At 57.0% G+C, this 53,742-nt stretch carries 70 protein-coding genes and 5 pseudogenes (2 of these 75 cut by a window edge); 15 read left to right on the plus strand and 60 right to left on the minus strand.

Translation table 11 applies throughout. The features are described from left to right. The 40 genes and pseudogenes from H8F23_RS07115 to H8F23_RS07305 all read right to left on the minus strand — a co-directional run. A protein-coding gene (locus tag H8F23_RS07115) for a phage tail protein (RefSeq protein ID WP_194933869.1) crosses the window boundary here: on the minus strand, positions 1-1,080 show its 5' portion. Its footprint begins 15 nt before the window's first position; only the first 1,080 of its 1,095 coding nucleotides appear in the window; the start codon lies at positions 1,078-1,080; the stop codon falls past the left edge of the window. Between the two features lie 57 nt (positions 1,081-1,137). After that, positions 1,138-1,563: a phage tail assembly chaperone gene (locus H8F23_RS07120; RefSeq protein ID WP_194933870.1), complete on the minus strand. Its 426-nt coding sequence runs from the start codon at positions 1,561-1,563 to the stop codon at positions 1,138-1,140. Between the two features lies 1 nt (position 1,564). Further along, the gene (locus H8F23_RS07125; protein WP_194933871.1) at positions 1,565-2,296 is read right to left on the minus strand and encodes a hypothetical protein; all 732 of its coding nucleotides are present in this window, start codon (positions 2,294-2,296) and stop codon (positions 1,565-1,567) included. A gap of 14 nt (positions 2,297-2,310) precedes the next feature. Next, positions 2,311-2,910: a YmfQ family protein gene (locus H8F23_RS07130; protein WP_093436472.1), complete on the minus strand. Its 600-nt coding sequence runs from the start codon at positions 2,908-2,910 to the stop codon at positions 2,311-2,313. Further along, complete coding sequence (locus H8F23_RS07135; RefSeq protein WP_194933872.1) at positions 2,898-3,944, minus strand: baseplate J/gp47 family protein; 1,047 nt, start codon at positions 3,942-3,944, stop codon at positions 2,898-2,900. Before H8F23_RS07135 ends, H8F23_RS07130 begins: the two co-directional genes overlap by 13 nt. Beyond that, entirely contained in the window at positions 3,934-4,332 is a 399-nt protein-coding gene (locus H8F23_RS07140) for a phage GP46 family protein (protein ID WP_194933873.1), read from the minus strand. The genes H8F23_RS07135 and H8F23_RS07140 overlap by 11 nt, the downstream gene beginning before the upstream one ends. Further along, positions 4,332-4,841 (minus strand): phage baseplate assembly protein V, encoded by a 510-nt coding sequence (locus H8F23_RS07145; RefSeq protein ID WP_194933874.1) that lies wholly within the window; start codon positions 4,839-4,841, stop codon positions 4,332-4,334. The genes H8F23_RS07140 and H8F23_RS07145 overlap by 1 nt, the downstream gene beginning before the upstream one ends. Positions 4,842-4,978: 137 nt before the next feature. Beyond that, complete coding sequence (locus H8F23_RS07150; RefSeq protein ID WP_194933875.1) at positions 4,979-6,028, minus strand: phage baseplate assembly protein; 1,050 nt, start codon at positions 6,026-6,028, stop codon at positions 4,979-4,981. Between the two features lie 3 nt (positions 6,029-6,031). Further along, positions 6,032-7,267: a DNA circularization protein gene (locus tag H8F23_RS07155; RefSeq protein ID WP_194933876.1), complete on the minus strand. Its 1,236-nt coding sequence runs from the start codon at positions 7,265-7,267 to the stop codon at positions 6,032-6,034. After that, a complete protein-coding gene (locus H8F23_RS07160) occupies positions 7,254-9,026 on the minus strand; it encodes a phage tail tape measure protein (RefSeq protein WP_194933877.1) in 1,773 nt (590 codons plus the stop codon). Before H8F23_RS07160 ends, H8F23_RS07155 begins: the two co-directional genes overlap by 14 nt. A 130-nt stretch (positions 9,027-9,156) precedes the next feature. Next, positions 9,157-9,453: a phage tail assembly protein gene (locus tag H8F23_RS07165; RefSeq protein WP_007908778.1), complete on the minus strand. Its 297-nt coding sequence runs from the start codon at positions 9,451-9,453 to the stop codon at positions 9,157-9,159. Then, entirely contained in the window at positions 9,450-9,797 is a 348-nt protein-coding gene (locus tag H8F23_RS07170) for a phage tail tube protein (RefSeq protein ID WP_007908779.1), read from the minus strand. Before H8F23_RS07170 ends, H8F23_RS07165 begins: the two co-directional genes overlap by 4 nt. A gap of 67 nt (positions 9,798-9,864) precedes the next feature. Continuing rightward, a complete protein-coding gene (locus H8F23_RS07175) occupies positions 9,865-11,361 on the minus strand; it encodes a phage tail sheath subtilisin-like domain-containing protein (protein WP_194933878.1) in 1,497 nt (498 codons plus the stop codon). Further along, on the minus strand, positions 11,361-11,540 hold the full coding sequence (locus H8F23_RS07180; RefSeq protein ID WP_007908782.1) for a DUF2635 domain-containing protein: 180 nt from the start codon (positions 11,538-11,540) through the stop codon (positions 11,361-11,363). The genes H8F23_RS07175 and H8F23_RS07180 overlap by 1 nt, the downstream gene beginning before the upstream one ends. After that, on the minus strand, positions 11,537-12,121 hold the full coding sequence (locus tag H8F23_RS07185) for a phage tail terminator protein (RefSeq protein WP_194933879.1): 585 nt from the start codon (positions 12,119-12,121) through the stop codon (positions 11,537-11,539). The genes H8F23_RS07180 and H8F23_RS07185 overlap by 4 nt, the downstream gene beginning before the upstream one ends. A gap of 149 nt (positions 12,122-12,270) precedes the next feature. Further along, positions 12,271-13,302, minus strand: coding sequence for a phage late control D family protein (locus H8F23_RS07190; protein WP_194933880.1), 1,032 nt, complete (start codon positions 13,300-13,302; stop codon positions 12,271-12,273). 9 nt (positions 13,303-13,311) lie between these two features. Further along, the gene (locus H8F23_RS07195; protein WP_194933881.1) at positions 13,312-13,524 is read right to left on the minus strand and encodes a tail protein X; all 213 of its coding nucleotides are present in this window, start codon (positions 13,522-13,524) and stop codon (positions 13,312-13,314) included. After that, complete coding sequence (locus tag H8F23_RS07200; RefSeq protein WP_095050425.1) at positions 13,517-13,900, minus strand: phage tail protein; 384 nt, start codon at positions 13,898-13,900, stop codon at positions 13,517-13,519. Before H8F23_RS07200 ends, H8F23_RS07195 begins: the two co-directional genes overlap by 8 nt. Next, a complete protein-coding gene (locus H8F23_RS07205) occupies positions 13,900-15,876 on the minus strand; it encodes a phage tail tape measure protein (protein ID WP_194933882.1) in 1,977 nt (658 codons plus the stop codon). Before H8F23_RS07205 ends, H8F23_RS07200 begins: the two co-directional genes overlap by 1 nt. 128 nt (positions 15,877-16,004) lie before the next feature. Further along, positions 16,005-16,586 carry a phage tail assembly protein gene (locus H8F23_RS07210; protein WP_194933883.1) on the minus strand — a complete coding sequence of 194 codons (582 nt, stop codon included), beginning with the start codon at positions 16,584-16,586 and terminating at the stop codon, positions 16,005-16,007. A 149-nt stretch (positions 16,587-16,735) separates the two neighbouring features. Continuing rightward, positions 16,736-17,242, minus strand: coding sequence for a phage major tail tube protein (locus H8F23_RS07215; RefSeq protein ID WP_016985055.1), 507 nt, complete (start codon positions 17,240-17,242; stop codon positions 16,736-16,738). Beyond that, on the minus strand, positions 17,242-18,408 hold the full coding sequence (locus H8F23_RS07220) for a phage tail sheath protein (protein WP_194933884.1): 1,167 nt from the start codon (positions 18,406-18,408) through the stop codon (positions 17,242-17,244). The genes H8F23_RS07215 and H8F23_RS07220 overlap by 1 nt, the downstream gene beginning before the upstream one ends. A gap of 2 nt (positions 18,409-18,410) precedes the next feature. Further along, complete coding sequence (locus H8F23_RS07225; RefSeq protein ID WP_194933885.1) at positions 18,411-18,596, minus strand: hypothetical protein; 186 nt, start codon at positions 18,594-18,596, stop codon at positions 18,411-18,413. 101 nt (positions 18,597-18,697) lie between these two features. Then, positions 18,698-19,123 carry a phage tail assembly chaperone gene (locus H8F23_RS07230; protein ID WP_194933886.1) on the minus strand — a complete coding sequence of 142 codons (426 nt, stop codon included), beginning with the start codon at positions 19,121-19,123 and terminating at the stop codon, positions 18,698-18,700. Positions 19,124-19,133: 10 nt separating this feature from the next. Next, a complete protein-coding gene (locus H8F23_RS29445) occupies positions 19,134-19,424 on the minus strand; it encodes a gp53-like domain-containing protein (protein WP_456107223.1) in 291 nt (96 codons plus the stop codon). A 450-nt stretch (positions 19,425-19,874) separates the two neighbouring features. Beyond that, positions 19,875-20,672 (minus strand): annotated as a pseudogene (locus H8F23_RS29255) (phage tail protein); the annotation flags it as partial. Beyond that, positions 20,673-21,308, minus strand: a complete 636-nt coding sequence (locus tag H8F23_RS07240) for a phage tail protein I (RefSeq protein WP_160056257.1) — start codon at positions 21,306-21,308, stop codon at positions 20,673-20,675. Continuing rightward, positions 21,305-22,300 carry a baseplate J/gp47 family protein gene (locus H8F23_RS07245; protein ID WP_194933888.1) on the minus strand — a complete coding sequence of 332 codons (996 nt, stop codon included), beginning with the start codon at positions 22,298-22,300 and terminating at the stop codon, positions 21,305-21,307. The genes H8F23_RS07240 and H8F23_RS07245 overlap by 4 nt, the downstream gene beginning before the upstream one ends. After that, the gene (locus H8F23_RS07250) at positions 22,297-22,629 is read right to left on the minus strand and encodes a phage baseplate protein (RefSeq protein ID WP_194933889.1); all 333 of its coding nucleotides are present in this window, start codon (positions 22,627-22,629) and stop codon (positions 22,297-22,299) included. The genes H8F23_RS07245 and H8F23_RS07250 overlap by 4 nt, the downstream gene beginning before the upstream one ends. A gap of 15 nt (positions 22,630-22,644) precedes the next feature. Then, positions 22,645-23,253 (minus strand): phage baseplate assembly protein V, encoded by a 609-nt coding sequence (locus H8F23_RS07255; RefSeq protein WP_194933890.1) that lies wholly within the window; start codon positions 23,251-23,253, stop codon positions 22,645-22,647. A 3-nt stretch (positions 23,254-23,256) separates the two neighbouring features. Beyond that, positions 23,257-23,769, minus strand: coding sequence for a hypothetical protein (locus H8F23_RS07260; RefSeq protein WP_194933891.1), 513 nt, complete (start codon positions 23,767-23,769; stop codon positions 23,257-23,259). A 71-nt stretch (positions 23,770-23,840) separates the two neighbouring features. Further along, the gene (locus tag H8F23_RS07265; protein WP_194933892.1) at positions 23,841-24,179 is read right to left on the minus strand and encodes a phage holin family protein; all 339 of its coding nucleotides are present in this window, start codon (positions 24,177-24,179) and stop codon (positions 23,841-23,843) included. A gap of 143 nt (positions 24,180-24,322) precedes the next feature. Next, a complete protein-coding gene (locus H8F23_RS07270; RefSeq protein ID WP_194933893.1) occupies positions 24,323-24,763 on the minus strand; it encodes a tail fiber assembly protein in 441 nt (146 codons plus the stop codon). 144 nt (positions 24,764-24,907) lie between these two features. Then, positions 24,908-25,324 carry a tail fiber assembly protein gene (locus H8F23_RS07275; protein WP_194933894.1) on the minus strand — a complete coding sequence of 139 codons (417 nt, stop codon included), beginning with the start codon at positions 25,322-25,324 and terminating at the stop codon, positions 24,908-24,910. A 511-nt stretch (positions 25,325-25,835) separates the two neighbouring features. Then, the gene (locus H8F23_RS07280) at positions 25,836-26,570 is read right to left on the minus strand and encodes an XRE family transcriptional regulator (RefSeq protein WP_194933895.1); all 735 of its coding nucleotides are present in this window, start codon (positions 26,568-26,570) and stop codon (positions 25,836-25,838) included. A 138-nt stretch (positions 26,571-26,708) separates the two neighbouring features. Continuing rightward, positions 26,709-26,891 carry a hypothetical protein gene (locus tag H8F23_RS07285; RefSeq protein WP_064120760.1) on the minus strand — a complete coding sequence of 61 codons (183 nt, stop codon included), beginning with the start codon at positions 26,889-26,891 and terminating at the stop codon, positions 26,709-26,711. A gap of 86 nt (positions 26,892-26,977) precedes the next feature. Then, positions 26,978-27,310, minus strand: coding sequence for a DUF1090 family protein (locus tag H8F23_RS07290; RefSeq protein WP_228759137.1), 333 nt, complete (start codon positions 27,308-27,310; stop codon positions 26,978-26,980). 44 nt (positions 27,311-27,354) lie between these two features. After that, on the minus strand, positions 27,355-27,714 hold the full coding sequence (locus H8F23_RS07295; protein ID WP_194933897.1) for a hypothetical protein: 360 nt from the start codon (positions 27,712-27,714) through the stop codon (positions 27,355-27,357). Positions 27,715-27,915: 201 nt separating this feature from the next. Then, a complete protein-coding gene (locus H8F23_RS07300) occupies positions 27,916-28,407 on the minus strand; it encodes a hypothetical protein (RefSeq protein WP_194933898.1) in 492 nt (163 codons plus the stop codon). Continuing rightward, positions 28,374-29,132: a winged helix-turn-helix domain-containing protein gene (locus H8F23_RS07305; RefSeq protein ID WP_194933899.1), complete on the minus strand. Its 759-nt coding sequence runs from the start codon at positions 29,130-29,132 to the stop codon at positions 28,374-28,376. The genes H8F23_RS07300 and H8F23_RS07305 overlap by 34 nt, the downstream gene beginning before the upstream one ends. Before the next feature lie 553 nt (positions 29,133-29,685). On the opposite strand from H8F23_RS07305, the gene H8F23_RS07310 reads away from it, so the two are divergent. The 4 genes from H8F23_RS07310 (at position 29,686) to H8F23_RS07325 (ending at position 32,869) form a co-directional block, all read left to right on the plus strand. Further along, positions 29,686-29,916 (plus strand): hypothetical protein, encoded by a 231-nt coding sequence (locus H8F23_RS07310; RefSeq protein WP_159245196.1) that lies wholly within the window; start codon positions 29,686-29,688, stop codon positions 29,914-29,916. A 339-nt stretch (positions 29,917-30,255) separates the two neighbouring features. Further along, on the plus strand, positions 30,256-30,498 hold the full coding sequence (locus H8F23_RS07315; protein ID WP_194933900.1) for a hypothetical protein: 243 nt from the start codon (positions 30,256-30,258) through the stop codon (positions 30,496-30,498). A 70-nt stretch (positions 30,499-30,568) separates the two neighbouring features. Then, a complete protein-coding gene (locus tag H8F23_RS07320) occupies positions 30,569-31,222 on the plus strand; it encodes a hypothetical protein (RefSeq protein ID WP_194933901.1) in 654 nt (217 codons plus the stop codon). 207 nt (positions 31,223-31,429) lie between these two features. Then, positions 31,430-32,869 (plus strand): DUF2971 domain-containing protein, encoded by a 1,440-nt coding sequence (locus H8F23_RS07325; protein WP_228759138.1) that lies wholly within the window; start codon positions 31,430-31,432, stop codon positions 32,867-32,869. A gap of 280 nt (positions 32,870-33,149) precedes the next feature. Here H8F23_RS07325 and umuC read toward each other — a convergent pair whose 3' ends face one another. Both umuC and H8F23_RS07335 read right to left on the minus strand, forming a co-directional pair. Beyond that, positions 33,150-34,427 (minus strand): translesion error-prone DNA polymerase V subunit UmuC, encoded by a 1,278-nt coding sequence (gene umuC / locus H8F23_RS07330; protein WP_194933903.1) that lies wholly within the window; start codon positions 34,425-34,427, stop codon positions 33,150-33,152. Beyond that, positions 34,420-34,845 (minus strand): LexA family protein, encoded by a 426-nt coding sequence (locus H8F23_RS07335; RefSeq protein WP_194933904.1) that lies wholly within the window; start codon positions 34,843-34,845, stop codon positions 34,420-34,422. Before H8F23_RS07335 ends, umuC begins: the two co-directional genes overlap by 8 nt. 95 nt (positions 34,846-34,940) lie before the next feature. Between H8F23_RS07335 and H8F23_RS07340 the strand changes: the two genes are divergently transcribed. After that, the gene (locus H8F23_RS07340; RefSeq protein ID WP_194933905.1) at positions 34,941-35,654 is read left to right on the plus strand and encodes an SOS response-associated peptidase; all 714 of its coding nucleotides are present in this window, start codon (positions 34,941-34,943) and stop codon (positions 35,652-35,654) included. Positions 35,655-36,359: 705 nt separating this feature from the next. Here the strand turns inward: H8F23_RS07340 and H8F23_RS07345 are convergent. From H8F23_RS07345 to H8F23_RS07390, 11 genes are all read right to left on the minus strand, one after another. Beyond that, positions 36,360-37,154 carry a DNA adenine methylase gene (locus H8F23_RS07345; protein ID WP_194933906.1) on the minus strand — a complete coding sequence of 265 codons (795 nt, stop codon included), beginning with the start codon at positions 37,152-37,154 and terminating at the stop codon, positions 36,360-36,362. Positions 37,155-37,304: 150 nt separating this feature from the next. Beyond that, on the minus strand, positions 37,305-37,847 hold the full coding sequence (locus tag H8F23_RS07350; RefSeq protein WP_194933907.1) for a lysis protein: 543 nt from the start codon (positions 37,845-37,847) through the stop codon (positions 37,305-37,307). Then, complete coding sequence (locus tag H8F23_RS07355; protein ID WP_194933908.1) at positions 37,829-38,392, minus strand: glycoside hydrolase family 19 protein; 564 nt, start codon at positions 38,390-38,392, stop codon at positions 37,829-37,831. The genes H8F23_RS07350 and H8F23_RS07355 overlap by 19 nt, the downstream gene beginning before the upstream one ends. Before the next feature lie 49 nt (positions 38,393-38,441). Then, positions 38,442-39,491, minus strand: a complete 1,050-nt coding sequence (locus H8F23_RS07360) for a phage late control D family protein (protein WP_194933909.1) — start codon at positions 39,489-39,491, stop codon at positions 38,442-38,444. Between the two features lie 154 nt (positions 39,492-39,645). Next, complete coding sequence (locus H8F23_RS07365; RefSeq protein ID WP_194933950.1) at positions 39,646-39,816, minus strand: hypothetical protein; 171 nt, start codon at positions 39,814-39,816, stop codon at positions 39,646-39,648. A 150-nt stretch (positions 39,817-39,966) separates the two neighbouring features. Further along, a complete protein-coding gene (locus H8F23_RS29260; protein ID WP_407692552.1) occupies positions 39,967-40,158 on the minus strand; it encodes a phage tail assembly protein in 192 nt (63 codons plus the stop codon). Further along, positions 40,115-40,294, minus strand: coding sequence for a phage tail assembly protein (locus H8F23_RS29265; protein WP_407692553.1), 180 nt, complete (start codon positions 40,292-40,294; stop codon positions 40,115-40,117). Before H8F23_RS29265 ends, H8F23_RS29260 begins: the two co-directional genes overlap by 44 nt. Positions 40,295-40,307: 13 nt before the next feature. Further along, entirely contained in the window at positions 40,308-40,811 is a 504-nt protein-coding gene (locus H8F23_RS07375; RefSeq protein ID WP_101158507.1) for a phage major tail tube protein, read from the minus strand. Between the two features lie 13 nt (positions 40,812-40,824). Beyond that, positions 40,825-41,991, minus strand: a complete 1,167-nt coding sequence (locus H8F23_RS07380; protein ID WP_194933910.1) for a phage tail sheath subtilisin-like domain-containing protein — start codon at positions 41,989-41,991, stop codon at positions 40,825-40,827. A 103-nt stretch (positions 41,992-42,094) separates the two neighbouring features. Next, the gene (locus tag H8F23_RS07385) at positions 42,095-42,520 is read right to left on the minus strand and encodes a phage tail assembly chaperone (RefSeq protein WP_194933911.1); all 426 of its coding nucleotides are present in this window, start codon (positions 42,518-42,520) and stop codon (positions 42,095-42,097) included. A gap of 10 nt (positions 42,521-42,530) precedes the next feature. After that, on the minus strand, positions 42,531-43,538 hold the full coding sequence (locus H8F23_RS07390; protein ID WP_194933912.1) for a gp53-like domain-containing protein: 1,008 nt from the start codon (positions 43,536-43,538) through the stop codon (positions 42,531-42,533). Between the two features lie 75 nt (positions 43,539-43,613). Here H8F23_RS07390 and H8F23_RS07395 point away from each other — a divergent pair. Continuing rightward, a pseudogene (locus H8F23_RS07395) lies at positions 43,614-43,733 on the plus strand (phage portal protein); the annotation flags it as partial. On the opposite strand, the pseudogene H8F23_RS07400 reads toward H8F23_RS07395, so the two are convergent. The 6 genes and pseudogenes from H8F23_RS07400 to H8F23_RS07420 all read right to left on the minus strand — a co-directional run. Further along, positions 43,730-44,281 (minus strand): annotated as a pseudogene (locus H8F23_RS07400) (terminase gpA endonuclease subunit); the annotation flags it as partial. The pseudogenes H8F23_RS07395 and H8F23_RS07400 sit on opposite strands and share 4 nt — an antisense overlap. Continuing rightward, positions 44,280-44,432 (minus strand): annotated as a pseudogene (locus H8F23_RS28830) (terminase small subunit); the annotation flags it as partial. The pseudogenes H8F23_RS07400 and H8F23_RS28830, both read right to left, overlap by 2 nt. 10 nt (positions 44,433-44,442) lie before the next feature. Beyond that, positions 44,443-45,594: pseudogene (locus tag H8F23_RS07405) on the minus strand (toprim domain-containing protein); the annotation flags it as partial. Beyond that, positions 45,584-45,814: a TraR/DksA family transcriptional regulator gene (locus H8F23_RS07410; RefSeq protein WP_194933913.1), complete on the minus strand. Its 231-nt coding sequence runs from the start codon at positions 45,812-45,814 to the stop codon at positions 45,584-45,586. The pseudogene H8F23_RS07405 and the gene H8F23_RS07410, both read right to left, overlap by 11 nt. After that, entirely contained in the window at positions 45,807-46,325 is a 519-nt protein-coding gene (locus tag H8F23_RS07415) for a phage regulatory CII family protein (protein ID WP_083352342.1), read from the minus strand. Before H8F23_RS07415 ends, H8F23_RS07410 begins: the two co-directional genes overlap by 8 nt. Positions 46,326-46,656: 331 nt before the next feature. Continuing rightward, the gene (locus H8F23_RS07420) at positions 46,657-46,893 is read right to left on the minus strand and encodes a hypothetical protein (RefSeq protein WP_194933914.1); all 237 of its coding nucleotides are present in this window, start codon (positions 46,891-46,893) and stop codon (positions 46,657-46,659) included. A 99-nt stretch (positions 46,894-46,992) separates the two neighbouring features. On the opposite strand from H8F23_RS07420, the gene H8F23_RS07425 reads away from it, so the two are divergent. From H8F23_RS07425 to H8F23_RS07465, 9 genes are all read left to right on the plus strand, one after another. Next, entirely contained in the window at positions 46,993-47,640 is a 648-nt protein-coding gene (locus tag H8F23_RS07425) for a LexA family protein (protein WP_194933915.1), read from the plus strand. 55 nt (positions 47,641-47,695) lie between these two features. Continuing rightward, positions 47,696-48,295, plus strand: a complete 600-nt coding sequence (locus H8F23_RS07430) for a hypothetical protein (protein WP_194933916.1) — start codon at positions 47,696-47,698, stop codon at positions 48,293-48,295. A 322-nt stretch (positions 48,296-48,617) separates the two neighbouring features. Further along, positions 48,618-49,208 carry a hypothetical protein gene (locus tag H8F23_RS07435; protein WP_194933917.1) on the plus strand — a complete coding sequence of 197 codons (591 nt, stop codon included), beginning with the start codon at positions 48,618-48,620 and terminating at the stop codon, positions 49,206-49,208. 10 nt (positions 49,209-49,218) lie between these two features. Continuing rightward, positions 49,219-49,503 carry a phage antirepressor KilAC domain-containing protein gene (locus H8F23_RS07440; RefSeq protein WP_194933918.1) on the plus strand — a complete coding sequence of 95 codons (285 nt, stop codon included), beginning with the start codon at positions 49,219-49,221 and terminating at the stop codon, positions 49,501-49,503. Positions 49,504-49,661: 158 nt separating this feature from the next. Then, positions 49,662-49,979 (plus strand): pyocin activator PrtN family protein, encoded by a 318-nt coding sequence (locus H8F23_RS07445; protein ID WP_083366740.1) that lies wholly within the window; start codon positions 49,662-49,664, stop codon positions 49,977-49,979. A 57-nt stretch (positions 49,980-50,036) separates the two neighbouring features. Further along, positions 50,037-50,504, plus strand: a complete 468-nt coding sequence (locus H8F23_RS07450) for a FliH/SctL family protein (RefSeq protein ID WP_194933919.1) — start codon at positions 50,037-50,039, stop codon at positions 50,502-50,504. Beyond that, the gene (locus H8F23_RS07455; protein WP_228759140.1) at positions 50,501-50,860 is read left to right on the plus strand and encodes a hypothetical protein; all 360 of its coding nucleotides are present in this window, start codon (positions 50,501-50,503) and stop codon (positions 50,858-50,860) included. The genes H8F23_RS07450 and H8F23_RS07455 overlap by 4 nt, the downstream gene beginning before the upstream one ends. Further along, complete coding sequence (locus H8F23_RS07460) at positions 50,857-51,144, plus strand: hypothetical protein (RefSeq protein ID WP_194933920.1); 288 nt, start codon at positions 50,857-50,859, stop codon at positions 51,142-51,144. The genes H8F23_RS07455 and H8F23_RS07460 overlap by 4 nt, the downstream gene beginning before the upstream one ends. Before the next feature lie 160 nt (positions 51,145-51,304). Then, positions 51,305-52,537 carry an Arm DNA-binding domain-containing protein gene (locus H8F23_RS07465; protein ID WP_194933921.1) on the plus strand — a complete coding sequence of 411 codons (1,233 nt, stop codon included), beginning with the start codon at positions 51,305-51,307 and terminating at the stop codon, positions 52,535-52,537. Positions 52,538-52,588: 51 nt separating this feature from the next. Here H8F23_RS07465 and H8F23_RS07470 read toward each other — a convergent pair whose 3' ends face one another. Further along, positions 52,589-53,742: the 3' portion of a PIN-like domain-containing protein gene (locus H8F23_RS07470; RefSeq protein WP_194933922.1), read on the minus strand. Its footprint extends 100 nt past the window's final position; the window shows 1,154 of its 1,254 coding nt (coding positions 101-1,254); the start codon falls outside the window, past its right edge; its stop codon occupies positions 52,589-52,591.

Below are 53,742 nucleotides of genomic sequence, written 5' to 3' on the forward strand. Positions count from 1 at the left end.
GCGGCCGGGATAGGCCATGTTGCGCGGGCGGGATTTGAAGGCGTAGAGCAGTGTCGCTGACGGGTCCATTTGATAACTGGTACCCGCTGGATAAATCGGGCCACCATTGCTCAGCCCCGATACGTACTGAGGCTCCTCTCGAGTATCCGCCCCCACTGCCGTCAGGCTGTCCGTCCAGCGCGACCCGACGGCACCGCCACCATTCGCCCCCATCGCATACGAGTGCGTCGATCCAGGCTGAAAAGTACCCATCCCGCGTCCGGTATCCACACCACGACCTTCATCCAGAACCCGAAGGAACTCCCCTCGCCCATCAGGACCGCGAAACGTTGTCGTACCGTCACCTGTGGTCCATTTGCCCTCAGTGCTCGCCCGAAAGGCTTCAGCGCCCAACATGCCTGATTGCTGGGCGTGATCCCACAGCCACGGCCATTCCGCGCGCTTCATGACAGAGCCATTAAGCGCGCCGTATCCGCCGGGGCTGAGCATGACGGTTGTCTCGAAAAACGGCCGGCCAAGCGGGGTATTGTCGAAGCGTCCGACCGGCCACCAACTCCCGGCCCCATCACTGCGCAAATGCCACCAGTCTCCGCCGCCCATCAACACGAAAAATGGATAACCGCTGGCCGCCAGATGCGTATGAAAGCGAATGCGATCCGTGCCCGATGCCTGGATGACCATACGGTTGCCGCTGTTGTCCACCCGCCGAACAATCACATCACGCACACCGAGTGCGATGTTGGCCGGTGGTAGCAGCAAGGTCACCGGGCCGGGGCTGCCATCGATCAGGACGAGGCCGAGTTCGGCATCGGTCAGGGTTTTCGACGCGGCCAATCGGGTGATGACCGAACGCATCGGACTCGTGCTGCCGATGATCGACTGAATCGCCTTGTACAACTGCCCGGTATCCGCCTCGGACGGCACTAACCCGCCGCCGGTAACCACACTCAGAATCTCCTGAGTCACACTGTTGCCCCAAACCGCCGGAATCAACGACCCCGGCGTTCCCGCCAGCGGGTTTTCATCGACGAAACGACCATCGACCAGGCCGACGCTGGGGACACTTTTTGGATAATCCATAATTGGTTTTCCTATACCTGGAACATTGATGGGCGATGCCGACAACGCAGCATCCAGTCACTCGGCAGTCACCCAGGCAGGCTTTTTCGGTCGAGAGCGTTTGGCGGGAAATTTCTTCGCCTGCGGCCACTTGCGCAGCGCCTGCAGGTAATTCAGCAGCGTCAGGTATTCAGCGTCGGACAGCGTGGTGGCCTTCATCAGCTCCACTTCGTCACGGTGGCGATCGCGCAACCAGGCAAGCCGGTTGAATTCCTGATCGCGCCACGCCTTGGCTTCGGCCGAAGTTTGCTCATCAGAAAGAGCTGTCAACTCGACCAGGATCGGCAGACCGTGATCGTCATGGGATCGCTCGGTACCCGCTACTGGGTTTGCGATGACCGACTCATACCGCGCCTCGTCGATTTCAACGGCATCGTCTGGAAGGCTGGTGTGATAACCCGACAAATAGGTGTTGCCGGTGGTGCGGCTATAGAAACGTTTCATGTCAGTTCCCCACCCCCAGGACAGTGACAAAACCGGAGCCACCGGAATTGCTCAAGACTTGAACCTGGCTGGGATCAAAGTAGGTCACCAAGGGCGGAGTGACGATATCGAAAAAGGGTGCGTTGCCGCTGTGCGAGTAACTTGCCCAGGTAGCGGCGCACTGGGTCTTGAAAGCCACCGGCCAGGGTTTTGCAACATAGGTTTTATCTGTAGCGATGGTGATCATGACCCACTGGATCATGAAGCCGCCCAGCCAGCTCGGAAAAGCGATATAGCCGTTTGCGCCAACGCTGTAGGAAACACCAAACCAGAGCTTTTTCGGTGTGACGATGGTGGTGTCATCAGTCCCTGCGTTGACCTGGGCTTGAGTCGCGATCCGCGCCCAGCCAAAAACAGCTTCCGTGGCTTGCACCACTTTCTTTTCGATCGCTTGAAACACCCGCTGCGGCGTCATCAGGCGACTGCTGCTTGTGCCCGCCTCTGCTTCATCCTTGGTTGCCAGAGAATCACTTTTGTTCTTTTCGACAATTGCCGAAATCGCCGCTCTGAGTTGCGTACTGTCGCCCTCGTCGGGGACGAGACCGGCAGCAGTGATCGCGTTGATGATTTCATCGGTGACGCTGTTGCCCCACCGCGCCGGAATCAGCGATCCCGGCGTGCCCATCAATGGGTTTTCATCAACAAACTTGCCATTCACCAGCCCCGAACTGGGCACACTCTTCGGATAATCCATCCAGTCATTCCTCCCTAGTCATAATTGATATGCACCTTGGTGTGCGCCGGTGCACTGCGATGAATCAGGCATTCAAGCGCCGAACCCGGATTGACGCCGAAACGTTCACCCCAATAGCTCGCGCCGAAACGCCGACCGAGCAGCAAGCGGCCACCGGTGTTGAGGGTCCACATGAACTGCGCTTCCCACGTGCCCCAATGCGCCGAGCCGAAACGCGAGCGGCCCATGCGCGGGGCTTCAAGTTCGGTGATGGTCGCGTTGGGGTAACCCTGGCTTTTGGCGATGTCGATGTAGTAACCGACAGCCTGGCTCCCCACCGCGAGCAAGCGCCGGCGTACGGCGAGGCGGCGGTCGTCGAACAGCGGCGTGGCGCCCAGGCACGGATCGGGCAGGTTCATCACCCGCTCCCAGTCCGGCACCAGTTCGCTGACACCGGCCGGGTCCATCTCGTTGAGCAGGTCGGCGGCGCGGGCATCGAGGCGGGCCAGTTCGACGGCGACGCCTTGCAGCACTTCTTCGAGTTCCGGTACGCGTTCCGGGTCCCACGCCGGGCCACTGGGCAGCAAGGCGCGCAGTTGCGCCTGATATTGCGCGGCGGTTCTTATGCCCCCCATACGCAACCTCCGAAGGTGAGCAGTTCGCTTTGCCCGGCAGGCACGTCAGCGGCCGGCGCGGTCAGCGTGTGATCGTACTCACCTCCGGCGCTGCTGATGGCTTCGCGGATATGGCTGATCAGCAACGGCACACCCAGATCGGCCTCACGGTTGTGCAGGTCGCGCAACTGCGCTTCAACGGCGGCGCGCACAGCGGTGGTGTCCGGATTGACGCTCTTGAAGCGATACACCACCGGCACCTGAATCGGCCGCTGCACGTGTACTTCCGCGGTCACCGGACGCAGCGGTTCGATGTAGTCCTGAACCTCCGCCAATTGCTCTTCGTTGGGCACCGGTTGCGGGTCTTCATCACGCATGATGAACACCGTCACCGTGCCCGGCCCGAGCAGGCCGCCACGACACCAGGCGCGCGTTACGCCCGGCACTTCCAGCGCCCACGTCTCGTAGTCACTGGCCGAGCCACCATGGGGAATCACGCGGTAGGAACGGATCACCCGCGAACGCAGCGACTCCAGGCTTTCCCGCGCGACACCGCCGCTGAGTCCCGGCGCCAGCACGACAAAACTGGTGCCGATCACGCCGGCAATCGGCTGCACCGGTGTCAGCGCCAGCCCGGTGTCGGCATTGCCGAGGCTGCCGGCATCCAGCGCGGCGATCGTGGTGGTGTTGCTGCCATTGACGGTCGTGCGCGCGGCGGTGACTTTGTAGGTGCGGCCGTCGTTCGCTTGCAGCAATGTGTCGACGTCCAGCACCGCACCGGCCGTGGCGGTGAAACTGACACTGCCGGTAGCGACTTGCGCGGGTTTGCGCGGTTGGTTCAAACGCAGTGCGGCGATACGCTCCAGGGTCGACTCATCAGCCTTGTCGGGCAGGATCTGCTCGGCAATCCAGTCGAGATAACCGTACAGACCATAAGCCGCGCCACCGAGGGTGCGGGCCAGCACTTGCGCATCGGACTGGCGCAGCGAATCGCCGGCCAGGTCGCTTTGGGTACGCTTGATCAGTACCGGCAGCGAAGGGGTTTCAAACGGCATAGATCACCTGCCAACTGTTATCGGGGTTGATGTCCAGACGTTCGCCGTCGGCCAGAGTCAGGACCGTGCGCAGGTTCAGGCGCTGGGCGTCGAGGCGTTCGCTGATGATGTCGATGGCGCTGCAGTGGCCGTCGTCGATCAGCCATTGCAAGGCTTCGCGGGCATAGAACTCGGCGTCCATCTGCGTTTGTCGGGTCAGCTTGACCCGGCGCAACAGCCACAGCCGCGAGCCGATACGGTCATCGGCGACGGTAGGAAAGCTGTCGCCCCACCAGCCGAAACGCTCTTCGTCGTCGAGGGCGTCGTCATCGGCGGCGCGGCGCCAGGTGAACAGGCTGATGAGTACGGAGCGGGTCAGTGTGGCGTGGAGGTTTTGGCTGATCAGCATCACTTGCCTCCTGCCGGCGCGCCGGTCTGGCCGCTGCCGGCCTGTACGCCGACGTGCACGTGTTTGATCTGGCTGATGCCACCGGCGAGCTGATCGCCGGTGGAAACGATCTTGCCGGTCTGGTTGATCACCGGCGTATCGAAGTTCACCGCGCTGCTGGCGCGAATGTTCAGCGTGGCGGTTTCGATGTCGATGATCCGCCCGCGCTTGAAGTGAATTTTGTCGCCTTCGTCGGTGTAGATCGCCACTTCACCGGCGGCCAGCGATTGCAGGCGATAGCGGCGGTCGGCGATGACCAGGGCGATGGCGTGGGAACGGTCGCCGCCGATGAACGTGACGACACCTTCAGCGCCGGCCAGCGGGTGGCTGGTGAAACCGTAAGGTTCAAAGTGCTCCATGTCGTCGTTCACTTCGCCGGCGGTGAGGCGCATTTGCAGCGATTGCAGCTTGGATGCCGAATTGGCGAGCACGACAGTGCCGCGCGCCAGCAGGCGTGTCAGTAGGCTCATGGGGTGTCCTTCAAAGAGGCGGCCACGACGCGATCAACTGTAGGAGTGAGCCTGCTCGCGATGGCGGTGGGTCAGGCACTGTGATGTTGAGGCTGCCGACGCTATCGCGAGCAGGCTCACTCCTACAGGGTTCGGTGTCAGGCCGGGGATTTTTTCGGTGGCATTGGATTGGCGTCGAAGGTATGCGGCGGCGCCACTTGCAGCGTGGTCACCGAGCCTTGTGCCGACAGCGAATAAGTGACCTTGGAGATCAGCATGTCACCATCAAACCCAAGCACCGGATCCGTGACTTTGACCAGCGTGTTGTGCCGCCAAAGATCACCGTTGGCCTGACGCCAGCCCTGCACCCGATACGTGGTGGTCTGCGCCCTCCCCATACGGGTGGCGCTCTCCCACTGGGCGCGTTGCTGGGCCAGTTCGAACGTCAGCGCGGTGCCCTCGTTGATGATCGTGGTGCGGCGACGTTTGAAGCTCAGATCGGTCGCACTGGATTCAACCTCGCTGACTGCCGCCCCGCTCTTCTTGTCCGAACCTTTCTGCTGACCGATCACCCGGTATTCAGAGAACACCTGGCTCTGATCCATGGGGGCGTTGGCCGACAGGATATTCTTGCCCAGCTCCAGCGCATCACTGGCCCGCCCACCGCTGCCGGGTTTGGCCAGCACCAGCCGGCCCTGCTCGTCATCGGTGGAAAACACCCGCAGCAACGAGAGCAAACGGTCGATCGACTGGAACACGGTTTCACCCGGCACTATCGTGTGCTTGGTCAGCCGCGCAGTCTCGGGAATTTCATTGACCACCATCAGCCCGTACTCCATTGCCAGTGCCTGAACGATGCTCAACAGCGGTTGCTCCTGCCACTGGTTCGGCTGGTTTCTCGCGGCGCAGTCGACCAGATCCTGAGTCTTGGAACTGCCCTCGATGCTCAGGCTGATCTGGCGTCCGTCATAGCTGATCGGGGCCTTGAACACGTAGCCGGTGAGCACCAGGTCCTGGCCGATTTTCACTTCGCAGGGGTCACCCGGTTTGATCCGCTGATCCACCGTCTGCCCTGGCCACTGCCAGGTGATGTCGAGTTTGAAGGTGCGGAACTGGCGCTCCAGATCAGCGGTGATTTCCACGCTTTTCCAGCCGCCGTATTCCATGTTGTTGACGGTCAATGTGACGCGGTTATCCATCTCGCTCATGGCTCACTCCCTGGACACTTTCACGTCGTTGGGTGAAAAGCCCGGATGGTTCATCGCGTTGCTTTGAGTCACCTGAGTCACCCGTGTGGCATCGGCAAATTGCTTGTAGGCCACAACCAGCGCCGGCAGGCTTTCCTGGAACGATTTGGTGACCTGTCGCACACCGGATGACGCCACTGCCTTGAGATGCGCCAGCAGCGCTTCCTTCACATCGTTGATTGCCTGGTGGTGTTTGGGATCGGCCTTGTCCAGCATCGGATCAATGGCCACCCCGACCGCCTTCTGCAGTGCTTTCATTTCATCGGTCACCGGTACTTCCGGACGGGTCACGGGTTGATCCGCCTGCTGCGCCACCGAAGGTGTCGACGACAGCTTCACGGCGGGGCTCGCCACTGGCATCGACGCTACCCATTGCGCCACTTTGACCAGCATCGTGTCCTGCACCAGATCGGCCATGGCCTGCGCCGCGGCGTTGGTGTCCTTGCCGGTGGTGATCTTCGGCGCATCAGCCTTGCGGATCGCTTCGAGTTGTTGCGACACGTCGGCAATCACGCCACGGTAGCCCTCCTTCGCAAACTCCTTGAGCTCCTTGATATCGCCGAGCAGGCCTTTGAACTCCGCCGCCACTTCCTTGGGCAACTCCTTCACTGCCTTGACCAGTTCGGTGATCTGCCGGTACTGCTCGATCAGCGGCTTGAGCTGTTCTTTGATCACCTCATAAACCCCGGTCAGGCTGTTACGCAGATTGGCAATGCCGATCCGCGCGGCCTTGATCAGCGTCATCGCCTGTTCGAAGCGTGCCACCGCCGAACCCAACAGCGTGTCGGCCTTGGCCAGCAACACTTTCTGTGTGCTGACGGTGGCAGTCGGGAACGGCAGCGGTTGGTCTGGATAGAACTTCAGGGTAAAGGTCACCAACCCGCCGTCCTGGCGGGTGTGGGTCATGTCGCATTCGCCGACCTTGACTTGCAGGCGCCCGAGCCACGGATGCACCAGTTCACCATTGCCCGCTTCCAAAGCCTTGAGCAGCTTGTCGCGCTGCTCCAGGCAATCGGCGCCGATGATGAATGCGGTGACATCGTGAATCCTGGCCTGCTGGCCGAGGTCCTCGAAATACGGCAGGTCGCGTTGCGGGTATTCGTGCAACTGACCTTTGCGACCGACCGGGGTTTTCGCCTGATCGATCCAGAAGCCGACACCACGAAAGGATGCCGGCAACAAACGGTCACGCCAGTTCATTGGAACCTCCTGCCGACAGCGAGCGATAGCCGATGCGCGAAGACAGCGCCAGCCCTGGTTGATTGGTTTGCGGTTGATCGGTACGCAGGCCTGCCGGCGCATTTTCGAAGCGCACGGTCAGGCCGCCTTCGAGTTGCGTGCGGTTGTTGATTGCGCTTTGTTGAATCAGTGCGCCGGAACTCTGTGGCAACGAACCACTTTGCAGTGCACCGTTGGCTGCTTGCGGCGTTGCCCCAAAGAACGCGGGTGTCAGTTCGCCTTTGCCTTCGGCATTGGTCTGGCGTTGCGCTTCGGTGAACGTTTCAACCTTGCCGGTAACCTTGGCGATCAGTCCGGCAAAGCCGCCGTCGAACAGCTCTTTGATCGGCGCAATCACGGTTTGCAGTTTTTGCCACAACTCGCCGAACCACTCGGTGATCGGCCCCCAGTTCTTGATGATCTGCCCCAACGGCGTCCATTCGAACATGCTGTGCAGAAACTCCAGCACCGGCGCGGCCAACGCTTGCACCACGCCCCACAGCGCCGAAAACACTTCGCTGATCGGTTGCCAGTACATCGCGATCTGTTCCAGCGGCGACCATTCGAACAGGCTCTGGAAGAAGCTTTTGATCTGCTGCGCCGAGGTTTGCAATGCGGCCCAGATCGGTTCGAAGAACGTGACGATGCTGCCCCAGTTGTTGACGATCATCCCCAGTGGGGAATAGTCGAACAACGTGCCGAAGAAGTCCTTGATGGCTTGTGCCGCCGGTTGCAACGCCGTCCATATCGAGGCGAAGAAGCCAGTGATCGCCCCCCAGTTGTTGATGATCATCCCCAACGGCGTCCAGTCGAACAGACCTTTGAGAAACGCCATCACCGGCACACTCAAGGCCTTGAGCAAGTCCCAGATCGCCGAAAACAGCCCGGTCAGCGGCGCCCAGTTTTCCAGGATCATGCCGGCGGGCGTCCACGAGAACACCGATTTGAAGAAGTCGATCACTGGCGCGGTGACGGTTTTGACCTTGTCCCAGATGCCCGAGAAGAATCCCGCAATCGGTGACCACAAAGCCGCCAGTGTATCCAGCGGTCGCCAATCGAGGATCGAGCGCAACGTCGCCATCGCACTCACACCGATGTTTTTCACGCCCTCCCACATGCCCTTGAAAAAGGCACTGATCGGCGTCCAGTTGGCATAAATCAAACCGGCCGCCACTGCGATACCCATGGCGATCAACATGATCGGATTGGTCTTGAGCACCATGCTCATCACGTCCATCACCTGGGTCATACCGGTGACAGCGGTTTGCATCGCCGAGAAGGCAATCGCCCCCGCCGCCAGGCCTTCGACCAGTTTCGGGTTGTCGGCGAGCAGGCTGCCGACCTGGGTCAGCATCGGTTCCAGCCCGACCACCAACGCGCCCACCGCTGGCACCAGTGCCGCGTCCACGGCTGCGGAAACCTTTTCCATCGACGCACTGAACACGTTCATGTTCTGCGCTGCGACTTTCGGTGTGGCGGGCAGGTCGACGGTTTTTGCCGTGTCGCTGACTTCGGTCAATTTGCCCTGAAACGCCGCCGCCGATTTGATCCCGTCCACGAACGGCGTGATCACGCTGCCGCCCTTGAACAGCCCGCTGATGTCCAGTTTGTCGAGGCCAACCTGCTCGAGATTTTTCTTGAAACTGCCGACCTTGGCCTGAAGGGCGCTGAGCTTGGGCGATAGCTCATCGATGCCCGTGATCAGCACCGGAGTTTTTACTTTCGTTTCTTCGTCTGCCATCACTGCACCTGCTGCATCGCATTGATCCGTTGCGCGTGCTCCAGCGATTCGCGGAGCACATCCAGTGGCCTGGCCATCATCTGTTCGGGGTCAACCTTCCAGAACCAGGCCAGGTCATAGGCGACGGCGATCAGGTCGGTGATGGCGCCGACGCCGCACTCATGAAAAAACTTGCAACGGCCCAGCTCAGCGCATTGAGGTCAGCCAGATCCAACTGGTTGACCGACGACGGTGGAATACCGGCGCACACGGCGATGTATTTGGCCGCCACGTCCATGTCGAGGCTGACTTCTTCGCTCTTGTCGATCTTGTACGGCAGCGCCTTGATCGCTCGCACTTCCTGCACCGTCGGACGGCGCAGGACGAGTTCGGTCAGGGGCTCGCCGTGAGCTTCGATCGCAACCTGAAGCTTCACGGCGCCGCTCATTGCCAGGTCCCCTTGATGCCTTCGAATTTCAGTTCGATGGTGGCGTCATCGCCTTTAGAGACTGGCTCTTCGACCAGATACGCACCGGCCAGTACGTAGACTTTGCCGTTGCTGAATTCGCAGGTGACGGTGATGTCGGTGCCTTCGATCAGCTTCTTCAGCGGGAAGTCGGCGGTGTGCAGCGCAGTCACTTTGAACGACGGCGCGATGTCGGTTTCCTTGTAGAAGCCGGGTACGACGGTTTCGCGTTTGACCGCCATCAGCGGGGCTTCGCAGCCGCCATTGATGGTCAGTTGTGCGCCGTCGACTTTGACGTAGCAGGTGCCTGCAATCAGTTGACCCATGGTGTTACTCCCTTGAATAAAAAAGCCCACGCGCGGTGGGCTGAATGCTGGTGGTCAAACGCGGCGATCAAGCCGCGTCGTCGTACTGCAGACGGAATTGGTTGAGCAGTGCGAACACGCGCAGACCATTGATGTAATCCGGCGGGAACAGCACGTTCACGCGGCTCGGATCCTGCACGTCGCGCTCGACGATCAGGTGCTCGGCGAACAGCTCGGCGTTCTCGACGTGGCCTTCCAGTTCGAGCTTGGCGTACTGCGCGATCAGCTCGCCGCGAATGGTCGCTGGCGTCACGATCGGCTGGCCGGCGCCGAAACGGGTACCGTCGGAGGCCAGTTTGTGCCGGCCGTACTTGCTGGTGATCACGCTTTGCAGACGGCGCACGATGAACGCCGACTGGTGCATGGTTTCGCTGTCCAGGTAGGAGTTATCGGCCTGACCGTAAGCGTTTTTCTGGTAGGTGGTGATCGAGCGCTGGATACGCACGTAACCGCCTTCGTAGTACGCGGTGGCGATGCCGTAGTTGAGCAGCGACTGCCGCTCGGTCAGGGTGAAGCGCTCACTCGCCGGTGCCGGGTCAACGCCCGGCAGGCTGCCGCTCTGGGTCGGACGGCTGGCGTCGGCGGAGATGAACACCGCAGTGCGCGCAGCCAGTGCCGCCGCTTGCACCCAGAACGGTTGCGGTACGCCCGGCTCCAGCGCCTGAATGGTCATGTGCTGATCGTTACGGGCCTGGCCTGCTGCGACCAGCGTACCGACGGTGCCGCGCTTGGCGCTGTAGACGTGACCGAACAGTTGCTTGGCCCACGACCAGCGACCGGTGCTGTCATCCATGACCGCTTGCCAGGTGTTGAGGGTCGACAGATCGGACCATGGCAGTGCGATGAATTCGAACGGCTCATCACCCAGCGCGGCAATCGCCGCCACTTGATCCGGCACGCCGGCGCCGCCGGTCATGGCAGTGACCGCAGTGGTCAGGCCAGCCGGGGTGTCTTCGCCGTTGCTCTTGCCCAGACGATTGAATTGCAGGCTGATGTCGTTACCGCTGTCGCCAGTCCATTTGGCGTTCAGGGTGACCACACCTTCGGCAGCGGCAGCGCTGACCGGCAGGTCGGCGGTGGCGTTGATTTTTTGCGCCAGTGCAGTGGCTGCCTGGGCAGCGGTGGCACCGTTGACCACGGTGGCTTGCACACGCACGCCGCCGACATACAGGTTGAGTACGCCAGCCTGAGTGGCGGTGCCGGTCAGGGTCAGCACGCCTTTGGCGATCGCGCCTTCAGCGTTGTGCAGCGGCAGACACCAGATCTCACCGATGGGGTCAGCCTTGCGGAAGGTCTCGTACATCGAGGCGAGCATCGAGCCTTGACCGCCGATGCTCTTGGCCAGCGCAACGCTGGAGACCAGCACCAGTTTGCCGACTTCGGTCGGCGCGATGTTGTCGTTGACCTGAGCGACGATCAAACGACGCAGGGTCGAGCTCGCGCTATTGGCGGCCGAGTTGTCCATTTCGGCATAGAACAGCGGTACACGAATGTCCGCCGGGATGTTGCTGAATCCGATCGCCATTATTTGGCTCCCTTTTGTTTGGCTGGTGCGGTTTTGAGGGTGATATCGCCGTCGGCCAGACGTCGGCGCCACCAGGCACTGTCCAGCACTTCACGGCCTTCCAGCGGCAGCAGATCGCCGGCCTCCGGGTCAGGTACGACGCGGCCTTCGGCCGGCAGTACGGTGATGCGATTGCTCATGGGGTTACGTCTCCAGAGAAAGTCATTTCCACGCGCCCATCGGGGCCCGGGCGTTTCAGGTTGGGGTCGGCCGGATCGATCGCATCGACCCGCACGGTGGCCCCGGTAAAGGACGACAAACCGTCCAGTTCGCGTTCGTGCCAACTCTCCGCAGGCTGACTCGGCAGATTGCGGCCGAGCTGGAACTCGGCAAAAAAGCGCAGCCGGTAGAAGGCGCGGCTGCTGTTGATCGAGACCATTTCGCCGCCGTCATAGACGATGGCGCTGTAGTCTTTGTCGGGCTTGAAACCCACCACTGCGCGCCACAGTTCGGCACGCAGGTCGTGCAACAGATCCAGCGCTTTTGTAGCGTCGGTGGCGTCAAGCACCAGGACGATTTCGAAGCGGTCGCGGATCGGTTGGGTGGTGAGGTTTTGGGTGGTGCTTTCACTCGCCAAGTCGGCCAGTGGCAGCACGTGGGCCGAAGGTGTCGGCAGATCCGGGTTGCCTTGCAGCAACGCCAGATCGACACCCACCGAAATGTGATTGGCAAGGCTTGGGCATTGCCCACGCAACTGCGTGAGGATCGGGGTGATCTTCATGGGGGTGTTCCAAAATAGTGGGAGTTACCGCAGGCCCCTGTAGGAGTGAGCTTGCTCGCGATAGCGGTGTGTCAGGCGCGTTGGTTTTGAATGTGGCACCGCTATCGCGAGCAGGCTCACTCCTACAGGGGGGCTCGTGGGCTGTGAGATCAGTCCTTGGCTTCGGCTTTCGGGTCGAGGCACGACGCATCGATCAGGCAGCGATAGCTGTTCTCGCGATTGCCGCTGGCAGTGACTTTGTCGATCGACCAGCGCCCGCGCATAAAGTCAGGCCAGGTGTCATCGAGCACCACCAGGCCTTCGGCGGCCAGCTGCGGATTGCCCGGGCAGGTGATCTTTACCTTGAACTTTTGCCGGAGCATTTTGCGCACTTCGCCTTCGCCCACGGCGATGGCGTCGGCTTCGTTGGGTTGCTTCTGGCGGATGGTCTTGAACGGTGCAAGTCCCGTTTCGATCCAATGCAAAACGCCTGTAACAGCATCGACAAAACAGGTCTTGCAGCCCTTGGCCTGTTCGCGGGCAGCCTCTTCCAGCGTGGCGCTGATGAAGGCGTGATCGCTGGGACGATTGTTGTGGGTGACCGACAGCGTCACATCCTGCAGTTTCTGCCCCGAGATTGATTTGATCTGACCGGGCCGCGCCAGCACATACGCATCGCCATAAGGTTTGGCGACCAGGTTGTACTTCTTCGCCAGCCGCGTCAGAAAGCCCATGTCGGTTTCGTTTGACTGGTCGACGTGGGCGATCTTGATCATCGACACATCCGCTGCGACACGCGATGAAAAACCGTGCTGCGACACCAGTTTGCTAAACAACTGACCGAGTGTCGTCGGTCCATGACTGGCGGTGCGGCGCTGCTTGAAGCCGGTCTCGTCATCCTTGCTGAAAGGCGCTGCAGTGGCTACCAGGGTCAGGCGAAACGGAAACAGCGTCGGTGTCAGGCGAGTGACTTTGAACTGGCCCTTGTCGACCATCTCTTCCATTTCCAGGTAACCCACCAGCAGGCCGATTTTCCCGCCCAGATTTGGCAGCCCTTCGAGGCCTTCCAGATCTATGGTCAGGGTCAGTTGATCCGACTCGATACCGGCGGCATCAATGTGTTCCCAACTGATCAGACGCTGGTTGAGCAGATCCGCGTTTGCGCCATAAATCTGCACGACCGGGGTAAAACCCAATGCCATACAACCTCCTTAATCCCAGGCCGTGAGCGCTTTGGTCGCGGCGGGTTTGCTGTCGAGTTCAGGCAGCACGACCCAGATGCCAGCGGGCAGAACCGGGCCGCGTTCGGCCAGGGTCGGGTTGAGTTTCCACAGGGCTTCTTCGGCGGCATCATCGCTGCGCCCGGTTTCGCGGTAGAGCAGCAGATTCACCGAATCACCGGCCACGCTTCGGACCTTACGCATTGTTGAACTCCGCCAATTCGATGACCCAATCGACGACCATCGCTGTGCCGTCATCGATGATCTGGGTCTGGGTTTCCTGAACGCTGTTGATCCGCCACAGACCCCAGTTGCGACCAATGCCATCGATCAGCGGCAGCGGAATACGCAGCGCCTGCAAGGCGCGCAATTCATCCAGCCGATCCATGGCCACGGCGTACATCGATTTGCCGGTGATGGTCAGGGTTTCCGGCTTCTGGCCGGTCTGGCTGGATTTCGGTTTGCTGGTGAGTATCTGTATTTCCGTCCAGCCGCCATCGGACTTGCGCAACAACGAGTGGTACGCAAATTGGCGCGAGAGGCCGAAGATGAAGCTGCCTAATGCCATTTGTTGTTTCATCAGGCGACTCCATCGGTCAGGGCTGCGTCACGGCGGGTGGCGAGTGGGTTGCTGGTCATCAGCGGTGTGAATTGGCTGTCGAACTGGCTTCGCAGGTGCTGTGTCACCAGCAATCCGATGTTTTCCGAACTGCCCGGATCACTGCAGTACACCTGAACCGAAGGTGCGTAAGTGACATGCTGGTTGGCGGCCTGAGCGCTCGCCAGATCCTTGCTGACCTGGCCGGGCGCGGAGAGTGTGTCGGGAGCGAAGAACACGAGCCGATCACTCAATGCGGCTCCCGCGTCTCTGTCCGAGGCTGGAGCAACCTGAGCAATCGTTTCCAAGGCAACGCTCGGAGGCCCCAGACGCGGCGTATTGAGCAAGAAGGAGGGTTCGCCGATGTCCATTTCCCTGGCGGCTGCGGGCGCCAGACTGGCGATCTCCACCACCGGCGCATCCGTTGGAAGCTGCACTGCAGAATCGCCAGTAGATGAAAGATCGGGAGGATTGCCCGGTGCGCCACCGGGTATCCGTTTGCCCAACCGCTCTTTCCCCTCCTCGACAGCGGTGTCCAACAGCAGATCGAATATCTTTTTCAAGGCTGTGCCGACAGTGATGATCACTGCCGCAGTCGTCGGATGGGCCTCGGCGAATTCACTCATCCTGTCGAGGCTGGCACCGGCAACACTCAGCACCTCTGGAGAAGGCGACACGGCATTGGCGCTGGCGATGGCCAAGCGCTCGCTTCGCGCGTTCTGAGCATTCCACTGTCCTTGCGGGGTATTGGAGAGCATCAGTGCAGACTGGCGCACCGAGCTCTGATCACCGACCTTCGACGTCGCGTATTGGTCTTTGTCCTTCACTTGCGTGAAGGCCTGGTTGACGTCGCCAAGGTTCTGCGACAGCAACTGCACCGCATTACCGCCATCGGCAAATAGTGTCTGCGCCAACTGGGCGCGTTGCTCGGCCGGTTTAGCGTTCAGCGCAGCCAGCACCGACAGTATCGCTCCCTGTGCACTTTGCTTGTCCGGGTCATGCATCGCCGCGGTTACGACCGCGGGATCCAGCCCCAGTTGCTTCCAGGCACCACGCTCAGTGGCGGACGCGTTGTCCCCCTTGTCCAGCGCGTGGGAAATGCGCTTCAACGCCTCGCTGGCATCGTCTTGTTTCGTCCCGCTGTTGAGCAAGGCTGCGGACAGCGCGGCGGCTTGCTCGGGTTGCAGGCCTGCCGCAATCGCCGCATCACCCGACTGTTTGAGAACGGCACCGATGTCTGCCGGTTTGGCGCCACCCGGCATTTTGCCGAGCTGGTTTGTCGCATCCGCGAGATCAAACGCCTGATCGCGAGTGAGCTTCATCGAAGTGCGCCAAACCGCCATCATTTCGGCGACTTCCGTGGCCGGAACTTTGAAGGCTGACGCAACGATCGCAGCGTCGCTGGCGAAGTTGAGCAATTCAAAAGGTTTGTCCGACGCATTGGTGAGCTCATTGCCGACCCCTGCGTCAGCCGCCAGTGTGGCGACCTTGAGCAACTCTAGACCGCTCGTGCCGCCCGCTGCCACCAATGGCTTAGTGGCCATTATCAGGCTCGACAGCGCCATTTCATTGGACTGCTTTGGCGGCAGTTGCGCGGCGCTGCCAAACTCGGCAGCAGCCGTGTAAAAGTCAATCGCTGGCTTGAGACTCTCAGGCACCTTGGCCCGCTCACTGGCCTCACCCGACGTTGTCGGTTCGCGGGGCGACTCGCTCTTCGCATTGCTGTTCAGCGAAATCGAACGCAGGCTGGACAACGCCAGCCTCAATGAGTCGATCGCGGCCGTCAGCGAGCCGATCTTGATACTCGCGGTGATGAGCGCTTGACTCAGGCTGGAAATCTGCTCGCGGCCGATCGCTCCTGTACCGGAGCTCACCGCTGCCATGTTCAAACTGATATTGCCGGGGGCCGCTGCACTGTGCTCATCAGCGTTCATCGGCGCATATTTGCTCTCTGCCATGCCGCTCTACTCCTGTTTTACGCCAAGGCGAGTGATCGCTATGTCGTAGCGGCGCAACGCCTTTTCGGCGTCCCATTCCAGAATCTCCGCTTCACTTACCGGGTAAATGAGCGGGACGATATCGAGGATTACTTCGATGTCGCGTTCCGAAAGTAGGCCGCCGGCTGGTTTAAAAAATCGTCGATGCGCACCTGCAATTGCGTCCAGTCCGGGACGGTCAAGTGGGCCAGATCGGGGATCATCAGGCCGGTGCAATGGGCAGTGATGAACTCGGCGCGTTCCTTGGCCGTTTTCAGTTTCTTCATCACTTTGGTCGCGCGCAGCACGGGCATTTCCAGGCTCAGCGACGTCACGGTGCGGCCGGTGACGGCGAGCGGTTGCAGCAGCTGGATCTGATCGGGATCGTCGGATTTTTGCGCGTCTTCGACCTGATCGAGAAAGTACGCCGCAGGGCGTGTCGACATCTCGTGCACGTACTGGGCGATGCTCACGTAATCCGGGCGCTTGAGCTGGTCGAGTTCCTTGACCGACAGGCCGGTGGCGAGCAGCGCCAGTTCGAAGAACTGATCGTCTTCATCATCGCCGGCACGTTCCAGCGCTTCTTTTTGCGCGGCGTAGAACAGCGGCTTGAGCTGGAGCTGGTTGATCTGCGAACCGTCGTCGCCGGTGATTGGAGACAGCAGCTCATGCTGGGGTGGCATCCACGACATGTATGAATTCCTTGGTGATTGTGGGTTTCGCACCCCTTGTAGGAGTGAGCCTGCTCGCGATAGCGATGTGTCAGTCAACGATGATTCGACTGACCTGACGTCATCGCGAGCAGGCTCACTCCTACAGGGGTTTTGTGTTGTGCCGAGTGTTACGGCATCAGCACCGCACGGCGGGCATCACCAAGGATGTCGACGCCGTTGAGCACGAACTTCTGGGTGCGCACGTCGATGTCGATCACCGGTACACCGTTTTCCAGGCGGTTGTAAGTGCGGCAGGACAGCTCCAGATTGGTCTTGGGTTTTTCACCCATTTTCACCGCGGTTTCTTCGAGGGATTTCAGCTTGCCGCCGACGGTGTGATAGGTGAACCAGGTGTTGCCATCCTGATCCTGACCGGCTTCACGCACGTTCAGCAGGATGTCGTCGCCCAGCTTCACACCCAGTGCGAGCATGACTTCGGCGCCGAGGCCTTGCAGGGTCAGCTTGGCGTTGAGCGCTTTGCCGCCCTTGGCCATTTCTTCGACGATGAAGCGGCCGCCACGCATCTCTTCTACGTCGAATTCGATCTTCGGCGGGGTGAATTCTTCAACGGTTGCCGACAACGGCAGGCCTTGCAGGGTGGCCGCGATGGCCTGTCTTACGCGGTTGGTAAACATTAGAGAACGTCCTCCAGGAACTGCTCGATGATTTCATCGCGGGCGTTGAGTTGATAAACCATGTGTTCGTTCGGCGCGTAGCGGCCGTAGTCGATGACCACATACCAGGTGCCGTTCTTGTACTTCTCGACGCTGTTGAGTTCCGGGTGCAGATAAACGCTGCCGCCAGGAATGGTTTCGTCGGCGACCAGGGTTTGCAGCCAGTCGTTGATGCGCTTGACCTCTTGATCCATGAAGGATTTGGTGAGGTTTTTCGCCATGGCTTTCTGGCCGGCCTTGACCAGCTTGCGGCTGATCGCATCTTCGAGGCCGACGTAGCTGATGAACTTGCCGGTGATCGAGCGGTTACCCAGCAGCGAGAAGCCGCCGAGCACCGTGCGGGCGTAGTAGCTGACGCCGTAGCGGTTGAGCAGATCGCCCTCGGTGGAGGTGTCGAGGATGTTGTATTCGACGACGCGGGAGACGTCTTCGGCGTAGGTCACCTGATTGCCCGGGCTCTCCCACTGCTTGACCTTGGCCAGCGCAGCGATCGCCAGACTGGAAGGCGACAGGAAGACGTTTTTCTTCGCTGCTTTCGAGTACACGGCCGGCATGTTGTGCACCACCAGGCAACGGTCGAAACCGAGATCGGCGCCGCCGAGTTCCTGGCTGTAAGTCACTTGATCAGCGACCGAGGCGTCCTTGCCATCCAGTACCACACGAGCCTTGATGCGCTTGCCGAACGAGGCGAACTCGCTGGCCACCGCTTTGGTACCGGTGAAGCCCGGCGCACCGATGATGGTCAGGTCTTCCGGAACACTGCCCAGCGCAGCCAGACCGAGCTTGCGGCCGGTCAGCGGATCAACGCCGCCGATCACGTTGTTGACGGTGTCGGCCGGGGTTGCGCCCGCTTCGACGATGACCACGTACACCGGCACCTTGACCACTTTGAGGATTTGGTAAACCGCGTGGTACAGGGTGCCCTCTTCGGAACCGGTCGGATCGAGCAGCGCATGGGTGGTGAAGCTGTTGATGCGAAACGGCGCGTTACGCGGAATCAGCGGATCGGCTTTCGGCGCAGTGCCGACCAGACCGATGACGTTGTCACCCAGGCCACCCATGGCCTCGGGGGATTCGGTGGCATTGACGGTAATGCCGTTGTGCTCGAAGTTCAAAACCTCAGCCATGGTTAGTCAGCCTTCTTGGCAGCGGCCTTTTTGGCCTGGGTGGTGGGGGTTTTCAGTTGCAGTCGACCGGCGGTGTGCAGGGCACTGGCCTCGACGTCGAGCAGATCAAGGTCTTGACCGACGCTCGACCAGTGCCCACCGCCGGTGGGGAATGGGACGAGCACGGTGTAGGTTTGGCGGGTTGCCATTTTTCGTTTCTCCATAAACGGGAAAGCCCCTCTTGGGGAGGGGCTTGGCGGGTGTTGTTTTTTTTTGAGCGGATAAGAAAACGCCCCGGAGTAAGGGGAGTTTATAGGGGCTGCAGCGAGAGCCATGCAGGCGCTTGAGGACGGTGTGCCGACAACGGAAACCCCCCCGCCTCCGGCCAGTTACGCAATGCGCGACGATAAGACTGCAACTGACCATATTCCTCCGGTGCCAGCGTCGTGTTCTGACCTTCTTCTTGCTCGTCTCGATGCCTGGCGACAATGCCGTCCGTTTCCGCCAGTTGCTGATCGCGCCAATAGCGTTCGGAGATCGCTAATTGCTCGGGTGTAGCAGCAGGCCGGTCTTTTAAGATTGGGTAGCCTTCCGGACCCGCCTCAATTATTTGCCCGTTACTTTGCCCGTTCAGCAAACGAAGATGTTCTTCTGTGGTAATCGGTACTATGTCGATAGGATGTTGGCCGGTAAAACCCGGATCATAAAATCCATTTTTTGACGGTGAATAGTGCATTGGTGGTCCCTTACTTTCCTTTTGCAGTCCAATATATGGCGTTGACGTCATTTGCAGGCAGACCAGTATCGACAAAGCTGAATCCACTCAACGACGAGCTATTGACTACGATCGTGCCCGAGGTAATCACCCCGTCCATCCGTTGAGTCATAATTGAAAAAGTGGATGTGGTGAACGCGGTGGGATAAACAACGGAAATCGTTCCGCCCGTATTGTAACCAGGCAAAAAACCCCATTGCTCGATCAATCCGCTGGGATCTTTTTTGTAACCGTTAGTACCTGTAAGCAAAGACTGAAACATCGGCGAATATTTCAGCGCAGCATCCCCCGAGTCCAGACTCCACCCAGGACCAAGCAACAAGCGCCTGAAAACCGCAAAATTGCCTGGTTGGAGCACAACGCTAGTCAAGTTGGTTGTGTTTACAGCTCCAAAGGTTTCTCCTGCCCGGGTCTTGACCGTTAGCCCCCCAGTACTTGTCAGATGTACCAAGCCCCCCGGAGGCACGCTGTTCCAATCGGGGAGCGTCGCCGTCAAACCTGCTGTGGTAAAGATCGACAGTTTCCCGACGTCGGCAACAGTCAACTGGGTGTTGGAGTCATAGTTTGTCTGGCCGGCGTAACTACCCAGCGCTCGTTGGACAAACTTCGTAGTTGCCAGAACATCATCATTGCTAAAAGCGCTAGCCGTTGGCGCTGTCGGGCTGCCGGAAAACACCGGAGAACTGAGCGGTGCCAAGCCGAAGGTGATGTTTTGAAACACCAAAGCAGTAGTGCCGAGGAGCACAGGACCATCGGTAACAAGCTGCCAGATCGTGTCGGCTTGAGTTGTACCCTGCTCAACAGATACGGTCAGAGTTGGCGTTACCTTAAGATTTGAGTCGGCATCTTTTGCACGAATCCAGACTTCATTTGCAACAACGTACAGTCCATTATCTTTCGATAACGTCTGGTTTTTCACCAGCACTCTGTCACCAGGAACGACGGCGACACCATCAACGGTTTGTGCCGCTTTCAATGTAATATTGCCAGTCGTAGCCACGCGCACCGACTGCTTGGCATCAAGCTTCGCCAGCTCATCCGCCACATACTCCGCGACCCAGGCACGAGTAGCCTTCACGACCGTGTCATCAATCAATAACGTCACCAAGGACGCATTGCTGGTCTCGAAAATCGAGCGGATATAAAACTCTTTACCCGACCCCGACGTCGCCAGCACCGGTTTGAACGACTCCGGATATTTGACGATGGCATAGAGAATCCCGGTATCAGTCCACAGCCCCGCTTCCCGTACATACCAGCCGCCAACATCCGGCGGAATGGTCACTTCGGCGAGCAGCCAGCTCGGGTTCTTCTCGTCCTGGAACAGCGCATTGAGCGGCCCGCGCCAGACTTCGCGCTTCAGCGCCGTGGCGGTCGCGGCCGGGTTGTAGACCGTGCCGCCGCCATCGCCGACGGAAATCTGCGTCAGCTTGATCGGCGTGCCCGCGGCCTTGCACGCCGTTTCGTAGGCAATCCCTGCGTTGGTGAGCAGGGTGTAATAGTCAGCCATTCAGGCCCCCTGAGGATAAATAGTGGATGTTTCGACGGTGTACATGCCGGCGGCCATGAATGCCTCTCCCGAGGTTTCCAGCCCTTCGATGAACACCGGATAAACCGTGGTCAGCTCTCCGCAAAACGTCGCGGCGCCGATGACGTGATTGCCGAAAGCGCTCAAGCCAACGGAGACCGTCAACACATCGCGTTCGCTCTTGGCATCAGCCAGGCGTCGGTCGAGACGGGCGTCGATTTCTTCGCTGTAGGGTTGGTCGCTGAAGGCTCGTACGGAAAAGCTGTACGGCGCACCGGGCGGTGTCTGTTCGTACCAGGCGCGGATTTCCGGGCGCAGTTGCAAACCCTTGGCGGCGTTTTCCAGCGCCTTGCGAGTGCCCGCCTGACGCGCGGTGGGCCAGGCCAGTTCGACGGTCAGGCGTTTTTCCGCTTCCGGTGCGGCGGTACTCCATTCGGCGACACCGCGATCCGCTGCCAGATAAGGCAGGAATGCGACCGGCGTTTCGCTCGGGTTCATCAGTTCGGGAAACGGCGGCGCGATGCGATCAAGCAGTGCGCCGAAGCCCAGATCCAGACCTCGTTCGAGTGCCGAGCTGTTGGCCGGCAGGAGTGTGGGGCGCTGAGTTTTTTCACTCATAGCGTCAGCACCTCAACCTCGACCGCCGTGCAATACGGCGCTTGAAACGCCGTAGTCACGATCGGCACCAGCGGTTCAAGAATCTGCAATTGCACGGCACCGGCGCTGTGCAGCGTGTAGTCGATCCAGCTCGGATCAACCCGACCTTCGAGGCGATGGCAACTGTCGGCGTAGGCCTGCAATTGCTGTTGCGCGGCGACTTTGGTCAGACCCGAATCCGGGCCGGAATTGATCTTGACGACGACGCGGATCTTATAGCGCTGAATGTCAGCAGCCTTGACGGTGACGAGGTCGGTTTCAGGTCGTACATCCGGTCGTGCGAAGTGCTGACGAACGCCTTCAAGCAATGCCTGGGAAGGCGTGCCATCGCCGTCGCGGGACAGCACAGTGACCTGCACTTCGCCCGGCGCGGTACGCCGAGCATTGCCATCCTTGACCTGCGCAGCGAGACCGTCCGGGTTGAAGGTGTAAGTGACATTCACCACACCTGCCTCGGTGGATTCGACTTGCACCGTCGGACGCTCGCCGAGCGTAAAGACTTCGCGGCGATACTGCATCCGCGAACCTGCTGCCGGCGCATGCGGCGCCAGGTAATAACGCAGGCGGGCGTCGTCGTCGCTTTCATAAATCGCCGGCACCGGCGGAAATGCTGCGGGGTCGCCCGCATCCAGCAACTGCCGCTCAAGGCCCATGTCCGCCAGCCGCGCATCGAGGTTGCTGCCAGTCGCCCACCACGCCAGCATCTGTTTGATGCGGGCGTTGTATTTGCGTTCGTGGGTTTGCAGCCGGACACAGAAAGCCTCAAGCGCCAGCGTCAGCAGTTCGCTTTCGTTTTCCAGGCTGGTCTTGAGTTTTGCGGCGCTGTCCGGCGAACGCGCGCCGACGTATTCGACGACGAAAGTCTTGAACTCGGCGAGCAAGTCTTCGAAGGCTTCAACGGTGATCAGTGCGGGTTCGGCCAATTGGTTCTGGCCGGGGATCAACATGCTCATGTCACGACCTCGAAGGTTTGTTGACGGTTTTTCCAGGTGCCGGCGAAACGCAGCAGCAGACCGGCGCCCTGACGGCTGGCGACGATCACTTGCGGCTGAAAATCGTCGATGCCGTTTTGCGCGTTGTAGAACGCTTGCGCCGCGTGGCTCTGGGCCAACAGCAGAACGTCGTCACCGAGGTTCTGCCCCAGCAGCGTGGGGATCAACGATCCGTACAACGGGCGTTTTTGCCGGGTGCCCAGCGGTGTGGTCAGGGCCCGGGTCGCGCGCTGCACAAATTGCAGCCAGTCGTCGACCGTGGCCCCGCTGTCTCTATCGATTCCGATCATGTGGAGGCTCTTGAATCAGGGGCTGATGACACGGCCCTGGTGATCGACCAATGGACCGCTGAAGTGCACGCCCGAAGGGTCGATGGTCAGGCCGACGGCACCCAGTTGCAGGGTGATCATTTGTGGTGTCATCGCTAACCGGGCCGGGCCGATGCTCAGTTCCAGCGACTCGCGAGAACCGCTGAAGTCTGCCGGGCCGTTTTGCCAGTGCAGGGTGTGCGAAGCATCGTCGTAACCGCTTTCGCTGCCATCCTGATGCACGCGACGGGTCAGCGTCGGGATCGTAGAGGCTGGTGGAAAACGATCGCTGTTCAGACCGAACAGCGCCACGGATTGCGCGCCGCTTTCGCCGCTGCCGTAGTTGAACAGCAGACACTGCTCACCCACGGTCGGAATCCGCGACTCACTTTGCGCGCCGGCGCTGGGGTTGAAAAACTTGATAGCCGGGGTGAGCAAGCCACCGTGGCTGACCTGGCAGGTGTTGCTCGCGGCATCGACGGTCTGGCAAATGCCGATGCGACAGAAGCTTTCGGCGCGGCGGTGCAGGTCGTCGATTTCCGCTTCCATTTCGGCCAGGCGTTCGATGATCGGGCCGAGCTGCATGCGCAGTAATGCGTCGAACATCGGTCAGGCCTCCAGCGCGGTGTATTGGTCTGGATCGTCGATATTGCTGACTTCCCAGGTGCGGGCGAATTTCGGTGTGCCGAGCGGGTCGTCGAGCAAGGTCGGGCCGAGGTAGAGCGTCTGTTCGAACGTCAGGGTCCAGGCCTTGTATTGCTGGGCGAGTAATGACGGCAAGCCATCGATATTGGTCGGCAGATCAGACTGATCGCCGGGTAGGCCCCAGCGGTTGTCGGTGATCAGGTTCTTCAGCACGGCGATCAGGTCGCACGCTGCAAAGGCGCTGGCTGAAAGTGCCGGAATGACTTGCAGCGATAGCGTCAGGACATGAGCGATACGCCCATCTGCGGCACGGGCGCCCGGCGCATTCCGGTCGAAGTCAATCAGCACCCAGGCTTGATCGCCCGGTGCAGTGAAATCTTCGTGATTGCCGACATTGAGGTTGAGCCCGGCGGTGTTGCGCAGCGTCGTCGCGATGGCGGTGAACAGTTGCGACGGCTGCTGGATCGGTGTGGGCATACATGACCTCCTTTTCAATCGTCCACGCGAAACCCTGCCGCCAAAATGGCGGCACGGAAAATTGGTTTTGGTTAAGGTTGGTCGCGAGGCGGAACTTCGCAGACGCCGATGCGCTTGGCGGCCCAGCGTTCGTACAACCCGATGGCGACGTCGGCGCCGGCCATCGCTGTCAGGCAACCGAACGCGCCGGCGGCCCAGATCGAAAGTCCTGCGGCGTACAGCAGCATGATTGCCGACACGCCGCAGATCATGCAGGCGCCGGAGCGCAAGGCCAGACGCCGCATAAGCGGCCAGCCACGGGCGCCCTCCTTGTCCGCGCGCCACATTTCGCCGGACACCCCGCCCACCACGGCGAGCAGGATGACCAGCCAGATCGGCATGTCCGCCAACGCTTGTTGCTCGTTTGTCATGTCACGCCTCCGGGAGTGTTGGATGAATGGTGTGTGTTGGGTTCAATCGTTTTCTCTTGAGGTAGGCATTCCAAAAAGCCCGGCGCAGGGCCGGGCTTTTCAGTAATGCGCTCTCGATAGAGGCTATGGGGGTGATGATCGAATCAGAACGGCGCCACCGGCCAGTTGACGGTGGACGGATAGCCGGATTGTTTCTTCATGTCGCTGAGATCCACGCAGTACTGTTTGTAGGCGAGCAACAGCGCTTGTTCTTCAGGGGTGGCAACATCCAGGTCGACCTTGTAATGCAGAGAATTCAACATCAGCCACTGGCCAGCAGCATACAGAAGCTCTAGCGCTTCTTGCGCCACATCCTTTTCGAGCTCTTGATAGGTGGGTTCACTGAACTCCCAATCAACGAAGTTTGTCGTCGTCCCCTTCCATCCCACCTGGACTGCCGGGTTTGTGCTGATATCCACCCAGAAACCATTCGACAACTGTGCTTCTACTGGCATGGCCGTAGGCTTCTCTACAGCGTCGACAATCACCAGAACTTTGTTGAAGGCTTTCGAATAGTTGAATCGAACAAAAGCGTAGCGGTTCATTTGTTTCTCCTGCTGGCACTCATCGCGACTGTTGGTTTTACGCGCTGAGTAAATATCGGGCAGGCATCTTTGAAGAGGCCCGGTTATCCACCGAGCTTTTCAGCGATGCGCTGCGAATGTCGGTATCGGCGCAGCAAACGCTGTTTACGGAACTTCAGGCCAAGTAACCGTCAGCGGGTAGCCCGGCTGTTTGTTGACGTTGCTCAGAGCGATGAAGAACTGCTTGTATTCCAGTAGCGCAGTTTCCTCAGCCGGCGTGGCCAGCCCCAGCTCAACCTTTTGCACCAGGGCCGACGTCGCCAGAGTGGTGTTGGCTTTATCAAGACGATTTGTTCTTGCGATACGCAATTGAATAGCCAGCGAGGACGGCTGGCCCCACATATCGCTGTCGGTAAATGTCCAGACGCCGTCGGTGTTCACCGCGTTCCAGGAATAGTCGATCTTGGGCAGCGCGCTGACATCCACCCAGACTTGATCCGCTGGAAACTCATCGGTGATCGGGTTAGCGGTTTCAAAAATGTTGTCGACTTTGCCCGCAACAACACGTGCGTACTTTTTCATGCTCATCATCCTTATTGATTGCCTGCGTCGAGGCTTCAGTTTCTGCCAGGAAGGCATTCCAAAAAGCCCGACAGTGCGCCGGGCTTTTCAGTAATGCGCTCCTTCGCCTTCCTTCAAATCCTGTGTTCAAGAAGGAAGCTGACTGTTCGGCGCTACTGGCGCGGTACGAGTCCATTCAAATTGTTTTTCCGACCGCGGTCCCTGCCCGCCGGATAACTGCTTCTGGTGCTTTACGCTGCACACCCGGGTCAGTTGCCAACCCTCTGAACCGTTGAGGCCGGTTCATCGCTGCCTTTTCTTGTGGAACTAAAGAGCTTTCTTGCCAACCGCTTTGTCGAGCGGCTTGGTGGCAAGGATATGCATGTATGCATATCCAGTCAATGCGTAAATGCATGTATTTATGCATTTGAAATGCGCAGATGCATGGAAGCCCCGCAGCTCAAGGGTTTGGCGGTTTCATCAAGGCGAAAAAAAACCCGCCGATTGGCGGGCTTATCTGAAGTCGGTGTGGTTAGCGGGCGTACATGCCCCACCAGAAGACGTGACCGAGGATGACGATCTGCTCTTCCTGGATTTCCTGGAAGCTGTAGTCCTCGTCCGGGTGCTCATCGCGATTGAAGCTGCGCAGACGAATGCCGGTCGGCAGGCGATAGAGTTGCTTCACGCGCAACTGGCCGTTGTGATTGATCGCGTACAGGTCGCCATCAATGATGTCGCCGATCCCGCACTTGCCCGCATTCACGCCGACAGTGGCGCCATCACGCAGCACTGGCAACATGCTGTTGCCACGCACGGTCACACATTTGGCCTGATCGAACTGCACACCGTTATGACGCAGGCTACGCTTGCCGAAGCGCAGGCTAGAGCGCTCGCTCTCTTCGATGACGAATCTTCCTGATCCTGCTGCCAATTCAACCTCGCGAAGGAACGGCACCGATACTTCGTCATCATCGACCGGCGTATCGTCGTCCCACAGCATTATGTCCTTGAGTTCCGCGTGTACGTCATCACGCGCGGCTCCGGCCGACGACGCGACATCTGCGCGCCCGCGCAATTGATCGGTGCTCACGGAGAAGTATTCGGCGATCTTCGAAATGTGTTTATCCGAGGGATCGACGATCTTCCCGCTGAGAATCCGCGAGAGAGTGGATTGAGGCACGCCGGTGCGACGGTGGAGCTCCGTGGGGGAGATCCCGTGCTGGTCGAGCAGTGCTCTTAAGACGGAGGCTACGTTGCGTTTTTGCATAACGCGCATAGTGCTTGAAGTTATTCGCGAAGACAAATGCTGATTTGCATAATTAACGCATAAACATGAATTCATCCTCAAAATGATATTGCCGAGCCATCATTTTGAATTGAATAACGGCCCGGTTGTAACTTGCTATCAGCCTCTGACGCGTCGCGCGGCAGCATTGGCTTTTTTCAGTCGATCGGTTCTGGCCTTCCTGTCGTAATCGTCCTTGGCGCCCATGATTCCACCGGCAGCATGCACCCAATCGGTGGCGGTGCAGCCAGAGATCAGCACAGCAGAAGTAAAGACTGAAGCAAAGATAAGGATGTTTTTCATATTCGATTTTCCAGTGTCACTGATGAGCACGTTGGATTGCAGAGTTGAAAGAGAAAACCTGCTGCGGTTCGTTGGCGGTGGCCCCTTTACTCATCCATGAGCTTTCGCAGTTTTGTCTGAGCCCGTTCGAGCCTGGCTTCCTGTTTTTTGATGACTTTCACATCACCGTACTGACGCGCGGCCTCCAGATAGTTCTGTCTGCGCCGCACTTCGGCTGCGGCCTTTTGGATGGCGCTTGAACGGTCATCTTGCGCGGAAGGTTCTTGGCAATAACGCTCGACATTGGCAAGTGCCTGTTCTAAACCGGATTGGCGATAAACATTGTCCGCCGCCTCAGCGCGCTCAATCTGCAACACAAGTTCAGCGCGGCGCTGTGCGCAACTTTCCCGCGCGCCAGCCCATGAACTATCGATGATCAAAACGCTACCCATCAGAAGAGACAGATGCCAAAACAGACTCGGCCTCATAAAACAAAACCCATATAACTTTTTTCTCCAGCGCGTCCATGGAAGTGGCTCACCCGAGACCATGCCTTACGACAACCCAACGTTTCTCGCACACCAGAAAGTGCCGCCATGATCATGTCGCGACAGCGAGTTCTGCACACCGGAAAGTGTTCGACCATCCATACCACTGGTACGTAAACATGATCAAAGCAAAGCAAAACCGGAGTGCGATCGGACAACGTGGAAAAACTGACGTCCTTTTCTTTTCCAGCAATAGCCGCCGGCACAAACACCATACCTTCCCGATTTATTGCAATCGATCGTTTCCAGGCGGGAGACTTGGCCCCGTGAGAACTGCGCACGCAAAACCAGAGCATTTATAACTTTCCTCAACAGCTTAAACATCATCATGTCATTCAAGGCAACTAAACAGCCGCACTACGCCTGACTCTCCGGTAGTCGCGGGGGCTGTTGGCTTGACTCGAACCACATTAACAACGCAGGGCCGCCGAGGCCTTACTGGCATCTTACTCAGTCTTACTTACTCGCCCAGAGGCTTTGCACCTCAAGGGTTTGCGTTAGCGAGGGACGTGGCATACGCCATTGATCAGGTTATTGATATTGTAATAATACTCGGCATCGGAGAAGTAATTGAACGTCACCATGCCACCTTGAAAACCTCTTTCCATAAAAGGAAGTTCATCGCCGGCGTTGTCCGCATCAAACTTTACAATCGAACGCGTCTTGAACAGAAATCTGGAAGTGTCCAGATGTGTCAGTGCAATCTCGAACTTGCGATCATAGGTATAAACTTTGCCTTCAGGGGTTTTGACGACGTAGTACACATAGAGAGCGCCCTCCCTTGGATCGATCGTCATATCACCAACGCCATGCCAACGAACTTTGTGATCATGAGTATGGACAAAATCGATGGATGCGAAACAGGGGGCGCGTGGAATATCACGATTAATAAAATAGAAATACTTGATAACCAGAGCACCAAAAATGCATACAGACAAGATACCAAACAGTGCGATTACTTTTTTCCAACGAGTTGGTAATTCACGCATATGGCCTCCCCTTTACTTTCCGGCTTGATACACTTGACCAGTAATTGGGAGAGCGGTTTTCGCACATAGTAGTTAATATCGGACAATACAATGGGTGGCTCGAACTCGCTGAGCGCTTTGACAATATCCTCTTTGGACATTTTTTCACTTTCTTCAACATACAATTTCGCTTCGCCTTCTTGCCAGATGAGTTTCCACTCCTCCAGATCAGCAGGTTTTTTAAACACCAGATAAGCGTAAAAGACCGGAAGAGCAATCGCCGGCGCCAGGATTGCAGGCAAAAGGAAGCGCCAGTAACGACTGAATGGCGTTTTCACCAAGGAGGCGTCGACGATGAATGGTTCAGCATCAATTATCAGCGCGGGCTGCGACTCAGAGGCTTGAGTCTGTGCCCTGACCAAGCGGATTTCACACAACAGCACCACGCCACGGCGAGGCAGGGTCTTGAGACTGTCCCGAGGCAACCCGACGTCAGCGAAATGCGTGCGAAGCATGTGCAGGGTCTTGTAATAACTGCTGTCGGAAATCACCAGTCCGCGCTCCCCCCAGACCCTGGAAATGAGCTGTTCCTTATCGGTCACGCCGGCTATCAGCGCCAGCAGCAGATCGCTTTCATTGCTGCCCAGCAAGGCTGACCGCCGCGCCCGGCTGAGGGTCATTTTTTCTGCATCGTAGTAACAATCGCTCGCTGACGCTTGTGAGCCGATGCCCTCTGACTGTTCCAAGCTGCGTCCTCAACTGATCTGCAATCCTCGAATTCCGATCATTCGATAGCTTTTCGGCACTATAGGACACAATGCAAACCCAAGCGGCGGTGCGTTGCTGCATCCACCTCAAAAAAACTTCATACTCGGCTCCACTGAATCAACTCACGGGCCGCATCGCTGGCAAACACTCGCCATTTCGTAGATGCAAACGACCCCGTTTTTGCCTTGTCACTTTTTCCGGTAAAGCTAAACCCCTGATGAATAAAGCTATTTCAGACCTGTCCTCCCACACTCCGATTGTGCTGGAGTACTTTGGTCGTTATGCCCCAACCCCCAGTGTTTGTTAAGGATTAGCGCATTTCACCATTGCATGCGCAAACGCATGCTTGGCATTGAATGGCATTAAATGGCGTACGGTTTGCCCCATTTTTGCCCCATCCCAAGAGGCCTATGGCCGGACCTTTCGAAGTGGCAAATGTACAATGTGCGAACCGGAGTCGCTCGCTTTGGACTAGGATCATGCAGAATGATGGACAGATTTAGCCACGCATCGACTTCAAGGACGAACACCATGCCAGATCCGTCGGATTTCAATATCGTCACGGCAGATGCTCTGACGTTGCTCCTGCATAACCAGCATGCACTCGGTGCAGCAATCGAAGAAATCACCCATTGGATCTCAGGGACTGGCGCAGACACTGTTGCCGATAACGCCGTTGCGGCCTTGGAAACGCTTGATCGAAATGCGCAAACGATCACTGACGCGATCATGCGACTTAGGCAGTCTAGTGCGCCTCGTTAGATAGGACATCTATTACGTCCAATCGCGCAGGCATCTTGACCTGGTCTTGGGCCTTAAATGCGTCCAGGAGATCACTTGAAGTTATAGCCCGCCAAGACCTGACCTCGCTCCCCTATTGGAGCAATTGCCGCTACTGATTGTTTGGATAGGGACTCGAACCCCCGCCAGCGTCCTTGTATGCCGCTCAAGGCCAGTAAATTCGATGCTTTGGCCCTCTGCAACTGGCTTATTACGGCCTACGCCGGCCCCGGGTTTGCCCTAGATTTGCCCTAAATAAATACCTACATCTTCATCCGCTACCGGCTACGCTAGCAGAACAAAAACTCGAACGAGGCGTGCATGGACCTATATGTAGCAATCTCGATTGATAAAAGTAGCTATGCGAGTGACCTAACAAAACTGAACCTGCCTGCGCTGCTGGGGAAAGCGGTCACTGAAAAGCTAGGTGGCGCAGCTCATGTTCCGAACGCCACCATACTCAAGGTTAAGGAAGTGACTGCAATCTATCAGAACTGGCCAACCAAGCCAGCTGAATCAAATCCTCCAAAACAGCTATCAGACATCCGTCCCGTGCGCAGCTGAATGCCCCCAACCTCATACCTGATGCGCTCAACCGACCTTGTCCTAATGAGCTTAAGAGCGGAGAGTACGATTGGAAAATCTAAATTTAGTCATGACTGAAAATGGATTGAACCTTCTTGGAATTACCGACGCAGTAAAGCTCGTTGAAATTGATCATCCACTGGCCAAGCGCGTAGCTGATCTTTACTTACATAAAATTGATATTGAATTTTCGAACTCTTGCCTTGATGCAATTAATCGCACTGAGGACCAAATTATACGGGAAGCTTTATGGAGATCTGCAGTCATCCATTTCTTCAAATGCTTTGGGGATGGCATCCGCTTTCTTCTGATGTCCGACCAGATATATAAGGGCCTACCAAAGGAAGCTAATGAGTCATTTAAATACTTTAAACTACTTAGAAACAAACACATTGCTCATGATGAAAACCCTTACAACCAGTGCTTATCTTGTGCAGCCATTAACGATGGAGGCAAAGATTACCATGTAGAAAAAATAGTTTGTATCTCCTCAACGAGCTCAACACTTGACGCCTCTCACTGGTCCAGTTTGAAAGCTCTAACTGACCGCGCACTCGAATGGATAACATTGGAGTTTGATATTTCTTGCGAAAAACTAACGAAAATTTTGGAAAAAGAAACTTACGAACAAATTACATCAAAGCCTTCTCCCCACGTCACGGCACCCACAGCGAGGGAAATCGGCGACCGAAGAAAAATCTAGCCTTTCATACTCCGATTGCGCTGGAGTATTTGGTCGTTTAGCCCACCTATACTCAGCGCTTGGCGCAGCATCTGTCTGACGACTCAAACAACACACAGCCACCGCTCTGAGCTAGCTTCAGCAGATGCACACGTTGGAAATGGTATAGATGACACACCGCAGCGGACTCGCCGATGTATCTGATCAAATTAGAAAGGAGCAGGAATGATGAGTCTGACACCTAAATATCTTTATCGATTTCGCCCTGTTGCTAACCTGCTGGGGATAGATCGTGAAAGCGAGCTTGAGGGGACATATATATACTTCGCCTCACCGGAGCAACTTAATGACCCGCTGGAAGGCTATAGAGAATTGGTCTGGAAAGGCGACAAAATAATCTGGACAAACTTCTTCAATCACTACATTGAATGCATATTTATTCGCAACATGCAGTATCTCGCTGGAAAGTTCGGAGAACGTGTTTTCCCATTACACCCCCACTTCAATGAAATGCCCCAAGAGCACGCGACAGACATAAAAAATGAAATATACAAATTCACTGAAAACCAAAACATACAAAGACATATAGAATACCTCTCCACCAACCAGCACCCTATATATAGCAATGAGCTTTTGCTACACCTACGATCCATACAACTTTTTGCAATGCAAATCATTTCAAAAGTTCTCGTTAAATATGATCTAATCCCTGAAGGGTATGGGATTAATGGTGAGTCCCTTGACGTTCTTTTAAGTACGTCTAGTAAACTTATGGATCAATTGGAGCATAGGGATGCCCCTGAGAGAGGATTGTTCTTCGATCAAACCATGTTAGCTGCCTTGCAGAGCATTGATTTGGTCAACAGCTATACAGACGTCATGCGAGGCAACTCATCCGAATGGTTGCATCTATGCAACAAATCGCCTGAGGATTTTTTAAATTCTCGGATTCGCCTAACCTATCCTGATTGGTTCGTTTCCTGTTTCATGGAGGATTGCTCAAACTCCTCCATTTGGGGAACCTACGGAAATAATCACAAGGGAGTCTGCCTAAAATTTAAGGTTCGAGAGGTTGTAGGAACTCCAACTATTACACTGCAAGTTCCAACAGCAAACAAGCCGGTAGCCAAGTGGTGGACACAGACAAATTTTGTGTTCCAAAAAGTTCACTATACAAAAAAAAGCCCAGAACTAGATTTTTTCTTAAGCTTAGGTTCCTACACGGAAAAAGAACTAATCAGCAAATGGTACACAAACATTCGAGGCGAAAAAAGCAACCGTATAAATGATATATTTGGCAACCTTAGAAAATGGCGCGAACACTACCAGTCAAGCGACAAGCTGAGCCTAACAACTAAAACCCGCCACTGGAAAAGCGAACAGGAATATAGACTAATATACAAACCTAATTTTGGCTCAAACCTCTCAAATCAAGATAGAAAGTTGAAATATGATTTCAATGATTTAGAAGGAATTATATTCGGCATCAGCACTCCACTCGCTGAAAAACACAAATTAATGAAAATGATTGAGCAGCTATGTAAAAACCTACGCAGAGATGATTTTACTTTCTATCAAGCTTATTACTGCCACACAGACGAGAAGGTTCTATATCGACCAGTAGGCCATGTGTCCTTATCAAATGGCATTACTCCCCACTCATATTGATAGCAGCTTGTTTATAAACGAAAAGTTTCGAGCTGCTGTACCGACGAGGCACGACAGTACGACGATGGCTGGCGGCAGCGTCCTACGCTGATAATAAGGATTCGATTCGCTTCACCCGCTCTACTGTTTTCAATAGCCAGCCTACTCCGCTTCAACCAAGTGACTTTTAAGGTGTCTGTATCTGGCTTTTCAGATACCTAATGAGCTTAAACGGGCACCTGCGCTCAGACGCCCCAGCCTATTCCGCTCCCTTACCATCCTGCCTGGCGGCTTCACATCACTATTTGCAAGCCACCTCCCACAGCTGATCAAGCCTGGTCGTATAACTCTGGCTCATCATATCCCGGCGCATGCCCCAGTCCGGATTCGTCGGAACGCTAGCGGCTCGAAGTGTACCTCTCCCCCAACGCCCGTTGATCTGGTCCAACACCGCCATCACGCGGGTCGCGTTTGCTGGCTGGGAAATGGCAAACAGATCGTCGGTGTACTCACCTGGCTGGCAAAGATTCAACAGCATCACTTCTGCCTTGCTGTAGTTAAAGCCAGGCCGGAACACCCGATCAAGCGCATCGACCGCCACCTTGGTCAACAGGCGGACGTCGTCAGTTGGGTACGGCAGGTCCACCACTACACCGTTCGCGTATTTGGCTTCTTCCGGATTGAACATGCCCGTGCGGATGCTGACGCGGATCTTCTTGCACAATGTTTTTTGGGCGCGGAGCTTTTCCGAAGCCCGCATCATGTAAGTGGCCACGGCCTCCTTGATCGGCGGCAGATCCTTCAGTCGTTTGCCGAACATCCGGCTGCAACAGATTTCCTGTTTCGGCGGGTTCGGCTCTTCCAGCTCTAAGCATGAGGTGCCGGTCAACTCCCGCGCCGTCTTCTCGATTACCACGCTGAAGTTCTTTCGCAGCGACCACGCGTCGGCCTTAGCCAGGTCCATCGCTGTTTTGATACCCAGGGCATTCAGGTGCATCTTCATGCGCCGCCCCACGCCCCACACTTCGGCCACGTCGGTATTGCGCAACACCCAATCGCGTTTCACCGGGTCGCAAATATTCACGACACCCCCGGTTTGGGCCTGCAATCGCTTTGCCGTGTGGTTGGCCAGCTTGGCCAGCGTCTTGGTCGGGGCGATACCCACACCAACCGGAATGCCGGTACATCGCAGGACCTGGCTGCGAATCTGTCGGCCGAGCACGTCCAGCCCGTCGATACCGGTGAGATCAGCAAAGGCCTCGTCGATGCTGTACACCTCCACCGCCGGGACCATCGATTCGATTAGCGTCATCACCCGCTCGCTCATGTCGCCGTATAGGGCGTAGTTCGACGAGAACGCTACGATGCCGTGCTGCCGCAGCTTGTGCTTGATCTGGAAATACGGCTCGCCCATTTTCACGAAGGGCTTGGCGTCGTAGCTGCGCGCGATGACACAGCCGTCGTTGTTTGACAGAACCACGATTGGGACTTTGGCCAGATCTGGGCGGAACACACGCTCGCAACTGGCATAGAAACTGTTGCAGTCGATCAAGCCAAAAACCGGTGGCGACTTAGACATGGCTGCGCACACTGCCGGTGATCACGCCCCAGATGGACAGCTCGTCCCCCTCAAGCACGTACCGTGGCGGGTATTTAGGGTTCTCCGACAGCAGGATCACATCTTTGCCGCGAATGCACAGGCGCTTGCACACCGGATCATTGTTTAGCAATGCAACGACGATGTGGCCGTGTGCAGGCTCAAGCGAGCGATCCACCACCGCCAGATCGCCCTCGAAGATTCCCGCGCCCTGCATACTCTCACCGATGATCGACACCAGGTAGACGTGCGGCGCGCGGATGTGCAACACCTCATCTAGCGATATTTGCGCCTCGATGTGATCTGCTGCTGGTGAAGGAAAACCAGCCGGCACCTGGAACAGGCAAAGCGGCAGCTTCAGGCCGCCCTCGGCGATAGGACCTAGAATTGAATAGCTCATGACGCACGACTTCCAATACTGTACGAATGTACAGTTAACTTTCAGAAAGGCTTGCGGTCAATTTATGTAGGGAATATCTGATAGGCGGGCGTGCTATGTGCGGACGACTTTCGCAGTACGACGGTATTAACGACTTCGTTGCAGCGTTGAGCATGCCCAACGCCCTGGTTAACAACGCTGGCGACCTGCCCTTCGAACGCTACAACGCCGCTCCCACTACCCAGTTGGCCATCTTCCACCAGGAAGGCCAGTACCTGCACGCAGACATGGTTCGCTGGGGCTGGCGGCCGCACTGGGCTAAGGACCGCGCCTCGCCAATCAATGCCCGGGTAGAGAAAGTGGCCCACGGTCCGTTCTTCCGCGCGATCTGGCCGCACAGGGCAATCATCGCGATCAACAACTGGTTCGAATGGGTGGATGAAGGCGGGCCGAAGAAACAGCCCTACCTGATTCGTCGGAAGGACCGGGCGCCGATCCTGTGCGCGGCCATCGGCCAATACCCCAGCGCTGAGCACCCGCCAAGCGAGCACGACGGTTTCGTGATCATCACCGCCGACAGCGCTGGTGGCATGGTGGACATTCACGATCGGCGCCCGGTGACGCTCTCACCGGAACTGGCTCGGGAATGGCTGGACCCGCACACGCCCAAGGAGCACGCCGAGCAGATGGCGTTGCTCCAAGGCGAGTCAACCGAAGCGTTCGAATGGTTCCAAGTGGATCGGGCCGTGGGCAACGTTCGCAACCATGGCCCGGAAATTATCGAACCAAAAAGCGCGATTACCGACGGCGACGAAAAGGGAAACGGCTGAACCGGCCCATTACCTTCAGCGTGACATCCAATGCATCACCAGCACCACCACAGTTAACCCACCCGCATAATAATAATATTCTTATTATCTTATTATTCTTATTATTCTTATTATTATCTCCACACCATACCCGCGATGAACTTACAAAATTTTTTGTGCACTTGTGCACTTGTGCACTTGTGCACTTGTGCAGTTATCCACTTGTCCACCTATTCGCTTTCACCTATGTGTCTTTACGTCATTGCGTCATTGCGTCATTGCGTCATTGCGTCATTGCGTCATTACGTCATTACGTCATTACGTCATTACGTCATTACGTCATTGCGTCATTGCGTCATTGCGTCATTACGTCATTACGTCATTACGTCATTGCGTCTTAACGTCTTAACGTCTTTACGTCTTTACGTCAGCGGACTTATCAAGGTTCACCACACCATCTCTTAGCGTGAGTAAGCGGTAATACGGTATTACCCACAAAAACATTTTTAAAAAATAACTCCGCAGTCAATTGACATGATAATCAACCAAGGGGTATGTTCGCTCCTCGTTGCAGCCCAACTAATAACACGTCACCTCGCTAAACGAGGCGACGTACACTTGCGAGCGAAATTTATGACTAGCGCACTGTTAATAACTGCCTACATTGAAACTATTCGTCTTATAAATATTTTGCTAACCCAATTAGCCAGCGTGCAGTTTTGGTGATCAGAACAGCCCACCCAAAGCTACCGGCTCCCAATTCATGATCACCAGTTCACCGCTGACCTCGGCCTTCACCTGCCGCTGATTCGCTGTGGTGTAGCGGATGTCCAAAGTCTCAAAGTGGAAGCCTTCGAACACACGGCGGATGTCCGGATGGTCGTTGATGCTTACCATCACCTTGCCTTTGCAGCGGCGCATGAAGCCGGCCATCCGTTCGTAGTTCTCAAACGGAAAGTCCACACCATAACCAGCAGTCTGCCAGTAAGGCGGGTCCATGTAATGGAAGGTATGGGCGCGGTCGTAACGTTCAGCGCATTCAAGCCAAGGAAGATTTTCGACGTAGGTACCGGACAGGCGCTGCCAAGCGGCCGAGAGGTTTTCCTCGATCCGCAGCAGGTTGATGGCCGGAGCAGTGGTCGCCGTGCCGAACGTCTGACCAGATACCTTGCCAGCGAAGGCATGGTGCTGCAGGTAGAAGAAACGGGCGGCGCGCTGGATGTCGGTAAGGGTTTCGGGGCGGGTCATTTTCTGCCATTCGAACACCTGCCGCGAGCTGAGCGCCCATTTGAACTGGCGCACAAACTCTTCGAGGTGGTTCTGCACGACGCGGTAAAGCGTGACCAGGTCGCCGTTGATGTCGTTGAGGACTTCGACCGGCGATGGCTGGGGCTTCATGAAGTAGAGCGCGGCACCGCCGGCAAAGACTTCAACGTAGCATTCGTGTGGCGGAAAAAGCGGAATGAGGCGGTCGGCCAGGCGGCGTTTGCCGCCCATCCAAGGGACGATGGGTGTAGACATAAAAAGCAAGACCTTTACTGTATGTATAAACAGGTGCTAGGCTCGCCGCGCTTTGTGCACGGAGCAAGAGCCTTGGCTGGACTTGCAGGGACCATCTGCAGGGACGGCGGTCGATCCGGATGTTGACGCATCCGGATCGACCGCTCTTTTTCACTTCGGTGTTGAGACTTCTTTGGCGTACGCCTGACAGGCCGCGAGGGCAATCAGCCCCCGGTCGCCGTCATCTGTGACGCCGATAATTCGTTGAGCATGCGCTGGGTCAAGTTCGGCTCTTGTGGGGCCATGAACCACGCCGCCGGTGGCGGTGGCGGCTGACACCAATCCGTTGCCGACGCCGGTGGTGGCATCGAGTAGGACTGACAGGCGCAGATCAGCAGTGGCAAGGCGGTCGCGCAGGCGACCTTGATCACGTTGGGCATCGCTCAAGGCTCGGTAATGGATTTGTTCGCTGGTGGCCAGGCGCTGCTCGAGCGCGAGGCGTTTGTCCTGTTCGGCACGCTGCTGCGCAACCGTGGCCAGGGCCAACTGGTTAAAGGTTTCGGTGTGGAGTCGGGCCTGCTCTGCGAGCTGTTTGCCGTAGCGCCAATCCTGTAATTGCCAGGCGATGGCGGCGGAAGCACCGGCTAAAACGGCCAGCAGCACGCCTTTGGCCGGCAGCCGATACGGCGCCGGTATCAGTTCGCCGAGACGCATAGCACCGCCCTCGCCCGCCCCCACAATTCCAGCCGATCCTGCAGGCCATTGAGGCCGCCGTTAATCCTGCGGGTGATCGTGTTGAATTCGTTTTGATCGGCCAGCGCGTTCAGCCCATTCACGAACCAGAACCATGCGGCCGACTCGGCGGCCCACTGCGGCAGCTCCAGCAGTTCAGGCGTGCGCAGCAATCGCTCGTCACCGAACAGCGCCAAGCTGCAGCGCAGGTAGTTGTCGTGGCCAGTGACCTGGATCAGGCCGCGACCGCGATAGCGCTGGCCATCACCATCCGCTGCCGGTGTGTTGCCCAGTTTCGCAGCCAGGTTGCCGGTGTCGTATTTGCTCAGGTACTGGTCGCCGCCTAGCTCCCGGACGTACTGCAGCTGACCCGACTCGTGACCGACTTGCGCTAGAAATGCGGCTTGGCGTTTCGGCGTGTTGATCTGTCGATGGGCCATGGCTGCGTTGAGGGCGGATACAAAAACGCCCGATTGGCGGCGGGCGTTGGGCATGATGCTTTGCAGCTGTTGTTCAGTGATGGACATACAAACTCCAGACATAAAAAAACCGCACTCAGGCGGCGATGGGATGGGGTTACTGTTTCTCGATGTTCACCACCTTGAGGGGTGGTTTAGGCCCTTTCTTTTTCTTGCCCTTGGATTTACCGGCTTTGCCGGCGTTGCATTCGACCGTAGTGGACCAGCCGGACTGGGTGAACACCTGCTCGACCGAATCCGCCAGGTATTCGCCATCAAGCCCGACCTTGAAATCCTGAGCGATGATGGGACGCTCGGCGAAGATGTCCGTCCGGCCGGGCATTTCAAGCCGCACATCGGCGGTCGAGCGGTTGAACGCAGATAGACGAGCCTTGGCCGCCGCTTCTGCAGCCGTTTTGTTCGGGTAGATATGGCGGTCGGTATGCACTGCCGGCAGGCCGTCTGGTGCGTCATCGTTGTCGATGGTGACCACCGCGAGCTTGCCGTTCTTTTTGTCCTGATGCTTGGTGGCCACCGCCTTGTGCGAGTTGCGATCGCCGAGACTGAATTGCCAGCGACTGAGATCGCGGCGGGTCAGTGTGATAGCGCCGAATGCTTTGCCGCTGGCCGTCTGGCCACCTTGGCGCGGCATAACCAACAGCTTGCCGTCGGCGACCTTGGCCGTGCAGTCGTACTGCTTGGCCAGACGGGTGATGAAATTAAAATCGGACTCGTTGAGCTGGTCGACCCGAGCAACCTTGGTCGACACCGGACACACCGGTGTCCAGCCATTGCGCGCCGCGACGTCAGCCACGATCTTGGACAGCGGCACGTCTTCCCAGCTTCCGCTACGGATGGTCTTGCCGCTGCCACGCATGTCGCTGGCCTTGCCCTTGATCACGATGGTATCCGGTGGGCCTGATACCTCGACCGTGTCGACGGTGTAACTGCCCATGCGCGCCAAGGTCGTTTCGGCATACCCCAGGTAGATCTCGATTGAGCTGCCACGCCGTGGCAATTGCACTTGCCCATCACGGTCGTCGATACGCAACTCAAACTCGTCGGACTCCATGCCCGGCTTGTCAGAGGTACGCAGTAACAACAGCCGATCATTGATCTTGGCCGTGACATCGGCGCCATCGGCGACAATTCGAAACATCGGTGTCATGGATTTTTCCCAATAAAAAACCCGCACAGGGCGGGTCAGAAAAACAACGTGTCGTTACGCCTAGCGCGGCTGTGCGGCGGCGCGGGCAGCCTGCGTCAATCCCACAAACTGACGCCCTCACTGGTCGGACTCGGCAAATCCGGCAGGACGATGATCACGCCCAATCGGAACGGCTGGTGTCGCCAATCGTGCGCTGCAGCACGCGCGCTTTGTTGCCTTCAGCCTCAAGGCGCTTGATGCGCCCGGTCACGTCCTTGAACGCGGCGCCGACCGTGGAACTGACGGCACCGCCGATCACCAGCCCGAGGGCGAGTTTGTTTGCCATGTCATGGCCCTCATGTGCCCAGCACTACCGATGGCGGCTCAATCCGTGAGCCACCACACCATATCCGCGAACGGCATCGACTGGATCTCGGCGGCGGAAAATCCAGTTTCCGCCGCCAGACGTTTCGCCGCGGACTTGATCACGCTGGGGTTAAAGCCCGTCGTCGTTGTCCATGCGAAAATAGCCGGCCTGCAAGCGGTTAAAATCCACCAGCTTCAGCCCCTCCAGATCCGCCACACGCGCACCGGACAATGCAGCGAACAACACCAGCTCGCGCTGCTCATCATCGCCACCCACTTCACGGTTGGCCGCCCGCACGTCGCCCAGCCGCGCGCACTTCACGCACCGTCGGGTTACGCAGGTTCAACGTCTCGACGTCGATGCTATTGGCTTGGCTTGGGCGGGTCAGCGTTACGACGGCACCGACTGCACTGAGCGACAGCCAGGCCGGAAGGTTTTTAGCGATTGCTTGAGTCATCTGAATCTATTCCTTACAGGCCGAGTGCTTGGCGCACTTCGAGCAGTTGGTCTTTACCGTCGATCACCTGAATGCCGGCGACCATGTCGATCTCGTACATCAGGCGCCCGTCGATTTCGAGCTTGTAGTACGTGACCGCAACGGCGTGTTTGATCTCGGCAGCATCACCGGCTTTCCAGTCACCCAGATCGACCTCTTTGAGGCGACCGCGCAGGGTGGCAACAACCGCTGTCACCGCCCCCTTTTGGCCCTTGAAGGCACCTCGGAACGTGGCGTTGAACGCTGTGCCATCAGCCAGGCCGAAGTATTTGAGCGACTCACGGCGCACGCCCTTGGTGACAAACGAGGCTTCCATTTTTTCAAGCCCCTGATCCATATCGATGGGGCCAGCCATGCCGCCGCCACGATATTCGTCGGTCTTGGTGGTCAGCTTGGGCAGCGTCAGGCTCGGCACGTCGCCGGAAAAGTTCACGCCGTCGACGAACAGGTTGGTGTTGTACAAAGTCTGAGGAATCATTTGCTACGCCCCCTTAGGCTGCTTCAAGCACTTCGGTCATCCACTGATCGGTGACTTCGAAAAGGAAATTCGGGTTCTCTGCCGGCGGCACGTCGGTGAAACGGATGCGCCAATACACCTTGCCCTGGGCGATCTGGCTGGCCGTGTTCAGTTCGGTGTCGGGGAACACTTCAAAGTTGATGATTGCGCCTTGGGCTTTCAGGTCGCGCATGAACGCATCCAGACCGTTGGTGACATCGGTCACGTAGGTCTTGGTGATCGAGCGGTCGACCGCCCACTTGTGCCCGGCCTGAACCGCGTCCATGAGAATGAACAGCGTGCGAACGCGGGTAACGAATGCCCACTTCGGATCGCTCGACAGCGTACGGTTGCCCCACAGGCGGTAACCGTCGTCACGAATGATTGTGGTGATATTGGCGTTGTTGAGCAGGTTGGCCCGGCAGGTCTCGTCGCCGTCCAGGTACTCGACCGCGCGACCGGTTCCGGTGATGCCAGTCAATTCCTTGTTTGACGGCGAAGCCCAGAAACCGTATTCAGCATCCGTCCAGGCGAAAAGGCCCGCTGCCCATGCCGAACCCGGCGCGTCGACGGTCTTGCTGGTGATGGTGTCCCAATACCTGACGCCCGGGTCGACCATGAACAGGTTGCGGCTGCCGAAGTTATCGGCGTAGGCCATGGCGGCCTCGTCGGTCGTGCCCGGGCCATCGATGATGCCGATGGCACGCAGTTTCTGCGCCAGGCTATCGAGCGCCGTGGCCACCGCCTGAGTGGCCGTGTGGCCTGGCGCGATCAACAACCGCGGCTGGGCGTTGAACAGGCTTTTGCCGTCGAGCAGCGCCTGCAGGCCGGTACGCTGACCCGAGACCAGTTCACCGCCAATGATCGCTGAGGTTTGCAGCGCGGCGTCTTCCAGCTTGGGCACGCCGATGGCGACGATCACCGCCTTGGCTTTGACGTAGATCGCCTTACACGCCTTGGTGATTGCCGAATCGGCGCCGAAGGCGGCAATGGCCTCGCGCTCGGTGGTGATCAACTTCAGCTCGCCCGCCTTGGCCGTACCACCGCCGAGAACGCCCGGTGTGAAGGTGTCGCACAGACCGATAATCGACGAAGACGGCAGCGAGATGGTGCGCGCCCCAGTATCGACCGACGTGGTCGTGACGCCGTGGAAAAAACTCATAAGGCTCGTTCTCCAGAAACGAAAAAGCCCCGCATGAGCGAGGCCGTGAGGGTGTTGGTGTTACGCGTAACGGAAAAGAAAACGCCCCGTCATTGCGGGGCGTTTATTGAAGCTGCTCAGTCAGCCAACGAGGTGTCGGTGGTCGGTGGTCAACCAGTGGAAACTCACCGGACTCCGGCCAGTTGCGCAGCGCTCGGCGATACGCTTGAAGCTCGGCGTATTGCACGGCCGTCAAAGTGGGGTCGCTGCTTTCCTCCAACTCATCACGATGACGAGCCACTACACCATCCGTTTCGGATAACCGTTGGTCTCGCCAGCTCCTTTCGGTGGCGGCCAATTGCTCATTGCCGGGCGGCGGTAGGTCGGCCAGAACAGGAACACCATCGCGATCCCAGTCAATTACCTTACCTTCAGATTGCCCTGCCAGAAGCTCTGCGTGGTATTCAGCAGAGATTTTAATCACGTCATCCGGCATAGCTGTATGAATGGACTCGTCATAAAAGCCGCGTGCAGATCTCGACGCAAACATGAATTTCTCCTTATCGACCTATCGCAATGTAGTAGCAGTTCAACGCCACCCGGTTTGTCGATGATGACCACGCTTGATAGCGAGCGCCGGCAGTAGTTTGGCTCTCCATCGTGCCGAAAACACCGTTCGATCCTGGAGTAATTGCAACCGTCAATACCAGGCTATCGAGCGATGAGGGGAAAATCACCGGGAAGGAAAATGGAACTGGTCCGTTAGCACTTCCTGCAACAGTTCCAAACTGGATTATTCGACCACTCGGCAGCTTCTGGAAGCTATTGATATCTACCGATGAACCGAATGCCGAGGCATATTTTAGCTGTGCTGTTCCCCCCACCGCGTACCAGTTAGCTCCATCCGATTCGACGGTCAGGCTGTCTCCAAGGCCGAGTGTGATGCTTGATAAGGTTTGGCTCCCATTGAAATAAATCAACTGGTTCTGCTGTGTAACGATAAAGCAGGGCTGACTGGCAAACATCACAATAGGTAGTCTTGTGCCCGCCTTAACAGCCGCCGCAGAAGGCAACGTCACCGTGTAATTTCCACCGGCGCCGGCATAGATAAGTTTTCCAGCGTGCCCTGCATTGAGAGTTGTAACACCCACCAGAATGGCGAAGTCGGAATCATTCCCTAGCGCTCGCTGAACAAACTCAGTGGTGGGCAGCGACTTGCTGCTGTCGAACTGCGCCGGGGTTGGAGCGGTTGGATTATCCAAAAACACTGGGGACCTTATCGGCGCGAAACCATAAGTCACGTTCTGGAACATCAGCGGTGTAGTGCCCAGGACAATTGTTCCGTCAGTTATCAATTGCCAACGGGTATCAGCCAGCGTGGAGCCCTGTTCGACAGACACCATTAGAGCCGATGTCACTTCAGAGTCTGAATCCGCATCGGTTGAACGAGTCCAAGCGCCTGCTAGCGCTACCCATATTCCGTTGTCTTTGGCGGTGTTCTGGTTTTTCACTAAAACTCGATCACCGGCCAGCAATGGCACACCGTCGATGGTCAGTAGTCCTGACAACACGATGTTTCCGGTGGTGGCGACCCGGACCGACTGCTTGTTATCCAGCTTGTAAAGTTCTTCCAGTATGCGTGTATCAACACTCCCGCCCTGCGCAATCTGCGGTCGCGCTCGCGGGCGGCGGTTCGCAATGACCCGTATGCCTTCAACGTCATCGACAAGCGCGTCAGCAACCTGATCGGCACGGGCATCACCCATTCGATGCGCTTGTGGCCCCGCACGTAGCGCACGACTTTGCGTTCGGCGACGCACTGGGCGAAGAACTCGTCCGGCAGGTCGTTAGCAAAGTGCAGCGATCCCGGCCCGTCTGGGAATGGATAGCGGTTGTAGATCCAATCTTTGGCGGTGTCAGTACCGACGAACCACAGCTCTGCGCCGTTGCGTTCGGTCTGGCCTTTCCACGTCACGTCAACCATCGACGGGCGCTGTGCAATCACCGGTCGGCCCGGCTTGCTCGCGCCCTTGATGGCGAAGATGTTGCGCCAGCGGCGAACGCGGCAGAACTGGTAGACCTCATCGGTGTGATGACCGCCGGAGTCGACACCCACGGCGAGAATCGCTAGACCCACACCGCAGGGATGCCGGTAACGAGCCTTGAGTTTCTCGTCCAGCACCGCCCAGGTGCGTTCGTCTGCCGGGTCGCCCCAGATGATCTGGTGGTCAACAACCCACCGCTCCATGCCGACGCCGAAGCCCATCACCATCAGTTCTAGACGATTGGCCTGAACGTCGACGGCGCCGGTCGCTGGTTTTATCGAGCAGCGCCTCGGTGGCCTCAAGGTCGATTTTGCCGTTCTCGGTAAGGACCAGCCGATCCTGACTGGCCAATTTTGAAACATAGGATTTGGCCCAACCGCGCCGGGCCGCAAACTCCGTTTTGCTGATGATTGTCATGCTTAATTCTCCAATCGCCTGTGCCACCGCCATAAGGCGCCGCACGTAGCTTGACGATCTTCGAGCTGAACGCGCTGTAGCTGATCACCCCGGCCCAACGCTCATCATTGGCCAGGATCAACTCGACGTTCTGCATGTGCGCAATCAGCGCGCCGCTTTCGCTACGGGCTAGTAGATCCTTCCAACCACCAGCAGCCGGCGGCTTGACCACCGCCAACACCTGCCGGCGCACCGCCTCCAAACCTTCCGCGACATGCAGATCGTTGAAGTCGGTCCACTTGGCTTCCCGCTCACTGGAAAAGATCGGCGCAACCACCTGGCCACCGACAATCAGCGCCGCGTTGTTCGCTTTCTCTTCACCGGGGTTCCACGCATCGCCATTCGGCTTCGTGGTCTTCCAGTCGTCGTCTCGGCAGATGATCAGCGGGCAACCGGCGAAACGCTCGCGCATGGCCTTGCAAACCACCAGCAAATTGCCCGCATCAAACGCAACGGCCACGGTCAATGACGTGGCCATATGCAGACTTGCACCGGTCGCGTAGCCCTCACATACCAGCACCGGCTCGCCCGGATCCGGGTGCGGCCCGATCAGATGGAAAGCGCCCTCCTTCGACATGCCGTAAGGCCAATAGGACTTGTCCCGACCGGTGTCCTCTTGTTTGGTCGGGAACACCACCTGCAGTCCGACAATCTCGTCACGCACATTGCTCATCGGCACCAGAAACGCACCGGTGCGCGGCGCATACCGAACGCCGAAGCCAACAATCTGCTTGCGATCCAGATAGTCGCTACGGCCCTTCTCCGGCATGCGTTTGAACATACCCGCTGCGCGCTTCGCCGCACGACGTGCCCCGTTGGCCGAAATTTCTGCGGCGCGGCGTTTGGCCTCTTCCTGCCGAGCACGCATAACCTCGCGCTCTTCAGGCGACATCCGCCCGGCCTTGACCTTGATCTTCTGAGACTCACCAGAACGCCAGTCCCCGAACGCACCGAAGATCAGCGTCTCGCCTTTCTCAGTGCGCTGTTCATGAACGACATACCAGCCGTTCTTTTCCTTGCCCTTGTCTTGCGTCGTCTTGCAGCGGGTCAACTTGCCGAACACCAAAGGCTGCGCAGGCTCAAGACCGTAATCCGCGAATTGCCCCAGTACGTCATCGAGCATGGCGTGCCCCTTTTAATTCCGCGAGGGAAAGGCAGTCGACACACTGGGTACAGCCGGGCTGCGCCAAACGTCGAGCCTCGGGGATAGGACCATCGCAGGTTTCACAGAACAGAAACGAATGCGCCGCCAAAGCGGGCTTGGCGGCGAGGAAACGTGCAGCGAGTGCCTGATCGATGCGCTCCTGCACCAGGTCATTAGCGAAGTCGACGATATCAACCACGATCAGTACCCCGCGTCGTCTGATTGACATAGGTGGCGCGGTTGAACAACCCCAACAGCCCCTGAATTCCACGAAACACCTGCAGGCGAATCGCAGCCAGTTCCTCATCGGAAACAACCCCGTCACCAATGCTCTTGGCCCAGGTATCCGCCAGATCCGCGACTTGCCGGAAGTACTCGGCAATCCCGGTGGTCAACGTCTCCGGCATGTCATTGGTGTACGCCTCAGCCAGTTCCTGCCAAGTCGTATCACCAACCAAGGCATGCACTGCATCCAGAATGCGGCGATCCTTGGTCAGCTCCAGAATCTCGCCGAACTCTTGAATGTTTACCGTGTGGCTGGGGTGGGTTGGGGAAAGCTTGTGCTGCAGCGTGGTCGCATTTCGGCCGGTGGTGGCGGCGATGGCTGCGGCGCCGCCGGGGTAGTCCCGTGCGGCATGGTAAAGCGCGAGATCAAGCGGCAAAACTTCCCGCTGCGCCCGCTCAACAGAACTCAAAGCGATACGGCTCATGGCATTAATCCTTGTAAGTTGCCAGTGCCGCGCGACATGCAGTGGTGATACATTTGCCGCGTGGCTTGAAAGGGCCCAAACGCCGGCTAGATCTTAGGGATCGATACCGGCACCGTGCCGGGGCGAGCAATCCGTTGCTCACCCCTGGCGCAACAGCTGCCAAATCTGTGGTGGAAGAGGCAGCAACACCAAGGCTTCCGAGCCTTGGAAAAGCGCGATAAAGGAAGACGGTTGCATGTGGTGTGCCCGCCTACCTTTATCGCGACCCGACAGCGCTGTGGTGGTGCGTGCCGGGAGGAACTGGGCGACCTTTGGGTCGCCTTTTTTCTTACTACGCTGCGGCTTTTCTGATAGTCACTTCTTCCGTAATACCAAAATGTTCGAGTACCTCAGCCAAAGGCACGCTTCCTTCACTTTCCCGGGCTAAAGCTTTGATCAAAGAAACACTGGGATCCTTACTCGCATATTTGACATGAAGTCGAAGATAGCTTGATGCGATGTTGCATCGATCAGCGTATGCAGCAAGCCCCTGTGGGTCCAAAGTATTTATGTATTCGCGCAAATTCATGGAAATTGCCCTTCCAGACAAAAATTAACCTATTGGGTTATTTTTTTCAATACCCACAAGGAAATTCACCTTAAAGGTTAATCGCGCCAGAATCGCAATATGAAAATTTCAGACACCCGCCTTCAAAATTTCCGACGCGTCATAGCCGAGAAAAAGCTTCGCCTGATAGACATAGCGGATCGGCTTGGCAAGGCACCTGCCCAAGTCAGCGCCTTTGGAGGCAAAAACCCTACAAAAGGCATTGGTGACCGAATAGCTCGTGAGCTGGAAAAAGCTCTCGAGCTACATTCGGGTTACTTGGATATGCCATTTGGCTTAGGGGAGTTCAACAACGCCACCGTATTAAGTCATACAGGACGTAAGCTACCCGTGATGGGATCAATTGCAGCTGGCGCATGGTGCGAACCTGACGCGAATTTTGACCCAAGAGATGCTGAAGAGTGGATCGATTCTCCCGGACCAGTGGGCGCTCGGGCATTCATTCTGAGGGTCGAAGGTGTAAGCATGGAGCCAAAATTCATGGAGGGCGACAAGATTGTTATCGACCCATCACTTGAAGCATTGCCAGGTCATTTTGTTGCCGCCAAACGAACCAGGGATCAGGCCGCAACGTTGAAGCAACTGAGACAGGAAGGAAGCGAACAATTCCTTTATGCATTAAACCCTGACTGGCCTGAGAGAATTATTCGTATGTCAGAGGAATGGACCATTTGTGGCCGCGCGCGGTGGAAAATTTCTGATCTCTGAAGCCTGATATTCCAGCTACTGACCACTGATCCTGTACCCACCTTGAGCCACTTGAATGTCCCAAGACGACCTGCAGCACCAACAAGCAAAGGCAGTCGAGTTTTACGCTGCCGCGTTGAACGGTTGGCAAACCACAAGATTTGAACTCGATAAAAGCTTACTGACCTTGAGCGCCGCTGGAATCGGTCTAGTCATTACGTTGATCTCCACTGTAGGCGTGCGTTCTATTGAGAGCTTAATTCTCAGCCTGCTGACGATGATTTGCTTCGTCATCACTTTGGTCACAGTCCTCACGATTTTTGATCGAAATGCAAAATATCTTATTTCATGCATCTCAGACGCTGGCCCAATCAGCGACCCCATACTTGCTACGCTAGATCGCATTGCAGTAGTGTCATTTATGGGGGGCGTAATCCTAGCTTCCGTCATTGGCATCTCAACAGCGGCAAATGCGTATATAGATAAGGCGGCAAAAATGACAGAAAACTCGAAAACGAATTCCTTGACTCTCTCGCAGGAGTCAATGGACATGTTCGCGCAATTTAAACCCGTGGTGGCCCAAGCCAAAACCACACCAGCAACGCAAGAAACTCCGTCAGCGAATACTACCCAACAAACGCAGGCTGGCTCGACACAACAAACGTCGAATAAATGACCCGGCAGGCAAGACATAAAACCGCTATGTCCTAGCGGTTTTTTTGTGCCTCAAGAAAAAAACACCTTAAAGGTACATCGCAAAACTTGATTTATTAACCTTTAAGGTTAATATCGCCTAACTCTTCCACCACAGAGCGAGGCAACACCATGCACACCACAGCAACCCTGCACGTCCACCCGGCCACGGCTAACCCCTTCCAAATCTTTGAGATTCGCCGCCTAGCCCGCGAGTCCGGCTGCGCGTTTGTCGCCACCAAATCGAAGCTGAAGGCACGCGCCACTCCTACCCCATTCAATCCGAAAGGCGGAGGGCACGCGGCATGATCAAGTTCAAAATCGACAACCGTACCCTTCAGTTGCTCAACGCCCAGGTCAACCTGACCGAAACTTTCAGCCATGTACTCCGGGCTGCGCCAAAGCGAGAGTGCCTAGCGTTTCGCCTCAAAGCTGAACGTGGCATTACGGAAAGCACGTTCGTCGTGGAGCTGGGCAACGAACGCCATACGCTGACCCTGCCGAACGAAAAGAAGATGCATCTCAAGCTGGCCGACTTCATCGAAGAGATCGCCAACGGCCCGTTCGATGCGAGCAATACCGGCGACCTGCTGCACCGCCCTCACGCCAGCCGCGAATACGGCCGCTTTGAGGCATCGGATAAGCAGCAGGTGTTCGAGCTGGTGCGCACCGGCGGCGTGCTGAACCTCGACATGGGCTTTGACTACCCGCTAATTGTCGCGCTGCACCGCACTCAATCTCGAACAGGTGTCACCACCATCCTGAGCATCGGTAACAAAAGCCCGCACACCCGGTGCTTCACCGTGTACGGCAGCGATGCCGAGATCTACGTCAAGGTCAGCGAGTCCATCAACCACCTTGCTGCAGCGGCAACTCCAGCCGCGCACGCGGCATGAGGGGCAGACCATGGAACGCACCCTCGCCCAAGCCGCAACCCACCTCGGCCTGACCCGGCCCAAGCTGATCGCACGCATGCGGGAAAAAGGTCTGCTCAACGAGCGAAACCTGCCGGCCTACCCCAACCGTGATCGCGACTACCTGCGCATCAAGGACGGCCAGTGGTACCACGACCAGCTCGGCATGCAGTACAGCCAATCGACCCGGGTAAAACAACCCGGCATCCGCTGGCTGGCCGACCAGTTGAACATCGACCTACCTGCCATCCCGGCAGACAACCGTGACGTGGCCTAGGGAATACGCCCGCCAGATCATCGCCATGCGGACACGAGAGGAGCGCAACGCCGCGCTCCTCGAAGTGCCCGAACATCTGCGCGAGCTGACCAGAACGCATTGCCTGAACGCCTGGAACCACCCGGCCAGAAAACAACGCAAGGAGGCCCAACAAAGCCATGAGTAACACAGCACAAAACCCGCTACGCCTGCACCCGGCGCCGGAATCAGCCACCGTCGAATTGCTTTACCGCATCTTCGGCGACGTCCTGATCCCGCTCGACAAAGTGCGCGAGCAGTATTTCCGCAACCTCAACGAGCAATCGTTCGTGGCCGAGATCAGCAGCGGCCGAATCCAGCTCCCCATCACAACGCTGGACACCAGCCGCAAGGCACCGAAGTACGCACACATCCGCCACGTCGCTTCCCTAATCGACATCCGCGCCTACAAGGCCGACGAAGACATGCAGCGACAGCAGGACGACACCAACGAGTAACACCCAAAACCGAATGGCTGCCACCACCAGCCGAAGACTTCCCCAGGAGCACACCACATGACCACAGTTCAAATTTACGCCCTGATAGTAATCGCCATCATGATCGTCGGCGTTTATTGGCTCGCCTACCGGCACGGCTTCAGCAGCGGCCGAGCCGAGGGACATTCAGAGGGCTACAGCGAGGGCTATGACGTTGGCGGCTGTGTTGGGTTTCGGGACGGTCAAGCGAGCCAGAGCGCTGATAGCGCGGAAGAAATCCGCAACCTGCAGCACACCCTTGATCAGGCGCACGACCAACGCAAGAAACTCTACACCCACTACGAGCGCGCCTTGGCTGCCTCAAAACTTGGCGAACAGGAACGACTGACCCTACTGGAAATCGCCGAGAAACTCCGGATCGCATCTGAAACATTCAGCGCCTTTCGCACCGGCAAAAAGCTGGAACGCGATACCGGCGTCCTCCGTGACCAGGCGCTAGCCATGGCTGCTCTGCTGAAACCGGCCGAGCAGGAAAACGCCGCATGAGCGAAATCCGTCCCCAATCCAGCACCCACCGCACCCCGGCTAACGCCCCATCAGCGATTGATGCACCAACGCGCACTCAAATTTCGGAGGAAAGCGGCATGCAAATGGACCAGCACGACACCCAAACCACGACCGCTTTGCTCCGCAAGGAAACCAGCGTCGACACAGTAGAAACAAACAGTCTCTGCTGCGCAGCAGCAGGCATTATTCCACCTTCCAGCAGCACCACCGAGGCGCTTATACCCCACAAAAAGCTGCGCGAGGCAGCGCCCCCCAATGCCACGCTAAACGCTCAGAATCGCCCGCCCGCGCAGCTTGCAGAGGGGTATAAGCGTCCCTCACTGGAGGCCGCATGAGCGAAGTATCAATTGTTTTCTACGCTCCTCCACCAGCTCTACTGGATGCGTTACGTGACAAAGAATGCTTCGTCACCTCCTCTTACGGGAATTCAATTGAACAACGCGATGCCGCTCATAGGCGAGAGCTGATCCTTAAAGAAGAACTCGAATTCCTCACAACACGTCACGAAAAAGTACTTGCCCGCGAGGAGGCGTTAGAAAAGGCAATCTGCATTATGAGGGAGCGTAATCGTTGTCTCGGGCTCAGCCGCAGCAAATCAAACGGGGAGGACGAAATATGAGCCTACCGCGCTGGGTGATGATTAATCGTGCCTCTGAATTGACTGGCTATAGCGAAGACGCGATTCGCCACAAAGTGAAGAACGGTACCTGGGCACAAGGGCGAGTTTGGCGCAAAACACCAGACGGCCGAATCGCAATCAACATGACGGAGTATGACAAGTGGGCCGAGAGCGCACCTCAGCAAGCGGCCTAGAAGCGGAGCTGGCTAAACACAAAGGAATTGAAATACACGGCGGAAGCATTCGCGTCGTGTTCATGTGGCGGCGAATTCGTTGCCGCGAGACCCTTGGCTTACCTGTAACTAAATCCAACATCAAGCACGCCGCCCTACTCAGGGCGGCAATTCTTCACGAGATCAAGACGGGACATTTTGAATACGGTCGCCACTTCCCAAACTCAAAGAACGCGACCAATTACACCGTGGTAAAAGACGAGCGGATCGGGGCGCTGATGGAACGTTACAAACCGCTGAAGGCAGTCGACATAACCCCGATGACCGAAGAAAAATACGGCTATGCATTGGACATCTGCGCCGAACTGCTCGGCTCCGACCGATTGGCGGGCATCCTGTTACCCGAAGATATCCAGCGACTGCGGACTCAACTGATCGCCACCAGGGCGCCGTCGACGGCTAACCATTACTTGGCTACTTTCGCAGGCTTCTTAGCGTGGTGTGAAGACAACAGATATTGTCGTGAGGGGTTGGCGGCGGCTTGCGTCCGTTTTGCAATGATCGGACGTGAACCAGATCCACTGACGAAAGCAGAGTTCGACCAGTTGATAAATAAAGGCTGTTTACACATTCAGGATTCAGCTGCGATCACACTCGCCGTTTACACCGGTCTTCGGCCCGGGGAATTATGCGGGCTGGCAGTGGAGGATATAGACCTGGTCTCCGGGCAGCTACACATAACCCGTGCGATCACTGCAGACGGCACATTCAAAGTCCCCAAAACTGGCAAGCCTCGCACCGTGTTTTTGATGCCACCAGCCCTCGACGCGTGTAAAACCCTTATCGGTCTCGTTGCGAAGCATGAACCTAGGACAATCGAAATCTATATGAATCGGTATGAGAGCCGGATGGAAACGGTCACTTCCCTATTATCACCATCATCACAAGCCCGAAAGAAAATCATCAATCATTGGTTTGTTCCTACATCCTGGAACACCAAATGGGCAGCCATTCAAAAACGTGCCGGTACCCGACCACGCCGGCCTTACCAGACACGACATACCTATGCATGTTGGTGCCTCACGGCTCGCGGAAACCTTGCATTCATCGCAAAGCAAATGGGGCACAAAGACTTCACTATGCTAGTCGATGTTTACGCTCGATGGATGGATGATGAGTCACCGGATGAGCTGTCCCGCATTTGGAACAACCTACGATGAGATAAACACCGAAACCGCCCAAAAACTTGGGCGGTTGCCTCGCAACAGTCTCTATTGTTCTTCAATAAGAGCTGCCAGATAATTATTAGCAATAGCGAGCCTGCTGTTTAAAACCTTGATATTCTGCTCAATGCTTCGTACCTCTTCAAAAACGTCAGCCTCTGACACGTCCCTACCCACATCTCCGCCCAAATTTATCAAATCCAAATCACGATAGCGCCTATCCAAACTTGACTTTGCGAGATCTCGTCTAAAAGATAAATTTGCGATATATGCCTTGCATTCCGACTCAGTTAAACCGTGATAAAAAGAGGGCTCTTCAGGAACGCCCCCAGCATCATCACCGCGATACAAATTGTTTAGCGCCCGTGAAATAGTCCGATTAATTGACTTATTGACGAAGGATTCCGCGACAGAATTTGATATAGTCTCTTCCAACCGAGTTTCTCTAATCTCCTCAACTGCTTCAGGCGAGGCTTCTTGGTGAAGAAACCCATTGGCATATTCAAGAAATCGATCAGGCTGATACATATAAAAGGAATTAGATGTTTTAAGAATAAACTCTTCTATTAGCTCAGGCAATGGTCCGACGGTTTTCCCGCTTTGTTTTAGCCACCAGTCCTCCTTAACATCCCCCGTCACATAAATAACACCTACCCCCTCTTCTTTCGACTTCTCAATGAGCTGCAACCATCCAATATAATCACCATATGGTGCGCAACGGTCACTCAGTGTAACTCCATCTCCCCCTTTGGCAGCGTCCTTAAATCCTGGCGGTATTTTCTGTTGGTAACGAGCGATTCCTTCTGTGACAATATCTTCAAGCCTTTCGACCTCATACCCTTCACCCACACGCCCTTCGAACAAGTCAGCCAGCTTATCCTTTATATCATCCTCGTAGATGCGTCGATCATGAATCTCTTTATTCACTTTTAACTCATCAACCACCTTACAGAATGAATCCACAAACCCCTCAAGTGCTTGAGCACCAATAAATGGATGTTGCTTTTGGTTTTCAAAACCAGATTTCAGCTTAACTAAATCAGCTATAGCCCCATCGTACAACTTAGCCTGATCGCCTATCAACTTCAGTCTATTTGAAAAGTACTCTTTGGCAACCTGATTAGAAACCCAAATCCGGTCTTTCAGCAACTCAAGCACATTGATTAGCGCAGCACGTGTTGAGTCTGAATATCTATATAGGT

Origin of the sequence: Pseudomonas neuropathica, from assembly GCF_015461835.1 — a bacterium.
In the GTDB taxonomy this organism is placed as follows: domain Bacteria; phylum Pseudomonadota; class Gammaproteobacteria; order Pseudomonadales; family Pseudomonadaceae; genus Aquipseudomonas; species Aquipseudomonas neuropathica.

Coding starts and splice junctions, on each gene's coding strand:
- H8F23_RS07120 (WP_194933870.1), bottom strand. CDS start 1,563: ATGAAACGTTTCTATAGCCGCACCACCGGCAACACCTATTTGTCGGGT.
- H8F23_RS07125 (WP_194933871.1), bottom strand. CDS start 2,296: ATGGATTATCCGAAGAGTGTGCCCAGTTCGGGGCTGGTGAATGGCAAG.
- H8F23_RS07130 (WP_093436472.1), bottom strand. CDS start 2,910: ATGGGGGGCATAAGAACCGCCGCGCAATATCAGGCGCAACTGCGCGCC.
- H8F23_RS07135 (WP_194933872.1), bottom strand. CDS start 3,944: ATGCCGTTTGAAACCCCTTCGCTGCCGGTACTGATCAAGCGTACCCAA.
- H8F23_RS07140 (WP_194933873.1), bottom strand. CDS start 4,332: ATGCTGATCAGCCAAAACCTCCACGCCACACTGACCCGCTCCGTACTC.
- H8F23_RS07145 (WP_194933874.1), bottom strand. CDS start 4,841: ATGAGCCTACTGACACGCCTGCTGGCGCGCGGCACTGTCGTGCTCGCC.
- H8F23_RS07150 (WP_194933875.1), bottom strand. CDS start 6,028: ATGAGCGAGATGGATAACCGCGTCACATTGACCGTCAACAACATGGAA.
- H8F23_RS07155 (WP_194933876.1), bottom strand. CDS start 7,267: ATGAACTGGCGTGACCGTTTGTTGCCGGCATCCTTTCGTGGTGTCGGC.
- H8F23_RS07160 (WP_194933877.1), bottom strand. CDS start 9,026: ATGGCAGACGAAGAAACGAAAGTAAAAACTCCGGTGCTGATCACGGGC.
- H8F23_RS07165 (WP_007908778.1), bottom strand. CDS start 9,453: ATGAGCGGCGCCGTGAAGCTTCAGGTTGCGATCGAAGCTCACGGCGAG.
- H8F23_RS07170 (WP_007908779.1), bottom strand. CDS start 9,797: ATGGGTCAACTGATTGCAGGCACCTGCTACGTCAAAGTCGACGGCGCA.
- H8F23_RS07175 (WP_194933878.1), bottom strand. CDS start 11,361: ATGGCGATCGGATTCAGCAACATCCCGGCGGACATTCGTGTACCGCTG.
- H8F23_RS07180 (WP_007908782.1), bottom strand. CDS start 11,540: ATGAGCAATCGCATCACCGTACTGCCGGCCGAAGGCCGCGTCGTACCT.
- H8F23_RS07185 (WP_194933879.1), bottom strand. CDS start 12,121: ATGAAGATCACCCCGATCCTCACGCAGTTGCGTGGGCAATGCCCAAGC.
- H8F23_RS07190 (WP_194933880.1), bottom strand. CDS start 13,302: ATGGCATTGGGTTTTACCCCGGTCGTGCAGATTTATGGCGCAAACGCG.
- H8F23_RS07195 (WP_194933881.1), bottom strand. CDS start 13,524: ATGCGTAAGGTCCGAAGCGTGGCCGGTGATTCGGTGAATCTGCTGCTC.
- H8F23_RS07200 (WP_095050425.1), bottom strand. CDS start 13,900: ATGAAACAACAAATGGCATTAGGCAGCTTCATCTTCGGCCTCTCGCGC.
- H8F23_RS07205 (WP_194933882.1), bottom strand. CDS start 15,876: ATGGCAGAGAGCAAATATGCGCCGATGAACGCTGATGAGCACAGTGCA.
- H8F23_RS07210 (WP_194933883.1), bottom strand. CDS start 16,586: ATGTCGTGGATGCCACCCCAGCATGAGCTGCTGTCTCCAATCACCGGC.
- H8F23_RS07215 (WP_016985055.1), bottom strand. CDS start 17,242: ATGTTTACCAACCGCGTAAGACAGGCCATCGCGGCCACCCTGCAAGGC.
- H8F23_RS07220 (WP_194933884.1), bottom strand. CDS start 18,408: ATGGCTGAGGTTTTGAACTTCGAGCACAACGGCATTACCGTCAATGCC.
- H8F23_RS07225 (WP_194933885.1), bottom strand. CDS start 18,596: ATGGCAACCCGCCAAACCTACACCGTGCTCGTCCCATTCCCCACCGGC.
- H8F23_RS07230 (WP_194933886.1), bottom strand. CDS start 19,123: ATGCACTATTCACCGTCAAAAAATGGATTTTATGATCCGGGTTTTACC.
- H8F23_RS29445 (WP_456107223.1), bottom strand. CDS start 19,424: ATGTTTCAGTCTTTGCTTACAGGTACTAACGGTTACAAAAAAGATCCC.
- H8F23_RS07240 (WP_160056257.1), bottom strand. CDS start 21,308: ATGAGTGAAAAAACTCAGCGCCCCACACTCCTGCCGGCCAACAGCTCG.
- H8F23_RS07245 (WP_194933888.1), bottom strand. CDS start 22,300: ATGAGCATGTTGATCCCCGGCCAGAACCAATTGGCCGAACCCGCACTG.
- H8F23_RS07250 (WP_194933889.1), bottom strand. CDS start 22,629: ATGATCGGAATCGATAGAGACAGCGGGGCCACGGTCGACGACTGGCTG.
- H8F23_RS07255 (WP_194933890.1), bottom strand. CDS start 23,253: ATGTTCGACGCATTACTGCGCATGCAGCTCGGCCCGATCATCGAACGC.
- H8F23_RS07260 (WP_194933891.1), bottom strand. CDS start 23,769: ATGCCCACACCGATCCAGCAGCCGTCGCAACTGTTCACCGCCATCGCG.
- H8F23_RS07265 (WP_194933892.1), bottom strand. CDS start 24,179: ATGACAAACGAGCAACAAGCGTTGGCGGACATGCCGATCTGGCTGGTC.
- H8F23_RS07270 (WP_194933893.1), bottom strand. CDS start 24,763: ATGAACCGCTACGCTTTTGTTCGATTCAACTATTCGAAAGCCTTCAAC.
- H8F23_RS07275 (WP_194933894.1), bottom strand. CDS start 25,324: ATGAAAAAGTACGCACGTGTTGTTGCGGGCAAAGTCGACAACATTTTT.
- H8F23_RS07280 (WP_194933895.1), bottom strand. CDS start 26,570: ATGCAAAAACGCAACGTAGCCTCCGTCTTAAGAGCACTGCTCGACCAG.
- H8F23_RS07285 (WP_064120760.1), bottom strand. CDS start 26,891: ATGAAAAACATCCTTATCTTTGCTTCAGTCTTTACTTCTGCTGTGCTG.
- H8F23_RS07295 (WP_194933897.1), bottom strand. CDS start 27,714: ATGCTCTGGTTTTGCGTGCGCAGTTCTCACGGGGCCAAGTCTCCCGCC.
- H8F23_RS07300 (WP_194933898.1), bottom strand. CDS start 28,407: ATGCGTGAATTACCAACTCGTTGGAAAAAAGTAATCGCACTGTTTGGT.
- H8F23_RS07310 (WP_159245196.1), top strand. CDS start 29,686: ATGCCAGATCCGTCGGATTTCAATATCGTCACGGCAGATGCTCTGACG.
- H8F23_RS07315 (WP_194933900.1), top strand. CDS start 30,256: ATGGACCTATATGTAGCAATCTCGATTGATAAAAGTAGCTATGCGAGT.
- H8F23_RS07325 (WP_228759138.1), top strand. CDS start 31,430: ATGAGTCTGACACCTAAATATCTTTATCGATTTCGCCCTGTTGCTAAC.
- umuC (WP_194933903.1), bottom strand. CDS start 34,427: ATGTCTAAGTCGCCACCGGTTTTTGGCTTGATCGACTGCAACAGTTTC.
- H8F23_RS07335 (WP_194933904.1), bottom strand. CDS start 34,845: ATGAGCTATTCAATTCTAGGTCCTATCGCCGAGGGCGGCCTGAAGCTG.
- H8F23_RS07340 (WP_194933905.1), top strand. CDS start 34,941: ATGTGCGGACGACTTTCGCAGTACGACGGTATTAACGACTTCGTTGCA.
- H8F23_RS07345 (WP_194933906.1), bottom strand. CDS start 37,154: ATGTCTACACCCATCGTCCCTTGGATGGGCGGCAAACGCCGCCTGGCC.
- H8F23_RS07350 (WP_194933907.1), bottom strand. CDS start 37,847: ATGCGTCTCGGCGAACTGATACCGGCGCCGTATCGGCTGCCGGCCAAA.
- H8F23_RS07355 (WP_194933908.1), bottom strand. CDS start 38,392: ATGTCCATCACTGAACAACAGCTGCAAAGCATCATGCCCAACGCCCGC.
- H8F23_RS07360 (WP_194933909.1), bottom strand. CDS start 39,491: ATGACACCGATGTTTCGAATTGTCGCCGATGGCGCCGATGTCACGGCC.
- H8F23_RS07365 (WP_194933950.1), bottom strand. CDS start 39,816: ATGGCAAACAAACTCGCCCTCGGGCTGGTGATCGGCGGTGCCGTCAGT.
- H8F23_RS29265 (WP_407692553.1), bottom strand. CDS start 40,294: ATGACTCAAGCAATCGCTAAAAACCTTCCGGCCTGGCTGTCGCTCAGT.
- H8F23_RS07375 (WP_101158507.1), bottom strand. CDS start 40,811: ATGATTCCTCAGACTTTGTACAACACCAACCTGTTCGTCGACGGCGTG.
- H8F23_RS07380 (WP_194933910.1), bottom strand. CDS start 41,991: ATGAGTTTTTTCCACGGCGTCACGACCACGTCGGTCGATACTGGGGCG.
- H8F23_RS07385 (WP_194933911.1), bottom strand. CDS start 42,520: ATGTTTGCGTCGAGATCTGCACGCGGCTTTTATGACGAGTCCATTCAT.
- H8F23_RS07415 (WP_083352342.1), bottom strand. CDS start 46,325: ATGAGCCGTATCGCTTTGAGTTCTGTTGAGCGGGCGCAGCGGGAAGTT.
- H8F23_RS07420 (WP_194933914.1), bottom strand. CDS start 46,893: ATGAATTTGCGCGAATACATAAATACTTTGGACCCACAGGGGCTTGCT.
- H8F23_RS07425 (WP_194933915.1), top strand. CDS start 46,993: ATGAAAATTTCAGACACCCGCCTTCAAAATTTCCGACGCGTCATAGCC.
- H8F23_RS07430 (WP_194933916.1), top strand. CDS start 47,696: ATGTCCCAAGACGACCTGCAGCACCAACAAGCAAAGGCAGTCGAGTTT.
- H8F23_RS07435 (WP_194933917.1), top strand. CDS start 48,618: ATGATCAAGTTCAAAATCGACAACCGTACCCTTCAGTTGCTCAACGCC.
- H8F23_RS07440 (WP_194933918.1), top strand. CDS start 49,219: ATGGAACGCACCCTCGCCCAAGCCGCAACCCACCTCGGCCTGACCCGG.
- H8F23_RS07445 (WP_083366740.1), top strand. CDS start 49,662: ATGAGTAACACAGCACAAAACCCGCTACGCCTGCACCCGGCGCCGGAA.
- H8F23_RS07450 (WP_194933919.1), top strand. CDS start 50,037: ATGACCACAGTTCAAATTTACGCCCTGATAGTAATCGCCATCATGATC.
- H8F23_RS07455 (WP_228759140.1), top strand. CDS start 50,501: ATGAGCGAAATCCGTCCCCAATCCAGCACCCACCGCACCCCGGCTAAC.
- H8F23_RS07460 (WP_194933920.1), top strand. CDS start 50,857: ATGAGCGAAGTATCAATTGTTTTCTACGCTCCTCCACCAGCTCTACTG.